Source organism: Citrobacter portucalensis (genome assembly GCF_002042885.1).
Lineage (GTDB): Bacteria > Pseudomonadota > Gammaproteobacteria > Enterobacterales > Enterobacteriaceae > Citrobacter > Citrobacter portucalensis.
Genome location: NZ_MVFY01000005.1, coordinates 171,990 through 229,660, shown reverse-complemented (window position 1 = coordinate 229,660; position 57,671 = coordinate 171,990). Strand labels below are relative to the sequence as shown.

Below are 57,671 nucleotides of genomic sequence, written 5' to 3'. Positions count from 1 at the left end.
GCTGAGCAAATCCAGTGAGCCGGAGGAAAAATGCAGGGCGCTTTGGCCGCGGGTAACAATCGTGCAGCGCAGTCCGCTTTTTTGCAGTTGCAGGCCACATAGCAGTCCGGCGAGGCCGCCGCCGATAATGACGGTATCAAATTTCATCCTGGTGCTCCTTTTCCAGACCACACAACCCTTGATAAACCCAGCGCGTGAATTCGCTTTCGCGCAGCGCATCTCCCCAGGCGATAGGCTGCACGCCTTTCCAGCGTTCGTTGAGGAAATCGGAAAGCTGGGTAATGGACTGCGCTGCGGTAGTGACATTAAAACGTTGCAGCAAACCTGCGGCGCGGCAGGCACACAATTCGCCCTGGCAGGTCCCCATTCCAACACGGGTACGGCGACGCAAATCGAGCAGGCTGTTGACGGTTAAATTCTCGACGGCGTATTGCACTTCGCCTGCGGTGACTGCTTCGCATTCGCAGACCAGGCTGCGGTGCTGACGGCCTTCGCTAAGCCACGCAGGGGTGCGATCGCCGTGACGGTAGACCGCCGAGCCGCGTAGTGGCGCGGGCAATGAGATCACGCGTTTAAGCGTATGCTCGGTAGATTCCTGTGAGCCAGGCAGCGCGGTGTCTGCCGTTGTGCAAGGCTGGGTATTGCCCAGCTTACGGCAAACGGCATCGGTGGCCCATTCCGCCATCAGGCGGTAGGTCATCAGTTTGCCGCCGGTAATGGTGATAAACCCTTCCAGTCCGTCACGTTCAGCGTGATCGAACAGTACAATCCCACGGCTGACGTTACGACCGCTTGGGTCGTCGTCGCTGGCCACCAGCGGGCGTACGCCGGAGTAGGCGCGTAAAATGCGCGTTTTCGCCATAATCGGCGCCAGCTTCTCGCCTTCACGCAGCAGAATATCGACCTCTTCTGCGGTGACGCGGTTGCTGTCGATATCGTCGTAATCAATGTGCTGTGAGGTGGTACCGATCAGTGAAATGGTATCGCCAGGCACCAGAATATCGGCGTCAGAGGGCTTACGACAGCGGTTAATGACATGCTGGTTAATGCGATGATCCATAATCAGCAACGATCCTTTGGCCGGGAACATACGGATGCTCAGATCGGCATATTCCGCAATGCGTTGACCCCAGATCCCAGCGGCGTTGACGACAACCGGTGCATTCAGGGACTGCATTTCGCCTGTCAGATGATTGCGCACGTTAACGCCGCAAACCGTTGCGCCTTCGCGGATCAGTCCCGTCACTTCATGCGCCGTTAAGATAACCGCGCCATGCTCACGCGCATCCAGCATGTTAGCTGCTGTTAAGCGGAAAGGATCGACCGTGCCGTCTGGTACTTTTACTGCACCAATCAGCTGTGGATTCACAGAAGGTTCGATAATACGTGCCTGCTGAGGGTCAATCGCTTCTGCGCGAATACCGGCCTCTTCACAGGCGCGAATAAAGGTAGCCTGGAAGGAGAGCTCATCCTCCGGCAGGGTAATAAACAGACCGTCCGTCGGCTCAACGCAATGACGGGCGATACGTTTCAGAATCTGGTTTTCGCTGATGCACTCACGGGCAGATTCAGCGTCGGTGACGGCGTAGCGCGCACCGCTGTGCAGCAGGCCATGGTTACGTCCGGTCGCGCCCGTGGCGATATCGTGGCGTTCCACTAAGATGACGCGCAACCCGCGCAGCGCACAGTCGCGTGCGATCCCTGCACCTGTTGCTCCTCCACCAATGATAATCACGTCACTTGTTTGCGAGTCGCGAGTTTTCATTGTTTTTCCTCACAGTTCGTTTTTTATCATTTAGCCACATAAAAAACATGGATTGTTTGATTTCGCGCATAATCGCTCATTATTCGAAAATGAAACGTGATTCCGTGCGCCTTTATGAACATTTGTCATAAATCTGTAACAATATGTGCTGCGTTTCACATTTTTGTTATGTATCTTTCCTTAACATCGCGGCCACACTGGAAGCGGTAGGGTAGTAATGACGAACTGCAGTGTTTACTTCGAATGAAAGACGGCCACGGAGGCTACACTATGTTGAGTATTTTTAAACCAGCGCCACATAAGGCGCGTTTGCCTGCTACGGAGATCGATCCGACATATCGTCGATTGCGTTGGCAGATTTTCCTGGGGATTTTCTTTGGTTATGCCGCGTACTATCTGGTACGTAAGAACTTCGCCCTGGCGATGCCATATCTGGTTGAGCAGGGTTTCTCTCGCGGCGATCTGGGTTTTGCGTTGTCCGGTATCTCCATCGCTTACGGATTTTCGAAATTCATCATGGGGTCCGTTTCGGATCGCTCGAATCCGCGCGTTTTCCTGCCAGCAGGTTTGATTCTGGCTGCCGCAGTGATGTTGTTTATGGGCTTTGTGCCGTGGGCGACATCGAGCATTGCGATAATGTTTGTGCTGCTGTTCCTCTGCGGATGGTTCCAGGGGATGGGGTGGCCGCCGTGTGGTCGTACCATGGTGCACTGGTGGTCGCAGAAAGAACGTGGCGGTATTGTTTCCGTCTGGAACTGTGCGCACAACGTGGGCGGCGGTCTGCCTCCTCTGCTGTTCCTGCTCGGTATGGCCTGGTTCAATGACTGGAAAGCGGCGCTGTATATGCCTGCTTTCGGTGCGATTGTGGTTGCGCTGTTCGCCTTTGCGATGATGCGTGATACGCCGCAGTCCTGCGGCCTGCCGCCTATCGAAGAGTATAAGAACGACTATCCGGACGATTACAACGAGAAAGCGGAAGAAGAGCTGACTGCGAAGCAGATCTTCATGCAGTATGTACTGCCAAACAAACTGTTGTGGTACATCGCTATCGCCAACGTGTTTGTTTATCTGCTGCGCTACGGCATCCTGGACTGGTCACCGACCTACCTGAAAGAAGTGAAGCATTTCGCACTCGATAAATCATCCTGGGCCTACTTCCTGTATGAGTATGCGGGTATTCCGGGCACGCTGCTGTGCGGCTGGATGTCGGATAAAGTCTTCCGTGGTAACCGTGGTGCGACCGGCGTGTTCTTTATGACGCTGGTAACTATTGCGACTATCGTTTACTGGATGAACCCGGCAGGCAACCCGAACGTGGATATGGCTTGTATGATCATCATCGGCTTCTTGATCTACGGCCCGGTAATGTTGATTGGTCTGCACGCGCTGGAACTGGCACCGAAAAAAGCGGCGGGAACGGCAGCTGGCTTTACCGGTCTGTTCGGTTATCTCGGCGGTTCTGTGGCTGCGAGCGCCATTGTTGGCTACACCGTTGACTTCTTCGGTTGGGACGGCGGCTTTATGGTGATGATTGGCGGTAGCGTGCTGGCGGTTATCCTGCTGGTGGTCGTCATGATTGGCGAAAAACGCCATCACGAAGAGATGCAACTGAAACGTAACGGGGGCTAATAGATGAAAACTACATTGAAAAGTCTCAGCGTGGCGCTGATGCTCACAGGTATGGTGGTCAGCAGCGCGGCGGTTGCCGCAGATAAAATCGTGATTGCGCATCGTGGCGCCAGCGGTTATCTGCCGGAGCATACGCTGCCAGCAAAGGCGATGGCCTATGCCCAGGGGGCGGATTATCTGGAGCAGGATTTGGTTATGACCAAGGATGACCATCTGGTCGTCCTGCATGACCACTATCTTGACCGCGTCACCGATGTTGCCGAGCGTTTTCCGGATCGTGCGCGTAAAGATGGGCGTTACTACGCCATCGACTTTACGCTGGATGAAATTAAATCGCTGAAATTTACCGAAGGCTTCGATATCGAAAATGGCAAAAAGGTCCAGACCTACCCAGGGCGCTTCCCGATGGGTAAATCTGATTTCCGCGTGCACACGTTCGAAGAAGAGATTGAGTTTGTTCAGGGATTAAATCATTCCACCGGTAAAAACATCGGTATTTACCCGGAAATGAAAGCGCCGTGGTTCCATCACCAGGAAGGGAAGGACATTGCGGCTAAAACGCTGGAAGTACTGAAAAAGTACGGGTATACCGACAAGAACGACAAGGTCTATCTACAGTGTTTTGATGTTGCAGAGTTGAAGCGCATTAAAAATGAACTGGAACCGAAGATGGGGATGGATCTCAATCTGGTACAGTTGATTGCGTACACTGACTGGAATGAAACCCAGGAGAAAAAGCCGGACGGTAGTTGGGTTAATTACAACTACGACTGGATGTTTAAACCGGGTGCCATGAAGCAGGTTGCGCAGTATGCGGACGGCATTGGGCCGGACTATCACATGCTGATTGATGAGAAGTCGAAGAAGGGCAATATCTCGTTAACTGGCATGGTGCAGGACGCACATCAGAATAAGATGGTTGTGCATCCTTATACCGTTCGCGCCGATCAACTGCCGGATTACACCACTGACGTAAACCAACTGTATGACATTCTTTATAACAAGGCGGGCGTGGACGGGCTGTTCACCGACTTCCCCGACAAAGCAGTGAAATTCTTGAATAAAGAGTGATGGCGTAAGGCCTGTGATGCACCTCCGGTCACAGGCCTTAATGGATGAAACGTTTTAACTGCTAGATAAGGCCGTCTGCTGTCAACGTTTCCATACATGCCTGCAGGAGAAATAAAGGGCTGCCGTCCACCGGCGGCTCTTTTGCCAGTAAGGATATCTGTCGATAGAACGTCGGTTCCAGCGCGACTGAGCGTACTTTCCCACCAACCGCCTTCAGCGTTAATTCCGGTAATAACGCTATACCCAGCCCCTGACGAATAAAGCTCATCGCGGTATCCGGATGGTTAAACTCGTATTTAATGACCGGTTCAATTCCCTTCTCTTTAAATAGCGCCATGATGCTTAATTCATAGCGACCTTTGCTGATAATGAGCGGTTCTCCAACCAGTTGTTCCACTGAAATCGTTCTATTGGCCGCCAGCGGATGGCTTTCAGGAACTACAACGGTAAATTTGTCGCGATACACCGGTACGCAGTACATGCCATTTACCGGGAAATGTACAAATCCCGCATCGATATCCCCACTGCGCAGGGAATCAACGATTGCCGTGCTGTTTTCCTCATAAGGGATAATTTTGATATGCGGGTGGTGCTGCTCGAAGTGGTGGATGATACCGGGCAAAATACAGGCACAGGCGCTGGGAAAGCAGCCGATTCGCAGGGCTCTGGCCGGGTTTTGTCGCTCTTGCTCGGCAATCTCTTTCACCGCGTTGGTTTCAGACACGATCGTCCGCAGGTGTGAAACGATCCGACTCCCGGCCGGACTAAGTTGAATATCTTTGCGGCGTTCGCGGATAATAATATCAACCCCTAGCTCTTCCTCTAGCGCTGAAATTGCCTGGCTAACGGCGGATTGGGTCATGTACAGCCGCTTGCTGGCTTCGGTAAAACCACCGTACTCAAGTACGGCAAGCAGGGCGTGGATCTGGGTTAATGTCATTAGCTCCCTCTAATCAACAATATTAAAACGATTAATTTCTCTAATATAATGAACCTGTTTATACTTGCGGTCTACCGTAAAATCACACTTCGACGCACCTGTCCGTAGTTCAGTTGAGCTGAGCGTTGCCTGCGTGCGCCGTCTGGACAGGTTGTCGAATATGAAAGAAAAACTGTGGACGAAAGATTTTTGGGCAATAACGATAATCAGCTTTATTATATTTTTTGTTTTTTATGTCCTGCTCACGCTGTTACCGATCTATATTTCGGATCGCCTGCATGCCACTCCAGATAAGGCCGGATTATTAGTCACCTTCTTTTTGGGGGCCGCCATTGTTGTGCGCCCGTTTGCGGGACAATGGGTAGGAAAATATTCGAATAAAACAATTCTGGTGCTCTCTTCTCTGGCCTTTTTGGTGGTCACTGCGCTGTATCCTTTTTGCCACTCAATTGAATCACTGCTGTTGATTCGGGTGCTTCATGGTGTAACGTTTGGCGTTATTACCACGGTAAAAGGAACGATTTCCGCGCGGTTGATACCGGCCTCCCGACGTGGGGAGGGCATCAGTTTTTTCTCGTTAGCCATGGGACTGGCAATGGTTGTGGGGCCGTGGGTAGGGCTGAACATGGCACGCTGGGAAGCTTTTACCACTGCATTCTGGCTGTGTAGCGCGGTTGCCGTACTGGGTATTATCCTGTCATTGATTGTCGCCGTACCGCCGGTTATCCGTCATGCTGACGGCTCAAAACCGAAGCTGGGATTTGCTGCAATGTTTGATCGCGCCGCACTGCCTTTCGCGATGGTGACGTTTTTCATGACCTTTTCGTACGCGGGCGTTTCCGCTTTTCTCGCACTGTATGCGCGCGAGCTCGATCTAATGGCCGCCGCCAGTAATTTCCTGCTGTGCTACGCCATTTGCCTGATGATCTGTCGAACCTTTACCGGCAATATTTGTGATAAAAAAGGGCCGAAATACGTGGTCTATCCGTGTTTGTTGGCCTTCACCGTCGGGCTGGTGGCGCTTGGCTATACTAACGGCAGCATTATGATGATTATTTCCGGTGGATTGATTGGCATCGGTTATGGTTCGGTCACACCCGTATTTCAGACACAAATTATTAGTTCGGTGGAACCCCATAAAATTGGTATCGCCAATTCGCTGTTTTTCAATGCGATGGATGCGGGAATGGCAATCGGCGCGTTTATCATGGGGATGATGGTCGAGGGCGTGGGATATCGGGCGATTTATCTGGTGGGTGCGCTGCTGGTGGTACTGGCCGGGGCGCTGTATATCATGCAGATGAAAAAACGCGGAGACGTGGTACTGGTCTCCGCGCATGAAGTTCACTAAACACTATAACTCTATTTCAATATCGCCTTTTGCCCGGCAACAGCACGGCAATATTTCACCGGGCTGAATGAAGGCCAGCGGTTCTGCAATCCAGTCAACCTGTCCCGCCACCAGGCGGGTACGGCAGGAGCCGCAGTAGCCTTCACGACACTGATATTCGACTTCAACATCGTGCGACTCGAGCGCGGCAAGCAGGGAAGGGTGTTCATCCTGGCACAGCAACTGCGTGCCAGAGATGCGCAGAGTCACGCGGCCCATCAGAGCTGGAAGTTACTCAGATCGTCAGTATCGACTTCGGCATCGATCTGGCCGACCAGATAAGAGCTGACTTCCACTTCCTGCGGCGCAACCTGGACGTTGTCAGACACCAGCCAGGTATTGATCCAAGGGATCGGGTTAGAACGTGTCTGGAATGGCAGATCGAGTCCAACAGCCTGCATACGGATGTTGGTGATGTACTCAACGTACTGGCACAGAATGTCTTTGTTCAGGCCAATCATTGAGCCATCACGGAACAGATAGTCCGCCCACTCTTTTTCCTGCAGCGCGGCCTGTACGAACAGGTCGTAGCACTCTTGTTTGCACTCTTCGGCAATTTCCGCCATCTCCGGATCGTCCACGCCGCTGCGCAGCAGGTTCAGCATATGCTGAGTACCGGTCAGGTGCAGGGCTTCGTCGCGGGCGATCAGACGAATAATTTTCGCGTTGCCTTCCATCAGTTCACGTTCGGCGAAGGCGAAAGAGCAGGCGAAGCTGACATAAAAGCGGATCGCTTCCAGCGCGTTCACGCTCATCAGGCACAGATACAGCTTCTTCTTCAGCTCACGCAGGTTTACGACAACCGTTTTACCATTAACGGTATGCGTACCTTCACCGAGCAAATGCCAGTAGCTGGTCATCTCGATCAATTCGTCGTAGTAGCTGGAGATGCCTTCTGCGCGTTTCTGGATTTGCTCGTTGGTGACGATATCGTCAAACACCACCGCCGGATCGTTAACAATATTACGGATGATGTGGGTGTAAGAGCGGGAGTGGATCGTTTCAGAAAACGCCCACGTTTCCACCCAGGTTTCCAGTTCAGGGATCGAGATTAACGGCAGCAGCGCGACGTTAGGACTACGTCCCTGAATGGAGTCCAGCAGCGTCTGATACTTCAGGTTGCTGATGAAGATATGTTTTTCATGTTCCGGCAATGCCTGGAAGTCGATACGATCGCGAGAAACATCGACTTCTTCCGGACGCCAGAAGAAAGAGAGCTGCTTTTCGATCAGTTTTTCAAAGATGTCATATTTTTGCTGATCGTAGCGGGCGACGTTCACCGGCTGGCCGAAGAACATCGGTTCCAGAAGCTGATCATTTTTCGTCTGTGAAAAAGTGGTGTATGCCATTGATGTGAATCCTGTCTGGAATGTACTGCCGGATGCGCTTTGCTTATCCGGCCTACAATACCGCGAATTAATTTGTAGGCCGGGTAAGCGTTACGCCACCCGGCAAAAGATTAAATCTTACATGCGCCGCTTTCGCAGCCATCGTCCTGAATGGACGGTACCAGATCGTCCTGAGAGTCTTCCGCACCGTCACGGGTGTTCTGATAATACAGCGTTTTGACACCAAATTTGTAGGCGGTGAGCAGGTCTTTCAGCAACTGCTGCATCGGTACTTTTCCGGACGGGAAGCGCGACGGATCGTAGTTGGTGTTGGCGGAAATCGACTGATCGATAAATTTCTGCATGATGCCTACCAGCTGCAGATAGCCGTCGTTGTTTGGCATTTCCCACAGCAGTTCGTATGCGTCGTGCAGGTGTTCGTAGTCCGGCACGACCTGACGCAGAATCCCATCTTTCGATGCTTTGATGCTCACGTAACCGCGTGGCGGTTCAATACCGTTGGTGGCGTTGGAGATCTGCGAAGAGGTCTCGGACGGCATCAGGGCTGACAGCGTGGAGTTACGCAGGCCGTGAGTCTTGATAGATTCACGCAGCTGTTCCCAGTCCATATGCAGCGGTTCGTTAGCGATAGCATCAAGATCTTTTTTATAGGTATCAATCGGCAGAATACCTTTCGCATAGGTGGTTTCGTTAAACCATGGGCATGCGCCTTGCTCTTTTGCCAGCTCGTTAGAAGCCTTCAGCAGGTAATATTGAATCGCTTCAAAGGTTTTGTGAGTCAGGTTATTGGCGCTGCCGTCAGAGTAGCGTTTACCGTTTTTCGCCAGCCAGTAAGCGTAGTTGATCACGCCAATACCCAGCGTACGACGACCCATCGCACCGCGTTTGGCGGCCGGAATCGGATAATCCTGGTAATCGAGCAGCGCATCCAGCGCACGTACCGCCAGTACAGCCAGCTCTTCCAGTTCGTCCAGACTTTCGATAGCGCCCAGGTTAAATGCGGACAGCGTACACAGTGCAATTTCGCCGTTTTCATCGTTAACGTCGGTCAGCGGTTTGGTTGGCAGGGCGATTTCCAGGCACAGGTTGGACTGGCGTACCGGCGCGATAACCGGATCAAACGGGCTATGGGTGTTGCAGTGGTCAACGTTCTGAATGTAGATACGACCGGTCGAGGCACGTTCCTGCATCATCAGTGAGAACAGCTCAACCGCTTTCATGCGCTGTTTGCGGATGCTGTCGTCGTTTTCATATTGGGTGTACAGACGCTCGAACTCATCCTGATCGGCGAAGAACGCGTCATACAGACCCGGGACGTCGGACGGGCTAAACAGGGTGATGTCACCGCCTTTCAGCAGACGGGTGTACATCAGCTTGTTGATCTGTACGCCGTAGTCCATGTGACGAACGCGGTTGCCTTCGACGCCACGGTTGTTTTTCAGGACCAGCAGGCTTTCAACTTCCAGGTGCCACATTGGGTAGAACAGCGTGGCTGCACCACCGCGTACGCCACCCTGAGAGCAGGATTTCACCGCAGTCTGGAAATGCTTATAGAACGGAATACAGCCGGTGTGGAACGCTTCACCGCCGCGAATCGGGCTACCCAGCGCACGGATGCGACCAGCGTTAATGCCGATACCGGCACGCTGAGAAACGTATTTCACAATTGCGCTGGAGGTTGCGTTGATGGAGTCCAGGCTGTCGCCGCACTCGATTAGTACGCAGGAGCTGAACTGACGCGTTGGGGTACGCACGCCGGACATAATTGGCGTCGGCAGCGAGATTTTGAACGTAGAAACGGCGTCGTAGAAACGTTTTACATATTGCAGACGTGTTTCACGCGGATAGTTAGAGAACAGGCAAGCCGCTACCAGAATGTAGAGGAACTGTGCGCTTTCATAGATCTCACCGGTAACACGGTTTTGCACCAAATATTTACCTTCCAACTGCTTCACCGCTGCGTAGGAGAAGGTCATATCACGGTCGTGTACGATGAACGAGTCCATCTGCTTGAACTCTTCTTCCGTGTAGTCTTCCAGCAGATGATTGTCGTATTTGCCCATTTCAACCATTTTCACGACATGGTCGAACAGCTTTGGCGGTTCAAACTCACCGTAGGCTTTTTTACGCAGGTGGAAAATCGCCAGACGGGCAGCCAGATACTGATAATCCGGCGCTTCGCGGGAGATCAGGTCGGCGGCTGCTTTGATGATTGTTTCATGGATGTCGGAGGTCTTGATTCCGTCATAAAACTGAATGTGGGAGCGCAGCTCGACCTGAGAAATCGATACGTTATTCAGTCCTTCTGCCGCCCAATCCAGAACTCGGTGGATTTTGTCGAGATTGATGCGCTCTGTACTACCATCACGCTTTGTCACCAGCAGACTCTGATTCATGTGGTTTTTTACCTGTCCGTGAAAGAAAAAATATCCCCCATATTATCCACAGAGTCATGTTGTGACTAAGTCTGTGGATAAATACTATATGTAGGGGTTGTTTGATAAAATAGACGCTATATGGTGAGTATTCTAGTAGGGATTCTTTTCAGCACAAGAGTTGATTTTGAGGTTAAATTGAGGTTGCAAAAGGGTGATAATCGCTAAGTGCGCGTCTTATAAGGCCTGGCGGGGATGTCAATAATTGAGAAAAAAAATAGAAAATTTGATCGAGTGCTGATTTCTTCATCTAAGGCAAGGAAAGTTCTTATGATCTGGCACAGGATTTGTAGGCCTGATAAGCGAAACGTCATCAGGCATGGTTCCAGTAAGCATGCCGGATGGCGGCGTTGCACGCTTTATCCGGCCTACAGGAGCGGTTAATCAACCTTGGCGGTGGTATGTACCATATAGTTCACATCAACGCCCGGGCCAAGTTTGAAGGTGTTGGTGATGGGGTTGTAATGCAGGCCGGTCATATGGCGCTCTTTCAGTACGGTCTGGTCAACCCAATCTAATAATTCAGCAGGCTTAATAAACTTTTTCACATCGTGCGTGCCTTTCGGCACCATGCGCAGAATATATTCCGCTCCGACCACCGCCATCAGCCAGGATTTGCCGTTGCGGTTAAGCGTGGAGAAAAATACTTCACCACCCGGTTTGACCAACCTGGCGCAAGCTCTGACCACTGACTGTGGGTCTGGCACGTGCTCCAGCATTTCCATGCAGGTGACAACGTCATACTGATGTGCATGCTTTTCCGCATGCTCTTCGACGGTTTCTTGTACGTACTCTACCTGGATACCGCTTTCCAGTGCATGCAGTTTTGCTACCTGCAGCGGTTCAAAACCCATGTCCAGTCCGGTGACGGTGGCACCTTCGCGCGCCATACTCTCCGCCAGAATACCGCCGCCGCATCCGACGTCGAGTACCTTTTTACCAAACAGGCCGCCTGAGCGCTCAGTAATATAGCCCAGACGCAATGGGTTAATGCGGTGCAGCGGCTTAAATTCACCCTCAAGATCCCACCAGCGTGACGCGACTGCTTCAAACTTGGCAATTTCTTCATGGTCAACGTTGTGAGCTACCGGAGGTTTTTCGGCATTCATTGGGGCTTCTACTCCTAAATTTGCGATGCAAATGAGTATATCAGCCTGACGGGATGAATAAAGCCTCTGTCAGGGGGAATCCATTTACCTGAATCTGCACGGATGTGTTATAATTTGCGACCTTTGAATCCGGGATACAGTAGAGGGATAGCGGTTAGATGAGCGACCTTGCGAGAGAAATTACACCGGTCAACATTGAGGAAGAGCTGAAGAGCTCCTATCTGGATTATGCGATGTCGGTCATTGTTGGCCGTGCGCTGCCGGACGTCCGAGATGGCCTGAAACCGGTTCACCGTCGCGTACTTTACGCCATGAACGTATTGGGCAACGACTGGAATAAAGCCTATAAAAAATCTGCCCGTGTCGTTGGTGACGTAATCGGTAAATACCACCCTCATGGTGATACCGCCGTTTACGACACCATTGTTCGTATGGCGCAGCCATTCTCCTTGCGCTACATGCTGGTAGATGGTCAGGGTAACTTTGGTTCTGTCGATGGCGACTCCGCAGCGGCGATGCGTTATACGGAAATCCGTATGTCGAAAATCGCCCATGAGCTGATGGCTGACCTGGAAAAAGAAACGGTTGATTTCGTCGACAACTATGACGGCACCGAACAAATTCCTGACGTCATGCCGACCAAAATTCCTAACCTGCTGGTGAACGGTTCGTCCGGTATCGCGGTAGGTATGGCGACCAACATTCCGCCGCACAACCTGACCGAAGTGATCAACGGCTGTCTGGCATATATTGACGATGAAGACATCAGCATTGAAGGGCTGATGGAACATATTCCGGGTCCGGACTTCCCGACTGCCGCGATCATCAACGGTCGTCGTGGTATCGAAGAAGCCTACCGTACCGGTCGTGGCAAAGTGTACATTCGCGCACGCGCGGAAGTCGAAGCGGATGCCAAAACGGGTCGCGAAACCATCATCGTTCACGAAATTCCGTATCAGGTAAACAAAGCGCGCCTGATTGAGAAAATCGCCGAGCTGGTAAAAGACAAACGCGTTGAAGGCATCAGCGCGCTGCGTGACGAGTCTGACAAAGACGGTATGCGCATCGTGATTGAAGTGAAACGTGATGCGGTCGGGGAAGTGGTTCTGAACAACCTCTATTCCCAGACCCAACTGCAGGTTTCCTTCGGTATCAACATGGTTGCATTGCACCATGGCCAGCCGAAGATCATGAACCTGAAAGATATTATTGCCGCGTTCGTACGTCACCGCCGTGAAGTCGTAACCCGTCGTACTATCTTTGAACTGCGTAAAGCCCGCGACCGTGCGCACATCCTTGAAGCGCTGGCGATTGCGCTGGCGAACATCGATCCGATCATCGAACTGATCCGCCGCGCGCCGACCCCGGCTGAAGCGAAAGCTGCGCTGGTTGCGCGTTCGTGGGAACTGGGCAACGTTTCCGCCATGCTGGAACGTGCCGGTGATGACGCCGCGCGTCCTGAATGGCTGGAGCCGGAATTTGGCGTGCGTGACGGTCAGTACTATCTGACTGAACAGCAGGCCCAGGCTATTCTGGATCTGCGTTTGCAGAAACTGACCGGCCTTGAGCACGAAAAACTGCTCGACGAATACAAAGAGCTGCTGGAACAGATCGCTGAACTGCTGCACATTCTGGGCAGCGCCGATCGTCTGATGGAAGTTATCCGTGAAGAGATGGAGCTGATTCGTGAACAGTTCGGTGACGCTCGTCGTACTGAAATCACCGCGAACAGCGCTGACATCAACATCGAAGATCTGATTAGCCAGGAAGATGTTGTCGTAACCTTGTCTCATCAGGGCTACGTGAAATATCAGCCGTTAACCGATTACGAAGCGCAGCGTCGTGGCGGTAAAGGTAAATCAGCAGCACGCATTAAAGAAGAAGACTTTATTGACCGCCTGCTGGTGGCCAACACCCATGATACGATCCTCTGCTTCTCCAGCCGTGGTCGTTTGTACTGGATGAAGGTCTATCAGTTGCCGGAAGCAAGCCGTGGCGCACGTGGACGTCCAATCGTCAACCTGTTGCCGCTGGAAGCTAACGAACGTATTACCGCAATTCTGCCAGTACGTGAGTACGAAGAGGGCGTGAACGTCTTCATGGCAACCGCCAGCGGTACCGTGAAGAAAACGGCGCTGACCGAATTCAGCCGTCCGCGTTCTGCCGGTATTATTGCGGTTAACCTGAACGAAGGTGACGAACTGATTGGTGTAGATCTGACATCCGGCAGTGACGAAGTCATGTTGTTCTCTGCGGCAGGTAAAGTGGTACGCTTTAAAGAAGATGCTGTCCGTGCAATGGGTCGTACCGCGACCGGTGTACGCGGTATCAAGCTGGCGGAAAAAGATAGCGTGGTATCGCTGATCGTTCCGCGCGGTGAAGGTGCGATCCTGACCGTTACTCAGAACGGTTACGGTAAACGTACGGCGGCGGAAGAGTATCCGACCAAGTCTCGTGCGACCCAGGGCGTTATCTCCATCAAGGTTACCGAGCGCAACGGTTCCGTTGTTGGCGCAGTGCAGGTTGAAGATACCGACCAGATCATGATGATCACCGACGCAGGTACGCTGGTACGTACTCGCGTGTCGGAAATCAGCGTGGTAGGGCGTAATACCCAGGGCGTTATCCTTATCCGTACTGCGGAAGACGAAAACGTCGTGGGTCTGCAACGCGTTGCTGAACCGGTTGATGATGAAGAGCTCGACTCCATCGACGGAAGCGCAGCTGAAGGTGACGAGGATATCGCACCTGAAGCGGAAAGCGATGACGATGCAGCAGCGGATGACGCTGACGAGTAATTAAGACGTTATAAAAAGGGCCGGAGAAATCCGGCCCTTTTTTTAATGGCATTGCGACAAAAGACATTTACCGCTACCTTAACCACACTCTATTAATGCCCTGAGGCGGAGCTTCGCCCCTTTGAAATACCTTGCTTCCGTTCATTCAACTCTAAAAGTTTCACGCTACCTGTTCAGAGCGTTGGCGCTCGTTATCTGGTGTCTGATTGCGTTCGCCTCCGTGTTCTACATTGTGAATGCGCTGCATCAGCGAGAGTCTGAGATCCATCAGGAGCTTAATCTCAGCTCCGATCAGGCCCAGCGCTACATTCAGCGCACATCTGATGTCATTAAAGAGCTGAAATATATTGCCGAGAATCGCTTAACGGCGGAAAACGGCGTGATGTCGCTGCGGGCGCGAGATGATAAAACCGTCGTGCCTAATTTTGAGCCGCTGTTTGCCGACTCCGACTGTTCTGTCATGGGCAACGCCTGGCGAGGTTCTCTGGAATCACTGGCATGGTTTATGCGCTACTGGCGCGACAACTTTTCCGCCGCCTATGATTTAAATCGAGTGTTCCTGATTGGCAGCGACAACCTCTGTATGGCCAATTTCGGCTTGCGTGATATGCCTGTCGAACGTGACGAGGCCCTGAAGGCGTTGCATGAGCGCATTATTAAGTATCGCAATGCTACGCAAGATGAAAACGGCAACAACTTGTTCTGGATCAGCCAGGGGCCGCGTCCGGGAGTAGGGTATTTCTATGCGCTGACGCCGGTTTACCTCGCCAATCGCCTCCAGGCGCTGTTGGGCGTAGAGCAGCCTATTCGTATGGAGAATTTCTTCACGCCGGGCAGTTTACCGATGGGCGTGACCATCCTCGACGAAAATGGGCATGCGCTGATTTCGCTCACTGGCCCTGAAGGGAATATTAAGGCTGAGCCCCACTGGATGCAGGAACGCTCCTGGTTTGGTTACACGCCGGGTTTCCGCGAGCTGGTATTGAAGAAGAATCTGCCTCCGTCCTCCCTGAGCATCGTTTATTCCGTTCCGGTCGATCTGGTGCTGGAGCGGATCCGCATGATGATCCTGAACGCTATCTTGTTGAACGTGCTGGTTGGCGCGGCATTGTTTATGCTCACGCGCATGTATGAACGGCGCATTTTTATTCCAGCGGAAAGCGATGCTCAGCGGCTGGAAGAACATGAGCAGTTTAACCGTAAAATCGTAGCTTCTGCGCCGGTGGGTATTTGTATTCTGCGCACGATGGATGGGATTAACATCCTGAGTAACGAACTGGCGCACACCTATCTGAACATGCTGACGCATGAAGACCGTCAGCGGTTAACGCAAATTATTTGCGGCCAACAGGTCAATTTTGTTGATGTACTAACCAGCAACAATACCAATCTGCAAATCAGCTTTGTGCACTCGCGCTATCGCAATGAAAACGTGGCAATTTGTGTCCTGGTTGATGTCAGTGCGCGCGTTAAAATGGAAGAGTCGTTGCAGGAGATGGCGCAGGCGGCGGAACAGGCCAGCCAGTCCAAATCGATGTTCCTTGCGACGGTGAGCCATGAGCTACGTACACCGCTATATGGCATTATCGGTAATCTTGATTTGTTGCAAACCAAAGAGTTACCGAGTGGGGTGGATCGTCTGGTAACGGCGATGAATAACTCTTCCAGCCTGCTGCTGAAAATTATCAGCGATATTCTCGACTTCTCAAAAATTGAATCTGAACAGCTGAAGATTGAGCCGCGAGAGTTTTCACCGCGTGAAGTCATGAACCATATTACGGCTAACTATTTGCCGCTGGTGGTCCGCAAGCAGTTGGGGTTGTACTGCTTTATCGACCCGGATGTGCCCGTGGCGCTGAATGGCGATCCGATGCGTTTACAACAGGTGATTTCTAATCTGCTGAGTAACGCAATCAAGTTTACCGATACCGGTTGTATTGTGCTGCACGTGCAGTGCAGCGGCGACTACCTGAGCATTCGAGTGCGTGATACCGGTGTAGGGATCCCTGCCAAAGAGGTGGTTCGGTTGTTCGATCCTTTCTTCCAGGTGGGGACTGGCGTACAGCGTAATTTCCAGGGAACGGGACTCGGTTTGGCGATTTGTGAAAAACTGATCAGCATGATGGATGGGGATATTTCCGTCGATTCCGAGCCGGGAATGGGGAGTCAGTTTACGCTGCGTATTCCGCTTTATGGCGCACAGTATCCGTTGAAAAAGGGTGTAGAAGGATTGGCTGGCACGCGTTGCTGGCTGGCAGTACGCAATGCGTCACTGTACCAATTTCTCGAATCCAGCCTGACGCGTAACGGGATGACGGTGCTGCGATATGAGGGACAACAGCCCGATGCGGATGACCTGCTGGTGGCCGACGATGTGCTGGAACAGGCCTGGCAGGGACGGGCAGCGGTAATTTTCTGCCGCCGCCATATTGGCATTCCGCTGGAAAGAGAGCCTGGAGAATGGGTACACAGCGTGGCGTCACCGCACGAACTGCCTGCGCTGTTGGCGCATATCTACAGTGTAGAGCTGGGGAGTGAAGATCTCTCCACGGCGTTGCCAGCCCCGGATAAAGCCGGTGCGACGAACGATGACATGATGATCCTGGTTGTTGACGATCACCCTATCAACCGGCGCTTACTGGCCGATCAGCTGGGATCGTTGGGATATCAGTGTAAAACGGCGAATGACGGTGTGGATGCGCTCAACGTACTCAGCAAAAACCATATCGATATCGTGCTGAGTGACGTCAACATGCCAAATATGGATGGTTATCGCCTGACGCAGCGTATCCGCCAGCTAGGGTTAACGCTGCCTGTTGTGGGGGTAACGGCAAACGCGCTTGCCGAAGAGAAGCAGCGTTGTCTGGAATCAGGTATGGATAGCTGTCTGTCCAAGCCGGTGACCTTAGACGTATTGAAGCAAACGCTGGCGGTCTATGCGGAAAGAGTGAGAAAAACGCGGGGATAGGGGATAAAAGAGCCGGATGGCGGCGTTAGTCTTATCCGGCCTACGAAAAGTGCACGATGCTGTGTGTTCGTAGGCCTGATAAACGCAGCGCCATCAGGCATTTTGACGTGATAAAGAATTACTCTTTGTCTGACGGACTCAGCGTCACGGAGGAGAGGTAATTCAGCAGTGCGATATCGTTTTCCACACCGAGCTTCATCATTGCCGATTTTTTCTGGCTGCTGATGGTTTTAATGCTGCGGTTGAGCTTTTTAGCGATTTCAGTAACCAGGAAACCTTCGGCAAACAAGCGCAGCACTTCACTCTCTTTCGGTGACAGACGTTTATCGCCATAGCCGCTGGCGCTGATTTTCTCCAGCAGACGAGACACGCTTTCCGGGGTAAATTTCTTACCTTTCTGCAGCGCGGCCAGCGCTTTTGGCAGGTCGGTTGGCGCGCCTTGTTTCAGTACGATCCCTTCAATATCGAGATCCAGTACCGCGCTCAGGATAGCCGGATTGTTGTTCATGGTCAGAACGATAATCGACAGGCTTGGGAAATGACGCTTGATATATTTAATTAACGTGATCCCATCACCGTATTTATCTCCCGGCATGGAGAGGTCGGTAATCAACACATGCGCATCCAACTTAGGCAAATTGTTGATCAGTGCAGTGGAGTCTTCAAATTCGCCGACAACATTTACCCACTCGATTTGCTCAAGTGATTTACGAATACCGAACAGTACAATCGGGTGGTCATCGGCAATAATTACGTTCATAGTGTTCATGTATTGGGCTACCTTGCTACAGCAAGCTCTTGACGTAAACGTCAATGTCGCTGATGTATTTTTCTATACCTGGAGCATCTTTCTCTTGAATAAGATGTTCCAGCGCTTCACATAACTGCTTGCCGGGTACCAGATTAAGCATGGCAAACACGCCTTTCAGGCGATGGGCCGTTTGGGCTAATGCAGCGAAATCGCTGATAGCCGCCTCAGTATACAACCTCTTAACATCATCCGGTACTGTGTCTACAAAGAGTGCGTAGTAACCACTGGCATGAAGTTCGGCGTTTTCATCTCCGCCGAGGGGGAGTTCCTGGAACTCTTCTTGTGCCAGCTGCTCTTCAATCAGCTCAAGGACAGCTTCCTGCATAGCATTGCTCATATTAAAGTTGACGCGCAGCTGACCGGGGCCAATTTTCCGTACGCCAGACTCATCATCGCTCAAAAGCAAGCCCGAGGCAGTAAGATTAGACGGATTATCCGTTAAAAAGAGATCATATTCTTGACTATTCAACCGTTCATCGGGCGTGATGCAGGTTGCCCCCCAGTTTTCCAGCTGACGTAATACAATGCTACGTACGTCATTTGAGGTGACATCAACCATTACGCAGACGTCATCCAACAGGCGCTCTTCACTATCAGCATGTTGATCGTGCAGCGGCATTTTAACATGGACGATGTAACGTGTTCCAAGTTCTTCCCGTGCTTTAATATTCAGGTGTCCGCCAAGCTTGCGGGCTAACTGATCGCACAGCCAGAACGTCAGCGGGTTGGCTTTGCCATACCGATCGCCCTGCGTGTCATTAATGAATGGGAAATGGAGATTATCAACTTCATTTAATGTGACGCCTTCCCCGGTATCCAGAATGCGGAAGGTCAGGCGTTCGGCCTCTGACTCATCCTGGTCGACTTCCAGCGTGATTTTACCAATCTGCGTGGTGGTTACCGCATATTGGATCAACAGCAGCAAAATACGGCGCAAGGCATCGCGATCGCCACGGCGTTCGTCATGGGCGCTTAAGTGATTTTTAATCAGCAGCTGCAGCCCTTTACGCTTAATGGCCGGCAGAACCTCCGGAACCACGTCGTCAATTAATGCCTGCACGGAAAACAGTGTGGATTCACCTTTCCAGGCATCGTTCTCCAGCAGGTTGGCTAGCTGGATTTCGTCCACCATGCGCACCAGAACGTCGGCCTGATTGGCCAGTTTCTGGCTGTCTGGTGTATTGAGCGCGGCGGCATTAGCAGCCAGCGTTTTTGCGGGGTCTTTCAGCGCGCTGCCAATATTCTGCATAAAGGCCGCGCGGGCCTGCTGGTTTTTCTCATACAGCCGCTGTGCTTGTTTCAGCTTCTTATTGACCAGCACCTCGCGGTCCTGGTCACGAATGATAAAGATCTGCGTTCTCGGGGAGATCTGGCTGCGAAACAGTCTGATTTCATACAGTTCATTATTGATGGTGGCCTGAATCACTCCCTGATGCTGCTCTGCCATATTGGTAATGTTTTGCAGATTTAAATGCGGCAGCAGGTGGTCGGCAATTTTATTGCTGATAACCGTGCGGTTTGCTTCCTGATCGTGTACCAGTAATCCCAGCGGCAGAAGGGAAACAATCTCTTCATTGATTGCGCGCAGAACACGCAGCTCATTATTTGCCGCAAGGTTTGGCACCACTTCAGTCGAACGGGCAGGGAGGTGGCGAAAGGTGGTATAACCAAACAGCGCCAGGGCCAGTAACGCAATGTTCAATAACAGCGGCAGCAGAATGTTTTGCAGCGTATCCAGCAGCAAGGAACCGAATGGAACTTGCCATACCAGTCGCATATCCGTTGAATTCAGCGCTGAAGAGATCTCAATTTTACTGTTGTTGAAATTAATGCTGACGCTGTCAGGCGACTCTTTTTCATTCAGGTGCTCGGTCGTTGAGGTGGCATCAGGTTCCAGATGGAAACTATCCAACGGCATCCCGGGAGGGATCAAGTCATTAATCGGCAGGTCAAAGGCGACAACCGTTGCCAGATGTCCTGGCTGATTAAAGGTCGTGCGTAGCGTGAAGTAATGCCCGTTTTGCCAGGCCAGACGGCGCAGTGAAGAGAAGCTTTCACGTTCATCCAGCGCATTAGCCTGTTGCAGCATCTCAGCGCGCCGGGAATCCACAATATTCCCAATCGTCGATTCTTTAAAACCAGAGGTCAGATCTTTCAGCGGTAACGTCGAGATTAGGATCAGGCTGTTGTCCTGACCATTCAGGTAATACATTGACCATGGGACATTCTCCGCGCCCCACAACGTGTCCAGATACGTTGAAATACGCTGGGTCATTTCCAGTGTAGAACTGTCATGCGAGCCGAAAATCAGCGCTTCAGTCTTTCTGCGGGGTTTCTCAAGATAATAGATATCTTGTTTCAGACGCGTTTCCTGTAGCCCATCTGCGCCTGGTGAACTGGTTGTAGCGGCAATATTGTCATAGATTTGCCAGGTCACGTATCGCCAGGTATCGACCCTTTTATGAATGGCATGGGTAATATCGACAATCTGATAACTCTTATCCTTTAGCCAGGTGTTGACGGCGCTCTGGACCATAACACCCATCATCACCAACAGCACAACGATCAGTAATAAGAAGAAACGGGTAATACTTCCTGGTAACAGGGAGAATCGGGTGGAAACCGTTGTGTCAGACTGACTCATTCGTGTTTATGACCTGTTAAACGACGCGAAAGATGAAAGGGCAGTATAAAGGGTAATGTATGAATTACCACACTTACACCGCGCCGCCTGGCCTGCATTCTTTGCGCCTGATTTTGTTGCAGTCATGGCGGTGCAAAGGTGTACAGTGGATAAAGGTGGGTACAAATATTCGTACGGAATGTATACATTTAGCATTAAATAACAAGAAATTATTTATCAAACTTATATCTGATCGTGACGCCCGAGATAGTTAATAGTCGTTATAGTTTTTCATCGGTAGCACAGAAAGGTAAGCTTTGTGTAAAGAAGGGTAAAAAAAAACCGAACGCTGAGCATTCGGCTGAAATAGGGGTAAACAGACATTCATAAATGAATGACGGTAATAAATAAAGTTAATGATGATAGCGGGTCTATTTTAGTTGCGAGTGAAGATTTTGTTTTGTCATTCAGTGCTATAAGATATTTTTGTACAATGCATTGATTTTAAAGAGAATTGAAATGATTCTTGATTATTTGTGCTTATTTCGACTGTTTTTTGATTTTAAAAAAGTTCCCTTGTATTAACATTTAGAAACATCTATGCCGATAAATGAAACACCTTAAAAGTTTTAGTATCATATTCGTGTTGGATTATTCTTTGTTTTTGCGGAGAATGAAGTTGCCGACTGGTTAATGACCTTAATCAGTATGCAGTGGCATAAAAAAGCAATAAAGGCATATAACAGAGGGTTAATAACATGAAAGTTAAAGTACTGTCCCTCCTGGTACCAGCACTGCTGGTAGCAGGCGCAGCGAATGCGGCTGAAATTTATAACAAAGACGGCAACAAATTAGATCTGTACGGTAAAGTCGACGGTCTGCACTATTTCTCCGACAACAAAGGTGATGATGGTGACAAGACTTACATGCGTATCGGCTTCAAAGGCGAAACTCAGGTTAACGACCAACTGACCGGTTACGGCCAGTGGGAATACCAGATTCAGGGTAATGCGGCTGAAAGTGAAAACAACGCCTGGACGCGTGTGGCGTTTGCGGGTCTGAAATTCGCTGACGTAGGTTCTTTCGACTACGGTCGTAACTACGGCGTAGTTTACGACGTAACGTCCTGGACCGACGTCCTGCCAGAATTCGGCGGCGATACTTACGGTGCTGACAACTTCATGCAGCAGCGTGGTAACGGCTTCGCGACCTACCGTAACACCGACTTCTTCGGTTTGGTTGATGGCCTGAACTTTGCCATTCAGTATCAGGGTAAAAACGGTAGCGTAAGCGGCGAAGACGAGAACGGCAGAACGTTCACTGGCGTGACCAACAACGGTCGTGACGCGCTGCGTCAAAACGGCGACGGCGTTGGCGGATCTATCACTTATGATATCGGTGAAGGCTTCGCACTGGGTACTGCTGTCACCAGCTCCAAACGTACTGACGAGCAGAACCGTTTGAACTTCGGTACTGGCGACCGTGCTGAAACCTACACTGGTGGTCTGAAATACGACGCGAACAACGTGTACCTGGCAGCACAGTACACCCAGACCTACAACGCAACGCGTGCGGGCTCCCTGGGCTGGGCTAACAAAGCACAGAACTTCGAAGCCGTTGCTCAGTACCAGTTCGACTTCGGTCTGCGTCCGTCCGTGGCTTACCTGCAGTCCAAAGGTAAAGACCTGGGCCGCGGCTATGGCGACGAAGATATCCTGAAATATGTTGATGTTGGCGCGACCTACTACTTCAACAAAAACATGTCCACCTATGTTGATTACAAAATCAACCTGCTGGATGACAACCAGTTCACTCGTGATGCTGGCATCAGCACCGATGACATCGTAGCACTGGGTCTGGTTTACCAGTTCTAATCTACATTATGTCTATCAAAGGCCCTGCGGGGCCTTTTTTAATGCCGTTTTTTCGCCGTACAAACAACGATTTTTGGTGTACTCTTGCGCCCGTTCGCATGAGGATAATTACGTATGGAAATGAATTTTTATCGCGCAGCACTGCTGGCTGTGACGATCTTTTTTGTCGGGTGCGATGAGGCCCCGAAACCTGCTCAGACCACAATTCCTGCCACGGTTCTGGAAGGTAAAACGATGGGCACTTTCTGGCGGGTCAGTGTGGTAGGCGTAGATGCCAAACGCGCCAGGGAACTGCAGGCCAAGATCCAGACTCAGCTTGATGCCGATGATCAACTGCTCTCCACCTATAAAAACGATTCTGCGTTAATGCGCTTTAACCTGTCGAAAAGCCTGTCGCCGTGGCCGGTTAACGACGCCATGGCGGATATCGTGACTTCGGCGCTACGCATTGGTGCAAAAACCGATGGGGCCATGGATATCACCGTGGGGCCGTTAGTCAACCTGTGGGGCTTTGGCCCGGATCAGCAGCCGTTGCATATTCCCACCCAAGCGCAAATTGACGCTGCAAAAGCGCAAACCGGGCTTTCTCATCTGAAAGTTGTGAATGAAGCGCATCAGAACTACCTGCAAAAAGACTTGCCGGATCTGTATGTTGATCTCTCGACCGTTGGTGAAGGGTACGCCGCCGATCATCTGGCTCGATTGATGGAGCAAGAGGGGATCTCCCGTTATCTGGTTTCCGTTGGTGGTGCGCTGAACAGCAGGGGAATGAATGCTGAAGGGCATCCGTGGCGAGTGGCAATCCAGAAACCCACCGATCGTGAAAACGCGGTGCAGGCGATTGTCGACATTAACGGGCACGGCATTAGCACCTCCGGCAGCTACCGGAACTATTATGAGCTGGACGGTAAGCGCCTTTCCCATGTTATCGATCCACAAACCGGTCGCCCGATCGAACATAATCTGGTGTCCGTAACGGTGATTGCGCCAACGGCGCTGGAAGCCGATGGCTGGGATACCGGATTGATGGTGCTCGGCCCGGAAAAGGCCAAAGAAGTCGTGCGTCGTGAAGGGCTGGCGGTCTATATGATTGTGAAAGAGGGTGAGGGGTTTAAAACCTGGATGTCGCCGCAGTTTAATAGCTTTCTGGTCAGCGAAAAAAATTAAAAAGCAAGATTGCGGGTTTTTATGCCCGACGATGGGGACACACTGAGGCTAAGCGCTATGCTTAACAAAGGAGTCCGAAATGAAAAATCGTTTACGCATCACTGACGATGACCGTTGGCAGTCCGTTGTGGATCGCGACGTTAACGCCGACGGTCAGTTTGTTTTTGCCGTCCAGACTACCGGTGTTTTCTGCCGTCCGTCCTGTCGGGCAAAACATGCGCTGCGCAAAAATGTCCGTTTTTTCGCCGATGCCCAGCAGGCACAGGATGCCGGGTTTCGCCCCTGTAAGCGCTGCCAGCCGGATAAAGACAGCGCGCAACAGCATCGGCTGGATAAAATTGCCCGCGCCTGTCAGTTGTTGGAGCAAGAGTCACCTCTTACGTTGGACGAGCTGGCACAGCAGGTGGCAATGAGCCCGTATCACTTGCATCGTCTGTTCAAAGCCACGACGGGCATGACCCCGAAAGTGTGGCAACAATCATGGCGTGCTCGCCGTCTGCGTGATGCCCTGGCGAAAGGTGTTCCGGTTACACAGGCGATTCTCAATGCCGGATTCCCCGACAGCAGCAGCTACTATCGCAAAGCCGATCAAGCATTAGGCATGACGGCAAAGCAATTTCGTAAAGGTGGCGACAACGTTTCTGTACGCTATACCCTCGCAGATTGCGCTCTGGGTCGCTGTCTGGTGGCGGAAAGCGAGCGGGGTATCTGCGCGATCTTGCTTGGCGATGATGACGCTACGTTGGTTGCGGATCTTCATGCGCTGTTTCCCGCCGCGCAGGATGTTCCTGCAGATGCCAATTTTCAGCAGCGCGTGCGCGAAGTGATCGTCGCGATCAACTCGCGTGACGCGTCGCTATCGCTACCCCTGGATATTCGGGGAACAGCCTTTCAGCAGCAGGTGTGGCAGGCGCTGTGCGCAATTCCGTGCGGTGAAACAGTGAGTTACCAACAGTTGGCCAGCGCCATCGGCAAACCGAAGGCGGTGCGCGCGGTGGCCAGTGCCTGTGGGGCCAACAAACTGGCGATTGTTATCCCGTGTCACCGGGTGATCCGTGGCGATGGCGCACTTTCGGGCTACCGATGGGGTATTGCGCGCAAGGCGCAGTTACTGCAACGGGAAACTACTGGCGAGGAAACATAATGCTCGATCTCTTTGCGGATGCTAAACCCTGGCAGGAACCGCTGGCGTCAGGTGCGGTTATTCTGCGACGTTTCGCTTTTGACTCCGCGCCCACTTTACTTCAGGCAATAGCGGCTGTCGCCAGACAGTCGCCGTTTCGCCAGATGGTGACGCCCGGCGGCTATACAATGTCGGTGGCGATGACCAACTGCGGCCATCTGGGCTGGACGACGGATCAGCATGGCTATCTTTATTCTCCGTTTGATCCACTCACCGGCACGCACTGGCCGCCGCTGCCGGATGCGTTCGCTGATCTGTGCCAACAGGCGGCGACGGCGGCGGGCTATGCTGATTTTCAACCCGATGCCTGCCTGATTAACCGCTACACGCCAGGGGCAAAACTGTCCTTACATCAGGATAAAGACGAGCCCGACCTGCGGGCGCCGATTGTCTCTGTATCGCTGGGGCTACCAGCCATCTTTCAATTTGGCGGATTGCACCGTAATGACCCTTTAAAGCGTTTGCTGCTGGAACATGGCGATGTCGTGGTGTGGGGCGGTAATTCGCGGCTGTTTTATCATGGGATCCAGCCGCTTAAAACAGGGTATCACCCATTAACCGGAGACTGTCGTTACAACCTGACGTTTCGTCTGGCTGGTAAAAAAGAATAAAAATAAGAATTATTATTGCTGTCGACGAAGAGATGTTTAAACTGCGGGCTGTTATTACTTGTCCGGGTTGTTTGCATGGAACTTTTACTTCTTGTCTGGCGGCAGTATCGCTGGCCATTTATCAGCGTGATGGCGCTCAGCCTCGCCAGCGCCGCGTTGGGGATTGGGCTGATTGCGTTTATCAACCAGCGCTTGATCGAAACGGTCGACACCACGCTGATGGTGCTACCGGAGTTTCTTGGCCTGCTGCTGTTGTTGATGGTTGTCACCCTCGGTTCTCAGCTGGCGTTGACCACGCTGGGTCACCACTTTGTCTACCGCCTGCGTAGCGAATTTATCAAACGAATTCTGGATACTCACGTCGAGCGTATTGAACAGCTTGGCAGCGCCTCGTTGCTGGCCGGTTTAACCAGTGATATCCGCAACATCACCATCGCCTTTGTTCGTCTGCCTGAGCTGGTGCAGGGGATTATCCTGACCATAGGATCGGCGGCGTATCTGGCGATGCTGTCGACCAAAATGCTACTGGTAACGGCAATCTGGATGGCAATCACCATCTGGGGCGGATTTGTGCTGGTGGCGCGGGTGTATAAACACATGGCCACCTTGCGCGAAACTGAAGACAAGTTGTACAACGATTATCAGACGGTGCTGGAAGGGCGCAAAGAGCTGACGCTTAACCGCGAGCGCGCCGAGCATATCTTTAATCAGATGTACGTCCCGGATGCCAAAGAGTATCGCCACCATATTATCCGTGCCGATACCTTCCACCTGAGCGCGGTTAACTGGTCGAACATTATGATGCTGGGTGCCATTGGCCTGGTGTTCTGGATGGCTAACAGTCTGGGATGGGCTGATACCGCCGTGGCAGCGACCTATTCTCTGACGCTGTTATTCCTGCGAACACCGTTGCTCTCTGCCGTTGGCGCGCTGCCGACACTGCTCACGGCACAGGTGGCGTTCAACAAGCTGAATAAATTCGCACTGGCACCTTTTAAGGCCGAATTCCCACGCCCAACCGCGTTTCCTAACTGGCAAACGCTGGAGCTGCGCAACGTGGTTTTCCACTATCAGGATAATGCGTTTTCCGTAGGGCCGGTGAATCTGACGATTCATCGCGGTGAACTGATCTTTCTGATTGGCGGTAACGGTAGCGGGAAATCTACGCTGGCGATGTTACTGACCGGTCTATACCAGCCGCAGTCAGGCGAAATATTGCTTGATGGTAAGGCCGTTGCCGTTGAAAAACCGGAAGACTACCGCAAGCTCTTCTCCGCCGTGTTTACCGACGTCTGGCTGTTCGACAAACTGCTGGGGCCGGAAGGTAAAGAGGCTAATCCGCAGCTGGTCGCGAAGTGGCTGGAACATCTGAAGATGGGTCATAAGCTGGAGCTGAGCGATGGTCGTATCCTCAATCTGAAGCTGTCGAAAGGGCAGAAGAAACGCGTGGCGCTGCTGCTGGCCCTGGCGGAGGAGCGCGACATCATTCTGCTGGATGAATGGGCTGCCGATCAGGATCCCCATTTCCGCCGGGAGTTCTATCAGGTGCTATTGCCTTTGATGCAGGAAATGGGGAAAACCATTTTCGCCATCAGCCACGACGATCACTATTTTATTCACGCCGATCGTCTACTGGAAATGCGTAACGGACAGTTGAGTGAACTGTTGGGCGATGAACGTGACGCCGCCTCGCGCGACGCGGTGGCTCGCACAGCCTGATCCTTCAGTGCCGCCGGTTTTTTAGCCACCCGGCGGCACTGTTTATTGTTATTTACATAAATCGGCATCATGATTAATGATATTTCATATCATGGATTTATGATTAATGTCCGTAATAAACAAAAACAGCGCCAGACTGCGTGATGAAGAGCGTGCGCGCCTCATCTGGCTGCTGACCACTGATAAAGCCATTATATCAACGCTGTTGGGCAAGCTTACCCTGGCTGAGCAATATGACGTCGGTACGTTAGCCGACGATATTGCTGAGGTAGGGGCGCTGGTGGCCCACCTGCCACCGCCTGACCTCGCCGATACCCTTGAAGCTTTGCCCTCTGAAGAGCGCCACGCCCTGTGGCGACTGGTCGAAAATGAAAAGCGCGGTAACGTCTTGCTTGAGGCGTCTGAAAACGTCTGGGACGACCTGATCGATGAGATGAGCGACCGCGAGCTGCTGGATGCGCTGCAATATCTCGATATCGATGAACAGATTTACCTGGTGCAGCATTTGCCTCGTAACCTTACCGGTCGTCTGCTGGCGACGTTACCGGCAGAGGAGAGGACGCGCGTCCGCCAGGTGCTGCACTACGAGAAAAATAGCGTCGGCGCGATCATGGAGTTCGAAGTCATCACCGTGCGTCCGGACGTGACGCTGGAAGTGGTGCAACGCTATCTGCGGCGGCTGGGGAAAATGCCGGAGAACACCGATAAACTTTTCGTGACCGATCGCAATAAAGTGCTGGTTGGCGAACTGACGCTAACCTGCATTTTACTCAATGATGTGCAGCGAAAAGTCAGCGAGGTGATGGAAGATGACCCGCTCACCTTTTCTCCTGAAGATATCGCCGAAAACGCTGCGCGTACCTTCGAACGCGACAACCTGGTCAGCGCCGCGGTGGTTGACCCTTCCGGTAAACTGATGGGCCGTTTAACCATCGATGAGATTGTCGACGTTGTCTATGAAGAAACCGACACCGATCTGCGTCGAATGGGGGGCTTAAGCGCCGAAGAGGACGTGTTTGCGCCTGTTACCAAAGCGGTAAAAACCCGCTGGGCGTGGTTGGCCGTTAACCTCTGTACCGCCTTTATCGCCTCGCGGGTGATCGACGGTTTTGAACATACGATTTCGCAACTGGTGGCGCTGGCCTCGTTGATGCCGATTGTGGCGGGTATCGGCGGCAATACCGGGAATCAAACTATCACTATGATTGTCCGCGCGCTCGCGCTGCAAAATATTCAGCCGGGGAACCTGACGTTTCTCATCCTGCGCGAGATGGGCGTGGCGCTAATCAACGGCCTCGTGTGGGGCGGGATTATGGGGGGCATTACCTGGTGGCTGTATGATGATATGGCGCTCGGTGGTGTGATGACTCTGGCGATGATGCTCAATCTGCTGATGGCGGCGTTGATGGGGGTTATCATTCCGATGACGATGGTGAAGCTCGGGCGCGACCCGGCGGTCGGCTCGAGCGTCATGATAACCGCTATCACTGATACTGGTGGTTTCTTTATTTTTCTCGGTCTGGCAACGCTGTTTCTGATGTAGTCGCCCGTTTGCGTCTGACGATACGCGGTAGAATGAGCATCGTTATCACCCCGGCAACCACGCCAATCGCCAGGTTGCCGGTAGAAACCGTGGCAGCGACGGTCACCAGCATCACCAGCGTTTCAGTGACGGGGAGTTTCGTCAGCGTGGCGGGCTGGATGCTGTGCCAACTGAAGGTTTTTACCGCCACAATTACCATAATACCTGCCAGCACCGACATGGGTATTTCTGCCATCACTTCGCTTAACCCTGTGACTAACAGGAGTAATACCAGTCCGGCGGCAACCGTCGAGACGCGGCTGCGTCCTTTGCCCATCTCGACGTTAACGATGGTTTGACCAATCATCGCGCACCCGGCGATGCCGCCATAAAATCCGGCCAGAATATTGGCTATCCCCAGCCCGGCACTCTCGCGATTTTTATTCGACGGCGTCACCGTCAGGTCATCCACCAGACGGGCGGTTAACAGCGACTCCATCAAACCAACAAAAGCGATACTTAGCGCGCAGGGCCAGATAATCGCCAGCGTTTGCAGGTTGAGCGGAACCAACAACTGGGTGAAACCCGGCAGGCCGCCGCTCATTGAACCTTCATCACCGACGGTCGGTAACAGTTGCCCGCTGGTGACAGTGAACACGGTTAGCAGCACGATGGCGATAAGCGGTGCGGGAATTGCTTTAATAAACCGCGGAACCCACAGCACAATCAGCAGCGTCAGGACAAACAACCCCCAGATGAGCGGGCTTTTGCCCCAGAAATGCGGGACCTGGGCAAAGAAAATCAATATACCCAGCGCGTTAACAAAGCCGGTCATCACGGCCGTAGGGATGAATCGCATCAGACGTGCCATTCCCAATACACCAAACAGGATCTGAATCATCCCGGCCAGCACCACTGCAGGCAGGATGTATTGCACGCCGTGTTGATGCACCATCGGACCAATCACCAGCGCGACCGATCCTGCAGCGGCGGTAACCATTGCGGGACGACCGCCTAAAAAAGACATCGCCAGGCACAGTACGACGGAGGCGATCAAACTGACTTTAGGATCAACGCCTGCGATCACGGAAAACGAGATTACTTCCGGGATCAGCGCCAGGGCGGTTACCACACCGGCCAGCGTTTCGCGCACCAGCAGACGGGGTTGGCGGAGCACGGCACGGGTCGTGTGTTCCGAGACTGTGGCAGAGGAATGTTGAGTTGCAGACATAGTTACACTCAGGTCAAAAATGGCCTGATACAGCAGACCGACAGGCATCCGTGCGGTGAATAGTAAAGCGCAGCATAGTACCCGTCAGATGGACCGGTTTCCAGAAATGATTGTCAATAACCGCATAAACTATCAACGTATTAATAACATTTTTAAAAATTAAATATAATTTATAAACTTTATTTAATTATTTTTACTTAAGTGTTACCGTTGGTGCCGCTCGATTTTCACCTGCATTAAAAGCAAAAAAGCGATACTAAAAGTAAGGCATTAACATTATGAAAAAAGTGACTGCCATGCTCTTCACCATGGCCGTTGGGCTGAATGTTGTCTCGATGGCGGCAAAAGCGAAAGCGGCGGAAGAGCAGGAAACGGATGTACTGTTGATTGGCGGCGGCATCATGAGCGCCACGCTGGGAACCTATTTACAGGAGCTGGAGCCGCAATGGTCAATGACCATGGTTGAGCGACTGGATGGTGTAGCGCAGGAAAGCTCAAACGGCTGGAATAACGCCGGAACCGGCCACTCCGCACTGATGGAGCTGAACTACACGCCTAAAAAGGCCGACGGTAGCATCAGCATTGAAAAGGCAGTCGAAATTAACGAAGCCTTCCAGATTTCCCGCCAGTTTTGGGCCTATCAGGTCAATAATGGCGTAATGCATGAACCACGCTCGTTTATCACCACCGTTCCGCACATGAGTTTTGTCTGGGGTGACGAGAACGTGAACTTCCTGCGTGCCCGTTACACCGCACTGCAGCAGAGCACGCTGTTCCGTGGTATGCGCTATTCCGAAGACCACGCGCAGATTAAAGAGTGGGCGCCGCTGGTCATGGAAGGTCGCGATCCGCAGCAGAAAGTCGCAGCAACGCGTACCGAGATTGGTACTGACGTGAACTACGGCGAAATCACCCGCCAACTGATTACCTCATTGCAGAAAAAGCCCAACTTTGCGCTGCAGTTGAGCACCGAAGTGCGTGGCTTTAAGCGTAATGCCGACAATAGCTGGACTGTCACAGTCGCCGATCTGAAAAATAACGAAGCGGAACACGATATCAAGGCGAAGTTTGTCTTTATCGGTGCCGGTGGCGCTGCGCTGAAGCTGTTGCAGGAAACCGACATTCCGGAAGCGAAAGGCTATGCCGGATTCCCGGTTGGCGGGCAGTTCCTGGTTGCAGAAAATCCGGATGTGGTCAATCGCCACCTGGCGAAAGTGTACGGTCAGGCCTCCGTTGGCGCGCCGCCGATGTCTGTACCGCATATCGATACCCGTATCCTTGATGGCAAGCGCGTTGTGCTGTTTGGGCCATTCGCGACATTCTCCACCAAGTTCCTGAAAAACGGTTCATTGTGGGATCTGCTCAGCTCGACCACCACCTCGAACTTTATGCCTATGGTCAACGTGGGTCTGGATAACTTCGATCTGGTGAAATATCTGGTGAGCCAGGTGATGCTCAGCGACGACGACCGTTTTGCTGCGCTGCAAGAGTACTATCCGCAGGCGAAAAAAGAAGACTGGCGTTTATGGCAGGCTGGCCAGCGTGTGCAGATCATCAAAAGCGATGCGGAGAAGGGCGGCGTGCTGCGTCTGGGCACTGAAGTCGTCAGCGATAAAGAAGGCACGATTGCAGCGCTGCTGGGAGCTTCTCCGGGCGCATCAACCGCGGCACCGATCATGCTGCATCTGATGGAAAAAGTGTTTAAAGATAAAGTAGCCAGCCCCGAGTGGCAGGCGAAGCTGAAAACCATTATTCCGTCTTATGGTACTAAGCTGAACGGTAACGTTGAGGCTACGGAACAAGAGCTGCAGTACACCAGTGAGGTTCTGGGTCTGAAATATGACAAGCCGCAGGTTGCTGATGAAGCACCGAAACCACAACTGAAACCTCAGGCACAACCGCAGCCTGAACAGAAAGCCGTTGCGGATATAGCGCTGTAAAATAAAATGCCGGATGGCACTATGCTTATCCGGCATTGTTTATGCGTCTGTAGGCCGGATAAGGCGGTACGCCGCCATCCGGCACATTCTCACTTAGCGCGTGACTGCGTCCTGAATTTTGTCTTCCGCTTTCCAGATACGGTATTTAACGTCCACGTTTTCCGGGGTGTAGACCACAATCGGCAACTTGCTGTTGTAACGCAGCATTCCGTCATCACCCAGATGCGCAGTAATGAATTTCTTCTCTTTCTTACCGTCCGGGCAGGCCATCATGGTTGAAACCGGAGAGGTAACTTTGTCAAAGACATAGTAGTCATATCCCCAACCTTCCAGCGTTTTGCTGTCCAGTTCTCCGCCCAGGCGGTGTTGGTTACAGTCAACTTCCAGCGTTTGTCCGATCAGCAGTTCTACTTTCAGAGTAGATTCATCTTTCTCAGGGGTAAGCTGGATAACCTGGCGCTTCATACCCTTTTCCGCCTTGGGATAAGGGGCGACTTTTTCCAGCGGCTGAGCGGCGGTTTCGTTACTGGCAGCCCATGCAGAGGTGCTGGCAAAGGCGGCGAAAAGTACGGCAGGGACAATTGTCTTCATCTTATTGTTCACAGTGTTTCCTTTCTTCTGTCTTATGAACGAGTCTGTAGCAGGTTAACATATTTGGATAATCTATTAATCTGGATTTACTTATATTTAAAGTGTATTAGGTAGAGTTTCGTTGTCATGATAGCGATATATACTAGGAATTATCCTAATATTGAGATCTTTATCTTTTTGAATAAACCGTTATATACATTGTTATATAACTCATTGAAATGTGAGCAAAAGCGCATTTTTTCCCGCCAACTCAACACTCCTTTGATCCGGCAACAGCATTTACCCCAATTGGGGTATGCACCTCTAACACATCCTGAAATATCTTACGGCTAAAAATAACTACTCATAAATAGTGCAGTTTTTTATGTCGTTCAACCCGCCGAGGGAGGGCGTCATTATGGAAGGACAATGTCATGGTTGATTTATCCCGTCGAGGTATGTTGACAGGCAGTTGGCGAAACGCCAGCGCAGGGATCCGTCCGCCGTGGAGCAAGGAAGACTCTCACTTTCTGGCCCATTGCCTCCGTTGTGACGCCTGCATTCAGGCGTGCGAAACCGACATCCTGCAGCGAGGCCAGGGTGGTTACCCGAGCGTAAATTTCAAACACGGCGAGTGCAGCTTTTGCTATGCCTGCGCAGAAGCCTGTCCCGAATCACTTTTTCTTCCGCGCCACACCAGGGCATGGGATCTGAATTTTACGATTGGGGAAAACTGTCTCGCACATCAGTCCGTTGAATGTCACCGCTGTCAGGATAGCTGTGAGCCCATGGCAATAACCTTTCGCCCCACGCTTTCCGGCATTTATCAGCCGCAGCTCGACAATCAGGACTGTAACGGATGTGGCGCCTGTGTCGCTATCTGCCCGGTATCAGCCATTAACGCGGAGTACAACCATGGACAATAACTGGCAGGTCTGCAGCCTGGTCGTTCAGGCCAAAAGCCAGCATATCAACGATATCGCCACGCAGTTGCGTTCCTTTCCCGGTTGCGAAGTTGCACTCAGCGATGTGGAAAGTGGTCAGTTGATTGTGGTGGTGGAAGCTGAGCAAAGTGAAACGCTAATGAAAACAATTGAGTCAGTACGCAACGTTGCGGGCGTACTGGCGGTGTCGCTGGTTTATCACCAGCAGGATGAGCAAGGTGAGGAAACACCATGAAACTCAGTCGTCGTAGCTTTATGAAAGCTAACGCCGTTGCGGCCGCTGCGGCGGCTGCCGGGTTAAGCGTGCCGGGCGTTGCCCGCGCGGTAGTCGGTCAGCAAGAAGCCATTAAATGGGACAAAGCCCCGTGCCGTTTTTGCGGGACGGGCTGTGGCGTATTGGTCGGAACGCAGCAAGGGCGTGTTGTGGCATGCCAGGGCGATCCGGATGCGCCGGTTAACCGTGGGCTCAACTGCATCAAAGGTTACTTCCTGCCGAAAATCATGTACGGAAAAGACCGTTTAACGCAGCCGATGCTGCGCATGAAAGACGGCAAGTATCACAAAGAAGGCGAGTTCACCCCGATTAGCTGGGACCAGGCCTTTGACGTGATGGAAGAGAAATTCAAAACGTCGATGAAAGAGAAAGGCCCTGAGTCTATCGGTATGTTCGGCTCTGGCCAGTGGACGATTTGGGAAGGTTATGCCGCTGCCAAATTGTTTAAAGCGGGTTTCCGTTCCAATAACATCGACCCGAACGCACGTCACTGCATGGCCTCAGCGGTAGTCGGCTTTATGCGTACCTTCGGTATGGATGAACCGATGGGCTGCTATGACGATATCGAACATGCCGATGCCTTCGTCCTGTGGGGCGCGAATATGGCAGAGATGCACCCGATCCTGTGGTCGCGCATCACCAACCGTCGTCTCTCCGATCCTAACGTGAACGTCGCGGTTCTCTCCACCTTCCAGCACCGCAGCTTTGAGCTGGCGGATAACGGTATGGTCTTCACGCCGCAAACCGATCTGGTGATCCTCAACTACATCGCAAACTACATCATTCAAAACAATGCGATTAACCAGGATTTCTTTAGCAAGCACGTTAACCTGCGTAAAGGCGTGACGGACATCGGCTACGGTCTGCGTCCAACCCATCCGCTGGAAAAAGCGGCGAAAAACCCGGGATCCGATGCTTCTGAACCGATGAGCTTTGAGGATTACAAAGCCTTCGTTGCTGAGTACACGCTGGATAAAACCGCCGAAATGACCGGCGTACCGAAAGATCAGCTGGAACAGCTGGCGCAGCTGTATGCCGATCCGAAGAAAAAAGTTATTTCCTACTGGACGATGGGCTTTAACCAGCACACCCGCGGCGTGTGGGCCAACAACCTGGTCTATAACCTGCACTTGCTGACCGGCAAAATCTCCCAGCCAGGCTGCGGCCCGTTCTCTCTGACCGGCCAGCCTTCAGCCTGCGGCACCGCGCGTGAAGTCGGTACGTTCTCCCACCGTCTGCCTGCGGACATGGTGGTAACGAACGAAAAACACCGCGATATCTGCGAGAAGCACTGGAATATTCCGTCAGGGACCATTCCGGCAAAAGTTGGTCTGCACGCCGTGGCGCAAGACCGTGCGCTGAAAGATGGCAAGCTCAATGTCTACTGGGCGATGTGTACTAACAACATGCAGGCCGGTCCGAACATCAACGAAGAGCGTATGCCGGGCTGGCGCGATCCGCGTAACTTCATCATCGTCTCCGATCCGTACCCGACGATCAGCGCCCTGTCGGCTGACCTGATCCTGCCGACCGCGATGTGGGTAGAGAAAGAAGGCGCCTACGGGAATGCTGAACGCCGTACACAGTTCTGGCGTCAGCAAATTAAAGCGCCGGGCGAATCGAAATCGGATCTGTGGCAACTGGTGCAGTTCTCTCGTCGCTTCAAAACAGAAGAAGTATGGCCGGAAGAGCTGCTGGCACAAAAACCGGAACTGCGCGGTAAAACGCTGTATGACGTGCTGTTTGCTACGCCAGCAGTAACGAAATTCCCAGTGACTGAACTGGCTGAAGATCAACTGAACGATGAATCCCGCGAGCTGGGCTTCTATCTGCAAAAAGGCTTGTTCGAAGAGTACGCCTGGTTTGGCCGCGGTCACGGGCACGATCTTGCGCCATTTGACGATTACCACAAAGCGCGCGGTTTACGCTGGCCGGTCGTTGAGGGTAAAGAGACCCAGTGGCGCTACAGCGAAGGCAACGACCCTTACGTGAAAGCAGGTGAAAGCTACAAGTTCTACGGTAAACCGGACGGTAAAGCGGTTATCTTCGCGCTGCCATTTGAGCCTGCTGCTGAAGCGCCGGATAAAGAATATGACCTGTGGCTGTCTACCGGACGTGTGCTGGAACACTGGCATACCGGCAGTATGACCCGTCGTGTGCCTGAACTGCACCGTGCTTTCCCGGAAGCCGTGCTGTTTATCCACCCGCTGGATGCAAAAGCACGCGATCTGCGCCGTGGCGATAAGGTCAAAGTGATTTCCCGTCGTGGCGAAGTGATTTCGATTGTTGAAACACGCGGTCGTAACCGTCCGCCGCAGGGGCTGGTGTACATGCCGTTCTTCGATGCCGCACAGCTGGTGAATAACCTGACGCTGGATGCGACGGATCCGCTCTCCAAAGAGACGGATTTCAAGAAGTGCGCCGTGAAACTGGCGAAGGTGTAACGCGTTATGTCCCGGTCAGCAAAACCCCAAAATGGCCGCCGCCGCTTTCTGCGCGATATGGTTCGCGCAGCGGGCGGGCTGGCCGTAGTTGGCGTGGCGCTGGGGTTGCAACAACAAACCGCACGCGCAACCGGCGTGCGGTTGCGCCCGCCAGGTGCACTGAGCGAGGAGGCTTTCGCCAGCGCCTGCGTACGTTGCGGTCAGTGCGTTCAGGCATGTCCCTATGACACGCTGAAGCTGGCAACGCTGGCCTCCGGGCTGGCGGCCGGTACGCCATATTTTGTCGCCCGTGATATTCCCTGCGAAATGTGTGAGGACATTCCGTGTGCCAAAGTCTGCCCGAGCGGTGCGTTGGACAGGGAAATTGAATCCATTGACGATTCGCGTATGGGGCTGGCGGTACTGCTGGATCACGAAAACTGCCTCAACTATCAGGGATTACGCTGCGACGTTTGCTATCGCGAGTGCCCGAAAATTGATGAGGCGATCACCCTGGAGCTGGACCGCAATATGCGTACCGGCAAGCATGCGCGGTTTATTCCGACCGTGCACAGCGATGCCTGTACCGGCTGTGGGAAATGCGAAAAAGTCTGCGTACTGGAACAGCCAGCAATAAAAGTGCTGCCGCTGTCGCTGGCGAAAGGGGAGTTAGGACACCATTACCGCTTCGGTTGGCTGGAGGGGAACAATGGCAAATCGTAAACGTGATGCCGGGCGTGAAGCGCAGGCAAAAAAAGGATGGTGGAAGAGTCATCGCTGGCTGCTGCTGCGTCGTTTGAGTCAGTTTCTGATACTGGCGATGTTCCTCAGCGGCCCGTGGCTTGGCGTATGGATCCTGCATGGCAACTACAGTAGCAGCCTGTTGCTGGACGCTATCCCGTTCACCGATCCGCTGATTACTCTGCAAAGCCTGGCCAGCGGGCATCTGCCGGCGACGGTGGCGTTAACGGGAGCAGCTATCATCACGGTGCTGTATGCCCTGGCCGGTAAGCGACTGTTTTGCAGTTGGGTTTGTCCCATGAACCCGGTTACCGATTTAGCCAGTTGGTTGCGCAGAAGGTTTGACCTGAATCAGTCCGCAACCCTGCCGCGCCATATACGGTACGTCCTGCTGGTGGTTATCCTGGTCGGTTCCGCCCTGACCGGTACGCTGTTGTGGGAGTGGATAAATCCAGTCTCTCTGCTTGGACGGAGCCTGGTAATGGGATTCGGTAGCGGAGCGCTGCTGATCCTCGCGCTGTTTTTATTTGATTTACTGGTCGTTGAGCATGGCTGGTGCGGGCATCTTTGCCCACTGGGTGCGCTGTATAGCGTGGTGGGAAGCAAAGGGGCATTAACCGTTTCGGCAAAAGAACGTAACAGATGTAACCGCTGTATGGATTGTTTTCATGTTTGCCCGGAACCGCATGTGCTACGTGCGCCGGTGCTGGATGAGCAAAGTCCGGTGCAGGTAACCAGCCGCGATTGCATGGCCTGCGGTCGCTGCGTGGATGTCTGTTCTGAGGATGTTTTTACAATAACAACACGATGGAGTTCGGGAGCGAAATCATGAAAAGCCATGACCTGATTAAGACGCTGTGTCAATGGACGGCCCTGCTTGCCCTGGTCGTCAGTGGGGCCGTTTGGGCTGCAAATGGAGTGGATCTGAGCCAGTCACCGGAAGTCTCAGGAACACAGGAAGGGGCGATTCGCATGCCGAAAGAGCAAGAGCGCATGCCGCTGAACTATGTGAATCAGCCGCCGATGGTTCCGCATAGCGTTGAAGGGTATCAGGTGACGACTAACACTAACCGCTGCCTGCAATGCCACGGTGTGGAAAGCTATCGCACTACCGGTGCGCCGCGCATCAGTCCGACGCACTTTATGGACAGCGACGGCAAGGTATTGGCTGAAGTTGCGCCGCGTCGTTATTTCTGCCTGCAATGTCACGTTCCGCAGGCTGACGCCGCGCCGATTGTTGAAAATACCTTCACCCCCTCGAAAGGTTACGGGAAATAAGAGGTCATTATGGAAAATTCTAACCGTAAACCAGGCTGGATTAAGCGCGTCTGGCAATGGTGGCGTCGCCCCAGCCGTCTGGCGCTCGGCACGCTGTTGTTAATCGGCTTTGTGGGCGGCATTATTTTCTGGGGCGGCTTTAATACCGGTATGGAAAAGGCCAATACAGAAGAGTTCTGCATTAGCTGTCACGAAATGCGCAATACGGTATACCAGGAATACATGGAAACCGTACACTACAACAACCGCAGTGGTGTGCGAGCGACTTGCCCTGATTGCCACGTCCCGCATGAGTGGGGCCCGAAAATGATTCGTAAGATCAAGGCCAGTAAAGAGCTGTACGCGAAAGCACTGGGGCTGATAGATACACCGCAGAAATTTGAAGACCATCGTCTGACGATGGCGCAAAATGAGTGGCGGCGTATGAAAGATAATAATTCGCAAGAGTGCCGAAACTGTCACAACTTCGAGTTTATGGATTTAACCGCCCAGAAAGGCGTTGCGGCCAAAATGCACGACCAGGCCGTGAAAGACGGGCAAACCTGTATTGACTGTCATAAAGGGATAGCGCACAAACTGCCTGATATGCGCGAAGTCAAACCGGGCTTTTAACAGGATGTAGATAACCAGGTATGCTTGAAGCCAGAGAATTACTTTGCGAGCGAGATGACAGAATACTGTTCAGCAATCTGTCATTTCGCGTCAACGCAGGGGAATGGGTACAAATTACCGGCAGCAACGGCGCAGGGAAAACCACTCTGCTGCGGTTGCTTACCGGGCTGGCGCGTCCCGATGCAGGGGAGGTTTGCTGGCAAGAGCAGCCGCTGCATCACGTGCGGGACAGCTACCATCAGCAACTGCTGTGGATCGGACATCAGCCGGGGATAAAAACCCGGCTTTCGGCGTTGGAGAACCTGCGTTTCTTTCATCATGACGGCGACATTGCACAGTGTCTGGCTGCGCTGGCGCAGGCGGGACTTGCCGGATATGAAGATATTCCGGTGAACCAGCTCTCCGCCGGACAACAGCGGCGCGTGGCGCTGGCCCGTTTGTGGCTGACCCGCGCCCGGCTGTGGATCCTCGATGAACCCTTTACCGCCATTGATGTGAACGGCGTTGAGCGACTGACTCAGCGTATGGCGCAGCATACAGAGCAGGGCGGTATTGTTATTCTCACCACCCACCAACCGCTCAATGTCGAAACCGATAAAGTGCGACGTATTGCGCTGACCAGCGAGAGGGCAACGCAATGATGTGGCGAATCTTCCGTTTAGAACTGCGAGTTGCGTTTCGTCATAGTGCGGAAATCGCCAATCCTTTATGGTTCTTCCTGATTGTTATTACGCTGTTCCCCCTGAGCATTGGGCCGGAACCGCAGCTACTGGCACGCATTGCGCCGGGTATCATTTGGGTTGCGGCGCTGCTGGCGTCATTGCTGGCGCTGGAACGCCTGTTTCGTGATGATCTGCAGGACGGCAGCCTTGAGCAACTGATGCTGCTGCCGTTACCGCTACCGGCCGTGGTGCTGGCGAAAGTGATGGCGCACTGGGTCGTGACCGGCCTGCCGCTGTTGATTCTCTCGCCGCTAGTGGCGCTGCTGCTGGGCATGGATATGTACAGCTGGAAAATTATGGCGCTGACGTTGTTACTCGGAACGCCGACGCTGGGCTTCCTCGGTGCGCCGGGTGTGGGGCTGACGGTGGGCTTAAAGCGCGGCGGCGTGTTGTTAAGCGTGCTGGTGCTCCCGCTCACCATACCCTTACTGATTTTTGCAACCGCCGCGATGGATGCGGCTTCTATGCACTTACCGGTTGAAGGGTACATGGCAATTCTGGGCGCGTTGCTGGTCGGCAGCGCCACGTTAAGCCCGTTTGCCACAGCTGCGGCGTTACGGATAAGCGTGCAGTAACGAGAATTAGATGTGTAGGCCGGGCAAGGTGCTCTGGCACAACGGATTTTAATTTATGGAGTCTGGTGACTGAACTATGTGGAAAACACTTCATCAATTGGCGATGCCCCCTCGGCTCTATCAGATCTGTGGCTGGTTTATCCCGTGGCTGGCGATTGCCAGCGCGGTGGTACTGATAACGGGATGGGTCTGGGGCTTTGGTTTTGCGCCTGCGGACTATCAGCAGGGGCAGAGCTATCGCATTATTTATCTGCACGTTCCGGCGGCAATCTGGTCGATGGGCATTTATGCCTCGATGGCTGTTGCCGCGTTTATCGGCCTGGTCTGGCAGATGAAAATGGCCAATCTGGCGCTGGCTGCGATGGCGCCGATTGGTGCAGTGTTTACCTTTATTGCGCTGGTGACCGGCTCCGCATGGGGCAAACCGATGTGGGGAACCTGGTGGGTCTGGGATGCCCGACTCACCTCTGAACTGGTGCTGCTGTTTCTCTACGTGGGTGCCATTGCGCTGTGGCATGCCTTTGACGACCGCCGTCTGGCAGGTCGTGCCGCCGGTATTCTGGTGCTGATTGGCGTGGTCAACTTACCGATTATCCACTATTCGGTTGAGTGGTGGAATACGCTGCATCAGGGTTCTACCCGCATGCAGCAAAGCATCGATCCGGCGATGCGTACGCCGCTGCGTCTGGCGATCGTCGGCTACCTGTTACTGTTTGTCACGCTGGCGCTGATGCGCATGCGTAACCTGATTTTGATGATGGAAAAACGCCGCCCGTGGGTGAGCGAACTGATCTTAAAAAGAGGCCGCCAATGACCCCTGCATTTGCATCATGGAGTGATTTTTTCGCGATGGGCGGCTACGCCTTGTATGTCTGGCTTGCCGTAGCGATGAGCGTTATCCCGCTGGTGGTGCTGGTACTGCATTCCGCGTTACAACATCGCGCAATTTTACGCGGTGTGGCGCAGCAGCGGGCGAGAGAAGCGCGTATGCGTGCGGCGCAAGTGCAACGGGAGGCGGCGTGAATATTCGACGTAAAAATCGGTTATGGATAGCCTGTGCGGTACTGGCGGGTCTGGCATTGACCATTACGCTGGTGCTTTATGCGCTGCGTTCTAATATTGACCTGTTCTATACGCCGGGAGAGATACTCTACGGTAAGCGCGAAACGCAGCAGATGCCCGAAGTCGGTCAGCGCCTGCGCGTGGGCGGAATGGTGATGCCCGGTAGCGTAAAGCGCGATCCGCAGTCGTTGAAGGTGAATTTCAGTATCTATGACGCCGAAGGTGTGGTGGATGTCACCTACGAAGGCATTCTGCCGGATCTGTTCCGCGAAGGGCAGGGTGTCGTTGTTCAGGGCGAACTGGACGAAGGAAATCATGTGCAGGCCAAAGAGGTTCTTGCCAAACATGATGAGAATTACACCCCGCCGGAAGTCGAAAAAGCGATGCAGGAAAACCATCGTCGCCCGGAAAGTGTTTATAAGGATAAAACGTCATGATGCCTGAAATTGGCAATGCGCTGTTGTGCCTTGCGCTCGGCGTGGCGTTACTACTGTCGGTCTATCCGCTGTGGGGCGTAGCGCGCGGCGACGTGCGAATGATGGCCTCCGCGCGGCCTTTTGCCTGGGTTCTGTTTATCTGCGTGATGGGGGCGTTCCTGATTCTGGTCAACGCCTTCGTGGTTAATGACTTTACCGTCACCTACGTTGCCAGCAACTCCAATACCCAGCTTCCGGTCTGGTATCGGGTGGCAGCAACCTGGGGTGCCCATGAAGGCTCTCTGCTGCTATGGGTTTTGCTGATGAGCGGCTGGACGTTCGCCGTTGCGGCATTCAGCCAGCGTATGCCGCTGGACATCGTTGCCCGCGTGCTGGCGGTAATGGGGATGGTAAGCGTTGGCTTTCTGCTGTTTATTCTGTTTACCTCCAATCCGTTTGCCCGTACGTTGCCCAACTTCCCTATTGAAGGGCGCGACCTGAACCCGCTATTGCAGGATCCGGGACTGATTTTCCATCCGCCGTTACTGTACATGGGGTATGTCGGCTTCTCCGTGGCCTTTGCGTTTGCGATTGCCGCGCTGATGAGCGGACGACTGGACAGTACCTTCGCCCGTTTTTCGCGTCCGTGGACGCTGGCGGCGTGGGTGTTCCTGACGCTGGGTATTGTGCTCGGTTCGGCCTGGGCCTATTACGAGCTGGGCTGGGGCGGTTGGTGGTTCTGGGATCCGGTTGAGAACGCCTCGTTTATGCCATGGCTGGTGGGAACGGCGCTGATGCACTCGCTGTCGGTAACCGAACAGCGTGCCAGCTTTAAAGCCTGGACGCTGCTGCTGTCAATCTGCGCATTCTCGCTTTGCCTGTTAGGTACTTTCCTGGTGCGCTCCGGCGTGCTGGTATCGGTGCATGCCTTCGCCTCCGATCCGTCGCGCGGGATGTTTATTCTGGCCTTTATGGTATTGGTGATTGGCGGCTCCCTGCTGCTGTTTGCGGTGCGCGGTCACAAGGTCCGCTCACGGGTGAACAACGCGCTGTGGTCGCGTGAATCTCTGCTGTTGGGCAACAACGTTCTGCTGATTGCCGCCATGCTGGTGGTGCTCTTGGGCACGCTGCTGCCGCTGGTGCACAAACAGCTGGGTCTGGGCAGCATTTCGATTGGCGAACCGTTCTTCAACACCATGTTTACCTGGCTGATGGCGCCGTTCGCGCTGTTGCTGGGAATTGGGCCATTAGTGCGTTGGGGCCGTGACCGACCGCGTAAACTGAAAACGTTACTGATTATCGCGTTTGTCACCACGTTTGTTCTGTCGCTGCTGCTGCCGTGGCTGTTTGAGGATCGCATTGCCGCTATGACGGTGGTAGGGCTGGCGATGGCATGCTGGATATTCGTGCTGGCGATATCCGAAGCGTTCCTGCGTGTTTCCCGCGGAACGAAGTTAACACCAAGCTATTGGGGCATGGTGTCGGGCCACGTTGGGCTGGCGATTACTATTGTCGGTATTGCCTTCAGCCAGAACTACAGCGTTGAACGCGATGTCCGCATGAAAGCGGGTGATAGCGTCAGTATCCATAACTATCAGTTCACGTTCCGCGAAGTGAAAGATATTACCGGACCTAACTACCGGGGTGGTGTCGCCATTATTGGCGTTACCCGAGATGGTAAACCGGAAGCCACGCTGCATGCGGAAAAACGCTTCTATAACAGCACCAGTTCGATGATGACCGAAGCGGCAATTGACGGCGGATTCACGCGCGATCTGTACGCCGCGCTGGGTGAAGAACTGGATAACGGCGCATGGGCTGTGCGTCTGTACTACAAACCGTTTATTCGCTGGATTTGGGCCGGAGGATTGCTGATGGCGCTGGGCGGATTGTTCTGCCTGTTTGATCCACGCTATCGTCAGCGCACGCGTCCTCGCGCAGCGGTGCAAAAAAATGCGTCGGAGGCTGTATGAAGCGCAACGCACTGTTAATTCCGTTTATTATTTTTCTGATCATTGCTGCGGCGCTGCTGTGGCAGCTGGCGCGTAACGCTCAGGGGGACGATCCCACGAATCTGGAATCGGCGCTGATCGGCAAACCCGTTCCGACATTCCGCCTGGAGTCGCTGGAAAATCCGGGTCAGCATTATCAGGCCGATGTGCTGACCCAGGGCAAACCGGTACTGCTGAACGTCTGGGCGACCTGGTGTCCGACCTGTCGCGCCGAACATCAGTATCTGAACCAGCTGTCTGCGCAAGGCGTGCGGGTGGTGGGTCTGAACTATAAAGACGATCGTCAGAAAGCCATTGTCTGGCTGAAAGAGCTGGGAAATCCTTACTCATTAAGCCTGTTTGACGGCGACGGTATGCTCGGTCTGGATCTTGGCGTGTACGGCGCGCCGGAAACGTTCCTGATCGACGGTAAAGGTATTATTCGCTATCGCCATGCTGGTGATTTGAATGCCAGGGTGTGGGAGAGCGAGATCAAACCGTTGTGGGATAAGTACAGTAAGGAGGCTGCGCAATGAGATTTTTACTGGGCCTGCTGATGCTGGTTATCTCGGGATCTGCGCTGGCGACCATCGATGTGATGCAGTTTAAGGATGAAGCGCAGGAGCAGCAGTTCCGTCAGCTTACCGAACAGCTGCGCTGTCCTAAATGTCAGAACAACAGTATCGCCGATTCTAACTCGATGATTGCCACCGACCTGCGCCAGAAAGTGTACGAACTGATGCAGGAAGGGAAAAGCCAGAAAGAAATTGTCGACTACATGGTGGCGCGCTACGGCAACTTCGTCACCTACGATCCGCCGTTGACGCCGCTTACAGTGCTTTTGTGGGTGATGCCGGTGGTAGCGATTGGTCTGGGCGGCTGGATTATTTTTGCCCGTACTCGCCGACGCGTCCGGGTGAAGCTGGAAGAGTTTCCTGACGACGTTATCCCGGATGGCAAACGCGGTGGATTTGGGTTGTTTGTACCCGGCATCGTGGTGGCGCTGATCGTTGGCGCGGTGAGCTATTATGAAACCGGCAGCTATAAGCAGGTTCAGGTCTGGCAGCAGGCCACCGCTCAGGCTCCGGCGCTGCTGGAACGCGCGTTGGATCCGAAAGCTGACCCGCTCAATGAAGAGGATATGACACGTCTGGCGCTGGGGCTGCGTACGCGTTTACAAGCCGATCCTACAAACGTTGAAGGTTGGATCATGCTTGGGCGTATTGGCATGGTACTCGGTAACGCCAGTACGGCCACTGAAGCCTATGCCAATGCCTATCGACTGGATCCTAAAAACAGCGATGCGGCGCTGGGTTATGCGGAAGCACTGACCCGTTCATCCGATCCTGACGATAACCGCCGGGGAGGGGAGCTGTTACGCCAGCTGGTGCGCGGCGAGCATGCCAACGTGCGGGTTCTCAGCATGTACGCGTTTAACGCTTTTGAACAGCAGCGCTTCGGCGAGGCGGTTGCGGCGTGGGAGATGATGCTGAAATTATTACCGGCCAATGATACCCGTCGGGCGGTGATAGAACGCAGCATTAAGCAGGCGATGGAGCAACTAACGCCGCAGGAGAAGTAAGAGTCCAGATTGCCCGAAGGTGTGCAGCTTTCGGGCCTGTGCGAGCTTTGTAGGCCGGATAAGACGCTACTGCGTCGCCATCCGGCATCTCATTGATTACTGCATGCCGCGCGTTTGCAAAAACAGGATGGTGGCAGCAACGCGAGAACGCACGTTGAGTTTGCGTAGCAGGTTACGAATATGCACCTTCACCGTCTGTTCGGAAATATTCAGCACTGATGCAATCTGTTTGTTCGACAGTCCCTGAGCAAGTTCATGCAATACATCCAGCTCGCGTTCGGTGAGAATGCTGAATGGATCTTCCTGCGCACCAAACAGGTCACGTTCGCGCAGATATTCGCTAACGCGAGCGCTAAACGCTTTACCACCTTTGGCACCGTTACGAATGGCTTCCAGCAAGACTTCAGGATCGCTATCTTTCAGTAAATAACCATCCGCGCCGGCATCAATTAAGGCGTACACATCGCTGGCGGCATCCGATACGGTAAGAATAATAATTTGCGCGGTGACGCCGTCCCGACGCAGCGCATTCAGGGTGTCCAGCCCGCTCATACCTTTCATATTGAGATCCAGCAGGATCACATCAAGGTCCAGACGGTTTGCCAGATCGATAGCACTTGCGCCGTCGCCAGCTTCAGCGACTACGTCAAATGCGGGATCCAGTTGCAATAATTGACTAATTCCCCGCCGCATGAGTGGGTGGTCGTCGACAATCAGCACCCGAAAAGGCGTTACTTCAGGCATACTATTCTCCTGAGCTTTTATTAGTATCATTATTGTTTTCAGCGCATCAATCGTCCAGATTCATCGCGCTGATGAGAGGATGAATTTTACCCCAATTTGTGCATGGGTAAGTAGTAAAACCTGTGCTGAAGGCTGCTGTAAAACTCAGGAATGCGGAATCGCAGACATAAAAAAACCAACCACAAGGGTTGGTTTTTTTAGGGATTTTTGGTCGGCACGAGAGGATTTGAACCTCCGACCCCCGACACCCCATGACGGTGCGCTACCAGGCTGCGCTACGTGCCGACGCTATGGCTGCTAATACTACTGCTTTCCGCTACGAATGCAAGAGGATGCCTCACTAATTGATTTATAATTAATCAGTTAGCAATAAATCGTTTCTCATCCGTCAGAACCTGTAGCAGCAGGCTGAGCTGCGGTTTCTGATCTTTTATTTTCTCGCCACGTAAATCATAGGTCTGATAATTTCCGTTGTTGTTCAGCACCAGCGTCATCTCTGGCGTAGTCACTGCCATCGTGCTGCCGTCGGCGGCGGTCACCCAGTAATGGCGACGTGTAGCATTGAACAAATCCTGCCCCTGCGAATATTCGTTAGCCGGCGTGCTGACATGCAGCAGGCGCTGCATCAGCGTCGTCATCAGGTCTGTATGATCGGTCAGACTATTGATGCGCTGGGCAGGCGTTCCCGGCCAGTGAATCACCAGAGGAACCTGCAGATGACCGCGCGACCAGGCAAAGTTGTTCTCTTCCTGCGTCAGCGGCACACCGCGGCCAGCGGTAATAATCACCACCGTGTTGTCCAGTTTACCCGAGTCGCGCAGGGCGCTAAGAACACGGTTAATATTGGCATCCACATCCTGAGCGGCGCTGGCGTAGCGTTTGGCAAAGTTCTTCTGGTTGCTGTCATCAAGGTTTGTCCCATTAAAGGAGACCCAGGAGAACCAGCGATTATCTTCCTGCGCGTAGCGTCCCAGCCAGTTAATCCATTGGCTTGCGGTTTGCTCATCAGATTGCGTTTGCACGCTCGGCATGGAGAAGTCTGACAGCAGCGCCTGGCGATAAAGCGGGCTGGTAAAGCCATCCGAGGAGAATAGCCCTAACTGATAACCCTGCTGGTTCAGTGCAGAGATCAGCGCCGCAGGCGTTCGGGTCGACAAAATCCCGTCCATGTAGCTTGGCGATACACCATAGAACAGGCCAAAGATCCCGTTATCCGTGGTGTTGCCTGAGCTCATGTGACGCGTAAAGGAGATATTCTGCCCGGCGAACTCAGCCAGCGCAGGCATCTGTTTTTCAAAGCGTGAGTAGTTCAGGCCGTCTACGGTGATCAGCAGAACGTTCTGGCCGGTGCCCAGATCGCGATAGTGCAGTTCGCTGAGCGGGTACTGCACGGAAACCGCTTCCGGATTACCCTGTTCGATCAGGCGACGCTGATACTCTTGCGCATCCAGCAGGCCATGTTTTTCCAGAAACTTACGCGCCGTCATCGGGTAGGAGAGCGGCAGGTTTGCGCGCTGCATGGTAATCGGGCGATAGAAATTGGCATCTGCCCAGATATACACCACATGCGAGGCGATAAAAGAAACGAAGAAGAATGCCGCTAACGGTTTGGCGAAATGGCGACGACGCGTCAGGCTGCGCAGCTTTTGCCAGCTCCAGGTCGCAAACAACATTTCTATTAGCAGGATAACCGGCACGCTGATAAACAACAGTTGCCAGTCACGCGCCGCTTCGTTCTGGTCAGGATTAATGACCAGTTCCCAGACGATCGGGTTAAGGTGCAGGTGGAAGCGGGTGAAAACTTCGCTGTCGATTAACAACAGCGTCATGCCAGCCGTCGCCAGAATAGCTGATAAGAATCGCATCAGCCTCTGGGACATGACGATAAACGTCAGGGGAAACAGGACTAGCAGATAGGTGGCAAACACCAGAAAGCTAAAATGCCCGACAACGCTCAGGTAGGAATAAACACGACCTGCAAGGGTTGTCGGCCAGTCGGCGACAAACAGGTAACGGCTACCGAGAACCATGGCCAACAGAATGTTGAACAAGGCAAACCAGTGCCCCCAGCTAACCATCTGGGAGACTTTCTCACGGTAGCGCTGACGATGAGTTACCATAAACTGTTGTTCGTTTCCCCGGAGCAGGCTCTTAATGCGCTTGGTCGTCGTTTACCGAAGACTGCAATGCGCGGGCAAAAGAGTTGGCAATCGCCTGGCGCTGGGCCGGTGCGATGCTTGTATTGATAAGGTTAGTCACCATGTTTCCCAGAACCATCAGGGAAAGGTCGGTCGGCGCCTTATGTTTTTCCAGTACGTTGAGCATCTCATTCAGCAGTTGTTCAACGTGTTCGTCACTATAGCGGGAAATTTGTGGCATAAATCGAAATCAGTCTGTTCATGAAAGGGCAACATATTACCGTACAGACAGTTTTTTTTCTGCTTTTTTATCTTCTATTGCGTCACTGCCCGGCAGGTGGTTGAATACCGCCCGGTCTAAAAGGAGAGTTTATCATGAGTCTGGATATCAACCAGATTGCCCTGCACCAGCTTATCAAACGTGACGAGCAGAACCTTGAGCTGGTCTTGCGCGATTCATTACTGGAACCGACAGCGACGGTTGTCGATATGATGGCTGAGTTGCATCGGGTGTATAGCGCCAAGAATAAAGCCTATGGCCTGTTTAGCGAAGAGAGTGAACTGGCGCAAACGCTGCGTTTACAGCGTCAGGGCGAAGAGGATTTTCTGGCATTTAGTCGTGCCGCGACCGGACGCTTGCGGGACGAGCTGGCGAAATATCCTTTTGCCGACGGCGGCATTGTCCTGTTCTGCCATTACCGCTATCTGGCGGTAGAGTATCTGCTGGTCGCCGTGCTGAACAATTTAAGCAGCATGCGCGTCAATGAAAATCTGGATATCAACCCGACGCACTATCTGGATATCAATCATGCGGACATCGTGGCGCGTATTGATTTAACCGAGTGGGAAACCAATCCGGAGTCCACACGCTATCTGACGTTCCTGAAAGGGCGGGTAGGGCGCAAAGTCGCCGATTTCTTTATGGATTTCCTCGGTGCCAGCGAAGGTCTGAACGCCAAAGCGCAAAACCGTGGCCTGCTGCAGGCGCTCGATGACTTTACCAATGAGGCTCAACTCGATAAAGCCGAACGCCAGAACGTGCGTCAGCAGGTGTACAGCTACTGTAACGAGCAGCTGCAGGCTGGTGAAGAGATCGAACTGGAGTCGCTGTCTAAAGAGCTTTCCGGCGTCAGTGAAGTCAGCTTCAGCGAATTTACCGCTGATAAAGGCTACGAGCTGGAAGAGAGCTTCCCTGCGGATCGCAGTACGCTGCGTCAGTTAACCAAATTTGCCGGCAGCGGCGGTGGGTTAACCATTAACTTCGACGCTATGTTACTGGGTGAACGTATTTTCTGGGATCCGGCGACGGACACCTTAACCATCAAAGGTACGCCGCCGAACCTGCGCGATCAGCTCCAGCGTCGCACGTCGGGCGGGAAATAAGGGCATACTACATAAAAGGACGCAGTAGTGAGTAAAGGAATACGTCAGAAGCCGTCTGTTAATTTCAGTTTATTTCGGCAGGTTTTGTACGCGCACATTGTAACATTTTTGATGATGTTGATGCTTGGTATTGTGTTCACAGTTCTCTCGTTGGTACTGTTTTATACTCATGGTGCCAACTGGTTACTGAGTTTGTTCATATGCCCACTGTTCTTATTTACTGGTTTATTTATTACTGGATTTGCTTTTAAATCAACCTATTCCAGCATGAGTTACTATTACGATAAGGGGCAGTTGAAACGGTATGGACTCAATCTTGATGCTACTTTGACACGTAAAGAGAAGGTGGAAATAAGCATCGATAATGCAAAGCGTCGAGTGCGTGTAGATGAACTGGAACTCCATGTCTTTTTTGATTTTCAGTTTGATAGCAAGAGATGGAGCGGCGGCGACTTACTTACCAATGAAAAGGTATTTGATGCGTTGAATGAAGGGCAAACTATACCAATACGAATTTTGCCGTGGAAACCGGAAAGTGCCAGCGTTCGTCAACGGGCATTATTCAATCGGCTTAAAGGTATGATTACAGCAGCGGAAACTACAGATCCTCGATTAGGGGAGGCGTTAATTGAATTTGACGAGATTTAAGAAAGCGGAAAAGCAAAGTGGGTTCTCGTTGCTCTTAATGTCGTCAAACTAAATTAAACGCATAAAAAAACCCCGCCGAGGCGGGGTTTTCTTCAACTTCCAGGCGATTACGCGCGAACGAAGTCGATGTGGGACAGCTTCGGCTTGAACGGGTGACGCTGTACAGCCTGAGCTTTAACTTTAACTTCTTTACCGTCAACAACGATGGTCAGAACTTCGCTGTAGAATTCAGCTTTAGCTTGCATGTTCATAACTGCATCGTGATCCAGTTCGATAGCAATCGGGGCTTCTGCGCCACCGTAGATGATTGCCGGGAACTTGTTAGCGGCACGCAGGCGGCGGCTCGCACCCTTACCCTGCTCTTTACGTACTTCAGCGTTGATAGTAAACATTTAAATCTCTCTTTAATAATTCCTGCTACAGGCGACCCAGCAACAGGTAAGTGATCTGCTTTGCGTATGCAAAAGCGGGCGAGATTCTATACTCAAACGGCTGGTACATCAATCAAAAGTACGATTAACCGCGTAATTCATGTGCCCGACGAAAGCGTCCTTCATAATCGAAGACCTTTTCACGGACCTGCCAGTACTGACCTTTCATGCGCGCCACCACGAAATCAGGATGCCGTAACAACGCCTGCTGATTGAGGATATCGGCGGCGGTTATCCAGCGTAAGGGTATACCGGGTGTTCGGGTGTGCGGGCGAATAAACAGTTGTTCGAAGGCCGTACGCTGCGCGGGAGTGTGCAGGCGAAAGCGTTCGCTGACGTCAGCGCCATCTTCATCGTAATAGGTGATTTTCAGCCATTCGCCTTTATCATCCTGCCCGTTTTGTAACACCATACCACTACAGCGCAGGACCAGCGCATCTTTGAGCCTGAGCGCGGCTTTCAGCATGTCATCCGGGTCAACCAGCACCGTGTCGCACTCCCGACAACGGCGGGCAGCAATGTCATTTTCCGCGTTGCACTGTGGACAGTTTTTAAAACGGAAACGAAAATCGCACTGTTCGCGATGGCCGTCATCATCTTCAAACCATCCCTGGCAGCGGCGGCCAAAATGTTCAATCAGCGTGCCGTCTGCCGTGGTTTTGCCCCAGAAGGTGTTTGCAAATCCGCAGGCAGGACAGAACACCTGTACCGGAACGTTGTCGCTTTTCCCTTTCGGTGCACCCACTTCCGGTGCGTACAGATCGTGCGGGTTGCCGGCATAATCGAGGATCAGACAGTCGGTTTTACCCGGTGCAAGGCGCAACCCACGACCGACAATTTGTTGGTAAAGGCTAACTGATTCCGTCGGGCGCAGAATGGCGATAAGGTCAACGTGCGGGGCATCAAAGCCGGTGGTCAGGACCGACACATTCACCAGATAGCGAAAGCGCTGGGCTTTGAACTCTTCAATCAGCACGTCGCGCTCAGCGCCTGGCGTATCCCCAGTGATTAGCGCGGCGTCGTCAGCGGGCAGCAGGCCCAGAATTTCTTTGGCGTGCTCAACGGTGGCGGCGAAAATCATCACCCCTTTGCGGGTTTGGGCAAACTCGACAATCTGGCTGATGATATGCGGCGTTATTCGTTGCTGCTTTTTCAGCTCCTGATTCAGATCCGCTTCGCTAAACAGGCCGTTACTCTGCGCCTGCAGGCGGCTAAAGTCATACTGCACGACCGGCATGTCGAGGCGTTCTGGCGGCGTCAGGTAGCCGTGTTTAATCATGTAGCGCAGCGGTAATTCATAAATGCAGTCGCGAAACAGCGCTTTTTCATCGCCGCGCACCATACCATGATAATGAAAATGATAAATCCAGCCCTTGCCCAAACGAAAAGGCGTGGCGGTAAGCCCGAGCAGACGTAAGTGGGGATTTACTTTAGTCAGGTGAGTGAGGATTTGCTGATACTGACTCTCTTCATCATCGCCAATACGATGGCATTCATCGACGATCAGCAGTGAGAATTCTCCCTGAAAGGCGTCCAGATTACGCGCTACCGACTGTACGCTGCCAAAGACCACTTTCCCGTGGCTCTCTTTACGCTTCAGGCCTGCGGCAAAAATATCGGCTTCCAGCCCCAGCGCACAATATTTGGCATGGTTTTGTGCGACCAGTTCTTTGACGTGCGCCAGTACCAGTACGCGACCACGTGCCACGCGGGCCAGTTCTGCAATCACCAGACTTTTGCCCGCGCCGGTTGGCAGGACGATAACCGCCGGGGTGCGGTGGTGGCGAAAATGGTTGAGCGTGGCGTCCACGGCTTCTTTTTGGTACGGGCGAAGAGTAAAAATCATGAGCTCATTAAGGTAAACAGCAACAATGTATAGTATGCCATGAATCATTTCCCTTGAGGGATGGTGTAACACCGCTATACTGGGCGGATAATAGTCCCACTTTTCGGGCGTAAACCCGCTTCTCGTATTTTTACAGGCAAAAATCACACTCATGCGACTTGATAAATTTATCGCTCAGCAACTCGGCGTCAGCCGCGCTATTGCCGGGCGTGAGATCCGTGCTAACCGCGTTACCGTCGACGGTGAAATCGTTAAAAACAGTGCCTTTAAGCTGCTACCAGAACACGACGTCGAATATGACGGTAATTCCCTGGTTCAACAAAATGGCCCGCGCTATTTTATGCTGAATAAGCCTCAGGGTTATGTTTGCTCAACGGATGATCCGGATCATCCGACGGTGCTCTATTTCCTTGATGAACCGGTTGCCTACAAATTGCATGCGGCAGGGCGTCTGGATATCGACACCACCGGACTGGTACTGATGACCGATGACGGACAGTGGTCGCATCGTATCACCTCTCCTCGTCACCATTGTGAGAAAACCTATCTGGTGACGCTGGAGTCGCCAGTGGCAGACGATACCGCCGAGCAGTTTGCCCATGGCGTACAGTTGCATAATGAAAAAGACCTGACCAAACCGGCTGTTCTGGAGGTCATTACGCCAACTCAGGTGCGATTGACCATCAGCGAAGGGCGTTATCATCAGGTAAAACGTATGTTTGCCGCGGTGGGTAACCACGTTGTGGAACTGCACCGTGAACGAATTGGTGACATCAGGCTTGATGACGATCTGGAGCCGGGTGAATACCGTCCATTGACCGAAGAAGAAATCGCCAGCGTTAACTTAACCCCGCGTTAATTTCAGGAGCTAAATGTGACCACCCGGCAGAACTCGTCAATTGCCATAGTCTTTATCCTTGGCTTGTTAGCCATGCTGATGCCGTTGTCGATTGATATGTATCTTCCGGCGCTACCTGTTATCTCAGAACAGTTTGGTGTGCCTGCGGGTAGCGCGCAGATGACCCTCAGTACCTATATTCTGGGGTTTGCAGTGGGGCAGTTGCTCTATGGCCCAATGGCTGACAGCATTGGGCGCAAGCCGGTGATTCTGGGCGGAACGCTGGTGTTTGCGGCGGCGGCAGTGGCCTGCGCCCTGGCGCAAACTATTGATCAACTGATCGTGATGCGTTTCTTCCACGGTCTGGCTGCCGCGGCGGCGAGCGTGGTTATCAACGCCCTGATGCGCGATATCTATCCGAAGGAAGAGTTCTCACGCATGATGTCATTCGTCATGCTGGTCACGACAATTGCGCCTTTGTTGGCACCTATCGTGGGTGGTTGGGTGCTGGTATGGCTTAGCTGGCACTATATCTTTTGGATCCTCGCCATGGCGGCTGTTCTGGCGTCGGTGATGATCTTTACGCTGATCAAAGAGACCCTGCCTGTAGAGCGTCGCCAGCCGTTTCGCCTGCGTACCACTATTGGCAACTTTGCCTCGCTGTTTCGTCATAAACGAGTGCTGAGCTATATGCTGGCCAGCGGGTTCAGCTTTGCCGGGATGTTCTCGTTTCTGAGCGCCGGACCCTTTGTTTACATTGAGATCAACCACGTTTCACCGCAGCATTTCGGTTATTACTTCGCACTGAACATCGTATTCCTGTTCGTGATGACTATCATCAACAGTCGCTTTGTGCGTCGGGTTGGGGCATTGAATATGTTCCGTACCGGTCTGTGGATCCAGTTCGTGATGGCGGGATGGATGGTCTTTAGCGCACTGTTTGGGCTGGGGTTCTGGGCTCTGGTCGTTGGCGTTGCGGCGTTTGTTGGCTGTGTATCGATGGTGTCATCAAACGCCATGGCGGTTATTCTGGATGAATTTCCGCATATGGCAGGAACGGCGTCATCGCTGGCTGGGACATTCCGCTTTGGCATTGGCGCCATTGTCGGGGCCCTGTTGTCTCTGGCGACCTTTAACTCGGCCTGGCCAATGATATGGTCGATCGCATTTTGCGCTACCTGCTCAATTCTCTTCTATCTTTACGCCAGTCGCGCTCAAAAACGGTGATCTATTACACAACCTGGGGGCCATAAGGTCTCCAGAGTTGATGTACATCAACCGCAAATCTATCATTTCCCCCGCTTATGTTTATTTTATGTAAAATCAATTTATGTAAAAAGTCACATCATTGTAGTTAAAAAGGTTGAGTTAGATCGCAGAAACGAGTACATATAGCCCGGAAATATGCCAGAACCGTTGAATAAATTTAATTACTGGGTTCTGTAAGCAGCATAAGTACTGGATGTAAACGTTTACCAACTGTCTAAAGACGTATTGTCAATGATGTGTTAATATTGATGTAAAATAATTGTGAAGTGATTGTGCTTCCAGGGAAAGAAAGTGATGACATTACAACTCTCAATCGTTCATCGTCTGCCGCAGAGCTATCGTTGGTCGGTGGGTTTCGCAGGTTCGAAAGTTGAACCGATTCCGCAAAACGGTCAGAGTAATGAGAACAGCCTGGTGGCACTCAAATTGCTCAGTCCTGATGGTGACAGCGCGTGGTCAGTCATGCATAAGCTCAGCCAGGCCCTCAGTGATATCGAGGTTCCTTGTTCCGTACTGGAATGTGAAGGAGAGCCGTGCCTGTTTGTGAATCGTCAGGACGAATTTGCCGCGACCTGCAGACTGAAAAACTTCGGCGTGGCTATCGCAGAACCGTTTTCAAACAACAATCCTTTTTGAGCGTCAGCTTAGCGCGAGCAGCTGACGCGTATAGGCCTGCTGTGGTGCGTTAAAGACGTGCTCGCATTGCCCTTGCTCCACGACCTCTCCCTGACGTAGCACAATAACCTGATGGCATAATGCGCGTACTACGTGCAAATCATGGCTGATAAAAATATAAGCCAGCCGATGCTTTTCCTGTAAGGATTTTAACAACGTCAGGATTTGCGCCTGTACGGTCCTGTCGAGCGACGATGTTGGTTCATCCAGAATGATCAGGGAAGGTTTGAGAATCAATGCTCTGGCAATAGCAATGCGTTGGCGTTGTCCGCCAGAAAACTCCGCAGGATAACGATGTCGCGTTTCGCTATCCAATCCCACTTCCGCCATTACCGCTTTCACCTGTGCCTCGCGTTGTTCGGCTGACAGGGTAGGCTGATGAACGCGCAACCCCTCCTCGATAATCTGTAGCACGCTCAGGCGTGGGTTCAGCGAGGAGTTGGGATCCTGAAATACCACCTGAATACGGTGACGGACCGGCAATAGCTGGCGTCGATTTAAGGTATGCAGTGCCAGACCATCGAACACAATGCTTCCCTGCGAGGTGATTAACCGCAGAAGCGCCAGTCCGGTAGTGCTTTTTCCGGAGCCTGACTCTCCAACCAGCCCCAGCGTTTCACCGGGCCGGAGGGAAAAACTGACGTCGTTAACGACGACGTTGTGGTCCACCACGCGTTTCAGGATACCTTTGCGGATAGGAAAGGCGACGCGGAGTTTTTCTACTTCCAGCAACGGAGCTTGCCCGACAGGCAAAGGTACCGGGTCGCCGGAAGGTTCGCTGTTTAATAATTTCTGCGTGTAGGGATGCGTTGGCGCAGTGAGCAACTGTGCTGCTCTATTTTGCTCAACGCACTTGCCGTTTTGCATGACCGCCACGGTATCGGCCAGTTTTTTCACAATACTCAGGTTGTGGGTGATGAACAGTAATCCCATGTTCAGCTCGCGCTGTAGTTCCCTCAGCAATTGCAGGATCTGTGCCTGAACGGAAACGTCCAGCGCGGTAGTCGGTTCATCAGCAATAAGCAGCTCAGGTCGTGTCAGCAGTGCCATGGCGATCATCACACGCTGGCGTTCACCGCCGGACAGTTGGTGTGGGTAATCTGCGAGACGTTTGGCCGCCTGACGGATGCCAACGCGATCCAGGCAGGTCAGGATTTCTGCCCGCGCCGCTTCCCGACGCATTCCCCTATGCAGCGACAGCACTTCATAAAGCTGTTTTTCCAGATTGTGGAGCGGGTTCAGTGACACCATCGGCTCCTGGAAAATCATGGCGATTTTATTCCCCCGTACGCCGCGAAGCGTCTGCTCGTTGGCGTGAAGTAATGATTCACCATGAAAACGGATGTCCCCGGAAGGGTAAACTACCGGAGGGGACGGTAACAACCGTAGGATAGAAAGCGCGGTCACGCTTTTCCCCGAGCCAGACTCGCCCACCAGCGCCAGCGTTTGTCCGGCATCAACCCGTAGTGAGAGGGCATTGACTACGGTGCGCACGGTCTCTTGTTGACGAAAACCTACCGATAAATTCTCAATGGCTAACAGAGGTTGTGTCATTTTAAATCGCCTTGTTGGGATCAAACGCATCGCGTACCGCTTCACCAATAAAGATCAGTAGTGATAGTAGCAGGGCAACGGAGATGAACGCGGTGATGCCAAGCCACGGTGCCTGCAGGTTGTTTTTACCCTGTAACAGGAGTTCTCCCAGTGATGGCGAGCCAAGCGGTAAACCGAACCCAAGAAAATCCAGTGAGGTCAGAGTAGTTATCGAGGCGCATAAAATAAACGGTAAAAAAGTCAGGGCCGCGACCATCGCGTTAGGCAGCATATGACGCAGAATAATATTGCGATCGCTTACGCCTAGCGCTTGAGCGGCTCGAATGTAATCAAAGTTTCGGGTACGTAAAAATTCCGCGCGCACCACGCCAACCAGGCTCATCCAGCCAAACAGCACGGTAATGCCCAGCAGCCACCAGAAGTTAGGCTGGACCACGCTAGACAATAGGATGATGAGAAACAGCGTTGGCATTCCTGACCAAACTTCAATGAATCGTTGCCCCCACAGGTCCACCTTGCCGCCATAATAGCCCTGAATTGCGCCAGCCATAATGCCCATCACACTCGAACAGAGGGTGAGCATTAGACCAAACAAGACAGAAATACGTGTGCCGTAGAGGATGCGCGCCAGTACATCACCGCCGTTGGCGTCTGTTCCCAGCCAGTTTTGTGCGGAAGGTGGGGAAGGGAAGGGCTTATCGGTGGCAAAGTTAATGCTGGTGGCCCCAAAGCGTATTGGTGCCCACAGGATCCAGCCCTGGTTTTCCAGGCGCTGTTGTAGCCACGGGTCCTGATAATCAGCCTGAGTCGCCAGCGGTCC

At 52.8% G+C, this 57,671-nt stretch carries 50 protein-coding genes and 1 tRNA gene (2 of these 51 cut by a window edge); 32 read left to right on the top strand and 19 right to left on the bottom strand.

Going from position 1 to position 57,671, the window contains the following annotated elements; translation table 11 throughout:
- Positions 1–147: the beginning of a glycerol-3-phosphate dehydrogenase subunit GlpB gene (gene glpB / locus BZK40_RS09790; protein ID WP_071445255.1), read on the bottom strand. It extends 1,113 nt beyond the left edge of the window; 147 of the gene's 1,260 nt are visible here — the first part of the coding sequence; the start codon lies at positions 145–147; its stop codon lies off the left edge, out of view.
- A complete protein-coding gene (gene glpA / locus BZK40_RS09785; protein WP_079934562.1) occupies positions 137–1,765 on the bottom strand; it encodes an anaerobic glycerol-3-phosphate dehydrogenase subunit A in 1,629 nt (542 codons plus the stop codon). Before glpA ends, glpB begins: the two co-directional genes overlap by 11 nt.
- Before the next feature lie 270 nt (positions 1,766–2,035).
- Here glpA and glpT point away from each other — a divergent pair, with 270 nt between their 5' ends.
- Positions 2,036–3,394: a glycerol-3-phosphate transporter gene (glpT, locus tag BZK40_RS09780; RefSeq protein WP_048215877.1), complete on the top strand. Its 1,359-nt coding sequence runs from the start codon at positions 2,036–2,038 to the stop codon at positions 3,392–3,394.
- Positions 3,395–3,397: 3 nt separating this feature from the next.
- Complete coding sequence (gene glpQ, locus BZK40_RS09775; RefSeq protein ID WP_032944051.1) at positions 3,398–4,465, top strand: glycerophosphodiester phosphodiesterase; 1,068 nt, start codon at positions 3,398–3,400, stop codon at positions 4,463–4,465.
- 61 nt (positions 4,466–4,526) lie between these two features.
- Here glpQ and BZK40_RS09770 read toward each other — a convergent pair whose 3' ends face one another.
- The gene (locus tag BZK40_RS09770; RefSeq protein ID WP_079934561.1) at positions 4,527–5,405 is read right to left on the bottom strand and encodes a LysR family transcriptional regulator; all 879 of its coding nucleotides are present in this window, start codon (positions 5,403–5,405) and stop codon (positions 4,527–4,529) included.
- A gap of 160 nt (positions 5,406–5,565) precedes the next feature.
- On the opposite strand from BZK40_RS09770, the gene BZK40_RS09765 reads away from it, so the two are divergent.
- Complete coding sequence (locus tag BZK40_RS09765) at positions 5,566–6,756, top strand: MFS transporter (RefSeq protein ID WP_079934560.1); 1,191 nt, start codon at positions 5,566–5,568, stop codon at positions 6,754–6,756.
- A 3-nt stretch (positions 6,757–6,759) separates the two neighbouring features.
- On the opposite strand, the gene yfaE is transcribed toward BZK40_RS09765, so the two are convergent.
- The 4 genes from yfaE to ubiG form a co-directional block, all read right to left on the bottom strand.
- Positions 6,760–7,014 (bottom strand): ferredoxin-like diferric-tyrosyl radical cofactor maintenance protein YfaE, encoded by a 255-nt coding sequence (gene yfaE / locus BZK40_RS09760; protein WP_003027609.1) that lies wholly within the window; start codon positions 7,012–7,014, stop codon positions 6,760–6,762.
- Positions 7,014–8,144, bottom strand: a complete 1,131-nt coding sequence (gene nrdB / locus BZK40_RS09755; RefSeq protein WP_003834668.1) for a class Ia ribonucleoside-diphosphate reductase subunit beta — start codon at positions 8,142–8,144, stop codon at positions 7,014–7,016. Before nrdB ends, yfaE begins: the two co-directional genes overlap by 1 nt.
- Before the next feature lie 110 nt (positions 8,145–8,254).
- On the bottom strand, positions 8,255–10,540 hold the full coding sequence (gene nrdA / locus BZK40_RS09750; protein WP_079934559.1) for a class 1a ribonucleoside-diphosphate reductase subunit alpha: 2,286 nt from the start codon (positions 10,538–10,540) through the stop codon (positions 8,255–8,257).
- Positions 10,541–10,959: 419 nt separating this feature from the next.
- Complete coding sequence (gene ubiG, locus BZK40_RS09745) at positions 10,960–11,688, bottom strand: bifunctional 2-polyprenyl-6-hydroxyphenol methylase/3-demethylubiquinol 3-O-methyltransferase UbiG (protein WP_048234860.1); 729 nt, start codon at positions 11,686–11,688, stop codon at positions 10,960–10,962.
- 158 nt (positions 11,689–11,846) lie between these two features.
- Between ubiG and gyrA the strand changes: the two genes are divergently transcribed.
- Positions 11,847–14,486: a DNA topoisomerase (ATP-hydrolyzing) subunit A gene (gyrA, locus tag BZK40_RS09740; RefSeq protein WP_003834662.1), complete on the top strand. Its 2,640-nt coding sequence runs from the start codon at positions 11,847–11,849 to the stop codon at positions 14,484–14,486.
- 121 nt (positions 14,487–14,607) lie between these two features.
- The gene (rcsC, locus tag BZK40_RS09735) at positions 14,608–17,454 is read left to right on the top strand and encodes a two-component system sensor histidine kinase RcsC (protein ID WP_008785313.1); all 2,847 of its coding nucleotides are present in this window, start codon (positions 14,608–14,610) and stop codon (positions 17,452–17,454) included.
- Positions 17,455–17,572: 118 nt separating this feature from the next.
- Here the strand turns inward: rcsC and rcsB are convergent, their stop codons facing one another.
- Together rcsB and rcsD are read right to left on the bottom strand one after the other, a co-directional pair.
- Complete coding sequence (rcsB, locus tag BZK40_RS09730) at positions 17,573–18,223, bottom strand: response regulator transcription factor RcsB (protein WP_003027592.1); 651 nt, start codon at positions 18,221–18,223, stop codon at positions 17,573–17,575.
- Between the two features lie 16 nt (positions 18,224–18,239).
- Positions 18,240–20,909: a phosphotransferase RcsD gene (rcsD, locus tag BZK40_RS09725; RefSeq protein WP_079934558.1), complete on the bottom strand. Its 2,670-nt coding sequence runs from the start codon at positions 20,907–20,909 to the stop codon at positions 18,240–18,242.
- A gap of 737 nt (positions 20,910–21,646) precedes the next feature.
- On the opposite strand from rcsD, the gene BZK40_RS09720 reads away from it, so the two are divergent.
- The 6 genes from BZK40_RS09720 to mgtE all read left to right on the top strand — a co-directional run bounded on the left by BZK40_RS09720 (position 21,647) and on the right by mgtE (position 28,985).
- Entirely contained in the window at positions 21,647–22,762 is a 1,116-nt protein-coding gene (locus BZK40_RS09720; RefSeq protein WP_048215883.1) for a porin OmpC, read from the top strand.
- Between the two features lie 114 nt (positions 22,763–22,876).
- Positions 22,877–23,929 carry an FAD:protein FMN transferase ApbE gene (gene apbE / locus BZK40_RS09710; protein WP_079934557.1) on the top strand — a complete coding sequence of 351 codons (1,053 nt, stop codon included), beginning with the start codon at positions 22,877–22,879 and terminating at the stop codon, positions 23,927–23,929.
- A 79-nt stretch (positions 23,930–24,008) separates the two neighbouring features.
- Positions 24,009–25,073, top strand: coding sequence for a bifunctional DNA-binding transcriptional regulator/O6-methylguanine-DNA methyltransferase Ada (ada, locus tag BZK40_RS09705; RefSeq protein ID WP_079934556.1), 1,065 nt, complete (start codon positions 24,009–24,011; stop codon positions 25,071–25,073).
- Positions 25,073–25,723: a DNA oxidative demethylase AlkB gene (alkB, locus tag BZK40_RS09700; RefSeq protein ID WP_079934555.1), complete on the top strand. Its 651-nt coding sequence runs from the start codon at positions 25,073–25,075 to the stop codon at positions 25,721–25,723. Before ada ends, alkB begins: the two co-directional genes overlap by 1 nt.
- A gap of 75 nt (positions 25,724–25,798) precedes the next feature.
- Positions 25,799–27,442 carry a multidrug ABC transporter permease/ATP-binding protein gene (locus BZK40_RS09695; protein ID WP_003834645.1) on the top strand — a complete coding sequence of 548 codons (1,644 nt, stop codon included), beginning with the start codon at positions 25,799–25,801 and terminating at the stop codon, positions 27,440–27,442.
- A gap of 106 nt (positions 27,443–27,548) precedes the next feature.
- The gene (gene mgtE / locus BZK40_RS09690) at positions 27,549–28,985 is read left to right on the top strand and encodes a magnesium transporter (RefSeq protein ID WP_008785304.1); all 1,437 of its coding nucleotides are present in this window, start codon (positions 27,549–27,551) and stop codon (positions 28,983–28,985) included.
- Here the strand turns inward: mgtE and BZK40_RS09685 are convergent.
- On the bottom strand, positions 28,948–30,195 hold the full coding sequence (locus BZK40_RS09685) for a SulP family inorganic anion transporter (RefSeq protein ID WP_079934599.1): 1,248 nt from the start codon (positions 30,193–30,195) through the stop codon (positions 28,948–28,950). The two genes, mgtE and BZK40_RS09685, sit on opposite strands and share 38 nt — an antisense overlap.
- A 278-nt stretch (positions 30,196–30,473) precedes the next feature.
- On the opposite strand from BZK40_RS09685, the gene mqo reads away from it, so the two are divergent.
- Positions 30,474–32,135 carry a malate dehydrogenase (quinone) gene (gene mqo, locus BZK40_RS09680; protein WP_003834639.1) on the top strand — a complete coding sequence of 554 codons (1,662 nt, stop codon included), beginning with the start codon at positions 30,474–30,476 and terminating at the stop codon, positions 32,133–32,135.
- A 93-nt stretch (positions 32,136–32,228) separates the two neighbouring features.
- On the opposite strand, the gene eco is transcribed toward mqo, so the two are convergent.
- Positions 32,229–32,726, bottom strand: coding sequence for a serine protease inhibitor ecotin (eco, locus tag BZK40_RS09675; RefSeq protein ID WP_032941984.1), 498 nt, complete (start codon positions 32,724–32,726; stop codon positions 32,229–32,231).
- Positions 32,727–33,139: 413 nt separating this feature from the next.
- Here eco and napF point away from each other — a divergent pair, with 413 nt between their 5' ends.
- From napF to BZK40_RS09600, 15 genes are all read left to right on the top strand, one after another.
- On the top strand, positions 33,140–33,631 hold the full coding sequence (gene napF, locus BZK40_RS09670; RefSeq protein ID WP_003027564.1) for a ferredoxin-type protein NapF: 492 nt from the start codon (positions 33,140–33,142) through the stop codon (positions 33,629–33,631).
- Complete coding sequence (napD, locus tag BZK40_RS09665) at positions 33,621–33,884, top strand: chaperone NapD (RefSeq protein ID WP_003027560.1); 264 nt, start codon at positions 33,621–33,623, stop codon at positions 33,882–33,884. Before napF ends, napD begins: the two co-directional genes overlap by 11 nt.
- Positions 33,881–36,367, top strand: coding sequence for a nitrate reductase catalytic subunit NapA (gene napA, locus BZK40_RS09660; RefSeq protein ID WP_008785300.1), 2,487 nt, complete (start codon positions 33,881–33,883; stop codon positions 36,365–36,367). Before napD ends, napA begins: the two co-directional genes overlap by 4 nt.
- A 6-nt stretch (positions 36,368–36,373) precedes the next feature.
- On the top strand, positions 36,374–37,069 hold the full coding sequence (gene napG / locus BZK40_RS09655; protein ID WP_003834629.1) for a ferredoxin-type protein NapG: 696 nt from the start codon (positions 36,374–36,376) through the stop codon (positions 37,067–37,069).
- Positions 37,056–37,919 carry a quinol dehydrogenase ferredoxin subunit NapH gene (napH, locus tag BZK40_RS09650; RefSeq protein WP_003027552.1) on the top strand — a complete coding sequence of 288 codons (864 nt, stop codon included), beginning with the start codon at positions 37,056–37,058 and terminating at the stop codon, positions 37,917–37,919. The genes napG and napH overlap by 14 nt, the downstream gene beginning before the upstream one ends.
- Complete coding sequence (gene napB, locus BZK40_RS09645; RefSeq protein WP_003834627.1) at positions 37,916–38,365, top strand: nitrate reductase cytochrome c-type subunit; 450 nt, start codon at positions 37,916–37,918, stop codon at positions 38,363–38,365. The genes napH and napB overlap by 4 nt, the downstream gene beginning before the upstream one ends.
- A gap of 9 nt (positions 38,366–38,374) precedes the next feature.
- Complete coding sequence (gene napC / locus BZK40_RS09640) at positions 38,375–38,977, top strand: cytochrome c-type protein NapC (protein ID WP_003027548.1); 603 nt, start codon at positions 38,375–38,377, stop codon at positions 38,975–38,977.
- Between the two features lie 20 nt (positions 38,978–38,997).
- On the top strand, positions 38,998–39,618 hold the full coding sequence (ccmA, locus tag BZK40_RS09635; protein WP_008785298.1) for a cytochrome c biogenesis heme-transporting ATPase CcmA: 621 nt from the start codon (positions 38,998–39,000) through the stop codon (positions 39,616–39,618).
- Positions 39,615–40,274 carry a heme exporter protein CcmB gene (gene ccmB, locus BZK40_RS09630; protein ID WP_048215891.1) on the top strand — a complete coding sequence of 220 codons (660 nt, stop codon included), beginning with the start codon at positions 39,615–39,617 and terminating at the stop codon, positions 40,272–40,274. Before ccmA ends, ccmB begins: the two co-directional genes overlap by 4 nt.
- Positions 40,275–40,350: 76 nt before the next feature.
- Positions 40,351–41,088 (top strand): heme ABC transporter permease, encoded by a 738-nt coding sequence (locus tag BZK40_RS09625; protein ID WP_003027538.1) that lies wholly within the window; start codon positions 40,351–40,353, stop codon positions 41,086–41,088.
- On the top strand, positions 41,085–41,297 hold the full coding sequence (gene ccmD / locus BZK40_RS09620; RefSeq protein WP_020996676.1) for a heme exporter protein CcmD: 213 nt from the start codon (positions 41,085–41,087) through the stop codon (positions 41,295–41,297). The genes BZK40_RS09625 and ccmD overlap by 4 nt, the downstream gene beginning before the upstream one ends.
- Positions 41,294–41,773: a cytochrome c maturation protein CcmE gene (gene ccmE, locus BZK40_RS09615; protein WP_003834619.1), complete on the top strand. Its 480-nt coding sequence runs from the start codon at positions 41,294–41,296 to the stop codon at positions 41,771–41,773. Before ccmD ends, ccmE begins: the two co-directional genes overlap by 4 nt.
- Positions 41,770–43,725 (top strand): heme lyase CcmF/NrfE family subunit, encoded by a 1,956-nt coding sequence (locus BZK40_RS09610; protein WP_079934554.1) that lies wholly within the window; start codon positions 41,770–41,772, stop codon positions 43,723–43,725. The genes ccmE and BZK40_RS09610 overlap by 4 nt, the downstream gene beginning before the upstream one ends.
- Positions 43,722–44,279 carry a thiol:disulfide interchange protein DsbE gene (dsbE, locus tag BZK40_RS09605; RefSeq protein ID WP_003834613.1) on the top strand — a complete coding sequence of 186 codons (558 nt, stop codon included), beginning with the start codon at positions 43,722–43,724 and terminating at the stop codon, positions 44,277–44,279. The genes BZK40_RS09610 and dsbE overlap by 4 nt, the downstream gene beginning before the upstream one ends.
- The gene (locus tag BZK40_RS09600; protein WP_032944027.1) at positions 44,276–45,325 is read left to right on the top strand and encodes a cytochrome c-type biogenesis protein CcmH; all 1,050 of its coding nucleotides are present in this window, start codon (positions 44,276–44,278) and stop codon (positions 45,323–45,325) included. Before dsbE ends, BZK40_RS09600 begins: the two co-directional genes overlap by 4 nt.
- 96 nt (positions 45,326–45,421) lie before the next feature.
- On the opposite strand, the gene narP is transcribed toward BZK40_RS09600, so the two are convergent.
- The 4 genes from narP to BZK40_RS09580 all read right to left on the bottom strand — a co-directional run bounded on the left by narP (position 45,422) and on the right by BZK40_RS09580 (position 48,448).
- Positions 45,422–46,069 carry a nitrate/nitrite response regulator protein NarP gene (narP, locus tag BZK40_RS09595; RefSeq protein ID WP_003834605.1) on the bottom strand — a complete coding sequence of 216 codons (648 nt, stop codon included), beginning with the start codon at positions 46,067–46,069 and terminating at the stop codon, positions 45,422–45,424.
- Between the two features lie 208 nt (positions 46,070–46,277).
- Positions 46,278–46,354: transfer RNA gene (locus BZK40_RS09590), tRNA-Pro, on the bottom strand.
- Between the two features lie 74 nt (positions 46,355–46,428).
- The gene (gene yejM, locus BZK40_RS09585; RefSeq protein WP_079934553.1) at positions 46,429–48,189 is read right to left on the bottom strand and encodes an LPS biosynthesis-modulating metalloenzyme YejM; all 1,761 of its coding nucleotides are present in this window, start codon (positions 48,187–48,189) and stop codon (positions 46,429–46,431) included.
- Between the two features lie 31 nt (positions 48,190–48,220).
- Positions 48,221–48,448, bottom strand: coding sequence for a YejL family protein (locus BZK40_RS09580; RefSeq protein WP_003027506.1), 228 nt, complete (start codon positions 48,446–48,448; stop codon positions 48,221–48,223).
- A gap of 134 nt (positions 48,449–48,582) precedes the next feature.
- Here BZK40_RS09580 and yejK point away from each other — a divergent pair, with 134 nt between their 5' ends.
- Both yejK and BZK40_RS09570 read left to right on the top strand, forming a co-directional pair.
- The gene (yejK, locus tag BZK40_RS09575; RefSeq protein WP_048234884.1) at positions 48,583–49,590 is read left to right on the top strand and encodes a nucleoid-associated protein YejK; all 1,008 of its coding nucleotides are present in this window, start codon (positions 48,583–48,585) and stop codon (positions 49,588–49,590) included.
- A gap of 27 nt (positions 49,591–49,617) precedes the next feature.
- Positions 49,618–50,238: a hypothetical protein gene (locus BZK40_RS09570; protein ID WP_048224653.1), complete on the top strand. Its 621-nt coding sequence runs from the start codon at positions 49,618–49,620 to the stop codon at positions 50,236–50,238.
- A gap of 107 nt (positions 50,239–50,345) precedes the next feature.
- Here the strand turns inward: BZK40_RS09570 and rplY are convergent, their stop codons facing one another.
- Complete coding sequence (gene rplY, locus BZK40_RS09565; RefSeq protein ID WP_003027502.1) at positions 50,346–50,630, bottom strand: 50S ribosomal protein L25; 285 nt, start codon at positions 50,628–50,630, stop codon at positions 50,346–50,348.
- A 124-nt stretch (positions 50,631–50,754) separates the two neighbouring features.
- Complete coding sequence (gene radD / locus BZK40_RS09560) at positions 50,755–52,515, bottom strand: DNA repair helicase RadD (RefSeq protein ID WP_079934598.1); 1,761 nt, start codon at positions 52,513–52,515, stop codon at positions 50,755–50,757.
- Between the two features lie 151 nt (positions 52,516–52,666).
- Here radD and rsuA point away from each other — a divergent pair, with 151 nt between their 5' ends.
- From rsuA to BZK40_RS09540, 3 genes are all read left to right on the top strand, one after another.
- Positions 52,667–53,374, top strand: coding sequence for a 16S rRNA pseudouridine(516) synthase RsuA (gene rsuA, locus BZK40_RS09555; protein ID WP_008785291.1), 708 nt, complete (start codon positions 52,667–52,669; stop codon positions 53,372–53,374).
- 15 nt (positions 53,375–53,389) lie between these two features.
- A complete protein-coding gene (locus BZK40_RS09550) occupies positions 53,390–54,580 on the top strand; it encodes a Bcr/CflA family multidrug efflux MFS transporter (protein WP_003834584.1) in 1,191 nt (396 codons plus the stop codon).
- 333 nt (positions 54,581–54,913) lie between these two features.
- On the top strand, positions 54,914–55,258 hold the full coding sequence (locus BZK40_RS09540; RefSeq protein ID WP_085951589.1) for a YejG family protein: 345 nt from the start codon (positions 54,914–54,916) through the stop codon (positions 55,256–55,258).
- A gap of 3 nt (positions 55,259–55,261) precedes the next feature.
- Here the strand turns inward: BZK40_RS09540 and yejF are convergent, their stop codons facing one another.
- Both yejF and BZK40_RS09530 read right to left on the bottom strand, forming a co-directional pair.
- Positions 55,262–56,851, bottom strand: a complete 1,590-nt coding sequence (yejF, locus tag BZK40_RS09535; protein ID WP_079934552.1) for a microcin C ABC transporter ATP-binding protein YejF — start codon at positions 56,849–56,851, stop codon at positions 55,262–55,264.
- Position 56,852: 1 nt separating this feature from the next.
- Positions 56,853–57,671 carry the 3' portion of an ABC transporter permease gene (locus BZK40_RS09530; RefSeq protein ID WP_079934551.1) on the bottom strand. It continues 207 nt past the right edge of the window, so the window shows 819 of its 1,026 coding nt (coding positions 208–1,026); its start codon lies off the right edge, out of view — the gene reads right to left on this strand; its stop codon occupies positions 56,853–56,855.

What these genes read in the sequence shown, in the direction of transcription:
- yejF (WP_079934552.1), bottom strand. Translation starts at nt 56,851, where the DNA reads ATGACACAACCTCTGTTAGCCATTGAGAATTTATCGGTAGGTTTTCGT.
- glpT (WP_048215877.1), top strand. Translation starts at nt 2,036, where the DNA reads ATGTTGAGTATTTTTAAACCAGCGCCACATAAGGCGCGTTTGCCTGCT.
- ccmA (WP_008785298.1), top strand. Translation starts at nt 38,998, where the DNA reads ATGCTTGAAGCCAGAGAATTACTTTGCGAGCGAGATGACAGAATACTG.
- BZK40_RS09770 (WP_079934561.1), bottom strand. Translation starts at nt 5,405, where the DNA reads ATGACATTAACCCAGATCCACGCCCTGCTTGCCGTACTTGAGTACGGT.
- BZK40_RS09600 (WP_032944027.1), top strand. Translation starts at nt 44,276, where the DNA reads ATGAGATTTTTACTGGGCCTGCTGATGCTGGTTATCTCGGGATCTGCG.
- rcsB (WP_003027592.1), bottom strand. Translation starts at nt 18,223, where the DNA reads ATGAACACTATGAACGTAATTATTGCCGATGACCACCCGATTGTACTG.
- rcsD (WP_079934558.1), bottom strand. Translation starts at nt 20,909, where the DNA reads ATGAGTCAGTCTGACACAACGGTTTCCACCCGATTCTCCCTGTTACCA.
- BZK40_RS09685 (WP_079934599.1), bottom strand. Translation starts at nt 30,195, where the DNA reads ATGTCTGCAACTCAACATTCCTCTGCCACAGTCTCGGAACACACGACC.
- dsbE (WP_003834613.1), top strand. Translation starts at nt 43,722, where the DNA reads ATGAAGCGCAACGCACTGTTAATTCCGTTTATTATTTTTCTGATCATT.
- alkB (WP_079934555.1), top strand. Translation starts at nt 25,073, where the DNA reads ATGCTCGATCTCTTTGCGGATGCTAAACCCTGGCAGGAACCGCTGGCG.
- BZK40_RS09625 (WP_003027538.1), top strand. Translation starts at nt 40,351, where the DNA reads ATGTGGAAAACACTTCATCAATTGGCGATGCCCCCTCGGCTCTATCAG.
- narP (WP_003834605.1), bottom strand. Translation starts at nt 46,069, where the DNA reads ATGCCTGAAGTAACGCCTTTTCGGGTGCTGATTGTCGACGACCACCCA.
- glpQ (WP_032944051.1), top strand. Translation starts at nt 3,398, where the DNA reads ATGAAAACTACATTGAAAAGTCTCAGCGTGGCGCTGATGCTCACAGGT.
- napG (WP_003834629.1), top strand. Translation starts at nt 36,374, where the DNA reads ATGTCCCGGTCAGCAAAACCCCAAAATGGCCGCCGCCGCTTTCTGCGC.
- ccmD (WP_020996676.1), top strand. Translation starts at nt 41,085, where the DNA reads ATGACCCCTGCATTTGCATCATGGAGTGATTTTTTCGCGATGGGCGGC.
- yejK (WP_048234884.1), top strand. Translation starts at nt 48,583, where the DNA reads ATGAGTCTGGATATCAACCAGATTGCCCTGCACCAGCTTATCAAACGT.
- BZK40_RS09610 (WP_079934554.1), top strand. Translation starts at nt 41,770, where the DNA reads ATGATGCCTGAAATTGGCAATGCGCTGTTGTGCCTTGCGCTCGGCGTG.
- mgtE (WP_008785304.1), top strand. Translation starts at nt 27,549, where the DNA reads ATGTCCGTAATAAACAAAAACAGCGCCAGACTGCGTGATGAAGAGCGT.
- radD (WP_079934598.1), bottom strand. Translation starts at nt 52,515, where the DNA reads ATGATTTTTACTCTTCGCCCGTACCAAAAAGAAGCCGTGGACGCCACG.
- BZK40_RS09765 (WP_079934560.1), top strand. Translation starts at nt 5,566, where the DNA reads ATGAAAGAAAAACTGTGGACGAAAGATTTTTGGGCAATAACGATAATC.
- nrdA (WP_079934559.1), bottom strand. Translation starts at nt 10,540, where the DNA reads ATGAATCAGAGTCTGCTGGTGACAAAGCGTGATGGTAGTACAGAGCGC.
- BZK40_RS09695 (WP_003834645.1), top strand. Translation starts at nt 25,799, where the DNA reads ATGGAACTTTTACTTCTTGTCTGGCGGCAGTATCGCTGGCCATTTATC.
- napF (WP_003027564.1), top strand. Translation starts at nt 33,140, where the DNA reads ATGGTTGATTTATCCCGTCGAGGTATGTTGACAGGCAGTTGGCGAAAC.
- rsuA (WP_008785291.1), top strand. Translation starts at nt 52,667, where the DNA reads ATGCGACTTGATAAATTTATCGCTCAGCAACTCGGCGTCAGCCGCGCT.
- gyrA (WP_003834662.1), top strand. Translation starts at nt 11,847, where the DNA reads ATGAGCGACCTTGCGAGAGAAATTACACCGGTCAACATTGAGGAAGAG.
- ubiG (WP_048234860.1), bottom strand. Translation starts at nt 11,688, where the DNA reads ATGAATGCCGAAAAACCTCCGGTAGCTCACAACGTTGACCATGAAGAA.
- ccmB (WP_048215891.1), top strand. Translation starts at nt 39,615, where the DNA reads ATGATGTGGCGAATCTTCCGTTTAGAACTGCGAGTTGCGTTTCGTCAT.
- BZK40_RS09720 (WP_048215883.1), top strand. Translation starts at nt 21,647, where the DNA reads ATGAAAGTTAAAGTACTGTCCCTCCTGGTACCAGCACTGCTGGTAGCA.
- napA (WP_008785300.1), top strand. Translation starts at nt 33,881, where the DNA reads ATGAAACTCAGTCGTCGTAGCTTTATGAAAGCTAACGCCGTTGCGGCC.
- apbE (WP_079934557.1), top strand. Translation starts at nt 22,877, where the DNA reads ATGGAAATGAATTTTTATCGCGCAGCACTGCTGGCTGTGACGATCTTT.
- yfaE (WP_003027609.1), bottom strand. Translation starts at nt 7,014, where the DNA reads ATGGGCCGCGTGACTCTGCGCATCTCTGGCACGCAGTTGCTGTGCCAG.
- napB (WP_003834627.1), top strand. Translation starts at nt 37,916, where the DNA reads ATGAAAAGCCATGACCTGATTAAGACGCTGTGTCAATGGACGGCCCTG.
- eco (WP_032941984.1), bottom strand. Translation starts at nt 32,726, where the DNA reads ATGAAGACAATTGTCCCTGCCGTACTTTTCGCCGCCTTTGCCAGCACC.
- napH (WP_003027552.1), top strand. Translation starts at nt 37,056, where the DNA reads ATGGCAAATCGTAAACGTGATGCCGGGCGTGAAGCGCAGGCAAAAAAA.
- rplY (WP_003027502.1), bottom strand. Translation starts at nt 50,630, where the DNA reads ATGTTTACTATCAACGCTGAAGTACGTAAAGAGCAGGGTAAGGGTGCG.
- BZK40_RS09580 (WP_003027506.1), bottom strand. Translation starts at nt 48,448, where the DNA reads ATGCCACAAATTTCCCGCTATAGTGACGAACACGTTGAACAACTGCTG.
- mqo (WP_003834639.1), top strand. Translation starts at nt 30,474, where the DNA reads ATGAAAAAAGTGACTGCCATGCTCTTCACCATGGCCGTTGGGCTGAAT.
- napD (WP_003027560.1), top strand. Translation starts at nt 33,621, where the DNA reads ATGGACAATAACTGGCAGGTCTGCAGCCTGGTCGTTCAGGCCAAAAGC.
- yejM (WP_079934553.1), bottom strand. Translation starts at nt 48,189, where the DNA reads ATGGTAACTCATCGTCAGCGCTACCGTGAGAAAGTCTCCCAGATGGTT.
- ada (WP_079934556.1), top strand. Translation starts at nt 24,009, where the DNA reads ATGAAAAATCGTTTACGCATCACTGACGATGACCGTTGGCAGTCCGTT.
- napC (WP_003027548.1), top strand. Translation starts at nt 38,375, where the DNA reads ATGGAAAATTCTAACCGTAAACCAGGCTGGATTAAGCGCGTCTGGCAA.
- glpA (WP_079934562.1), bottom strand. Translation starts at nt 1,765, where the DNA reads ATGAAAACTCGCGACTCGCAAACAAGTGACGTGATTATCATTGGTGGA.
- nrdB (WP_003834668.1), bottom strand. Translation starts at nt 8,144, where the DNA reads ATGGCATACACCACTTTTTCACAGACGAAAAATGATCAGCTTCTGGAA.